The following is a 56,079-nucleotide window of genomic DNA, read 5'->3' as shown; positions in this document are numbered from 1 at the left end:
GCCGACTCGGCCAGTCCTCGCCCGGCAGGGCCTGCCAGACGGCGTTCGCGGGCTTGGCCTCGGCGAGGGCCTCCAGGAACGCGGGACCACGCTGGTAGCGCGCCCACGCGGCGGTGTCCGGCGCCTCCGGGAGGGCCGCCGGCGGCAGCGGCGGCTCGCCCTCGGTCTTGGCGTGCCGCGGCGGGATCGCGAGCCGCAGGACGTCGGAGAGGGTGCCGCCGTAGCGGTCGGCGACCGACCGGCACACCGCGTGCAGCGACGGGGGCAGCACCGGCTCGGCCGAGGTCACCCGGTCGAGGAACGCCAGCTTGCTGCCGTAGTCGCTGGTCTCGCCGCGATCGATCAGGTAGCCGTCGACCAGCTGCCCGGCGAACCGGACCCGGACGCGGCAGCCCGGCACCGCGGTCTCGTGCAGCTTCTCCGGCACCAGGTAGTCGAAGGTGCGGTCCAGGTGGGCCAGCGGGATGTCCACGACGACGCGGGCCACCGGCCGCTCGGGCGCGGGCGACTGCGCGCCCTTCGGCTTCTCTCCCGGCTTCTTCCGGGCACGCGAGGGCGCCGCCTTCGGCGAAGGCGGCTTCTCCGGGAGCTCCCAGAGGGCGGCGGGCTCGGAACTGCTCACGCCGTGATCTCTACCAGACCCCACCGACAACCCCGCGGTGAGTACCCTGCCGCAGCTCAAGCGCCCCAAGGCGGCCTTCGGTGCGTCACACGCACCCAAGGCGGCCTTCGGTGCGTCACACGCACCGAAGGCCACATTGGGGCGCTTGGGGACGGACCGGCGCCGGAGAGCGCGCGTGCGTCAGGCGCCCGCCGCGGCCTTGAGGGCCTCGGCGCGGGACGTGCTCTCCCAGGGGAGGTTGAGCTCCGGGCGGCCGAAGTGGCCGTACGCCGCCGTCGGGGCGTAGATCGGGCGCAGCAGGTCGAGGTCGCGGATGATCGCCGCCGGCCGGAGGTCGAAGACCTCGGTGATGGCCTGCTGGATCTTCGACGGGTCGACCGTCTCGGTGCCGAACGTCTCGACGAACAGGCCGACCGGGGCCGCCTTGCCGATCGCGTACGCGACCTGGACCTCGGTCCGCTGGGCCAGGCCCGCGGCGACGACGTTCTTGGCCACCCAGCGCATCGCGTACGCGGCGGAGCGGTCGACCTTGGACGGGTCCTTGCCCGAGAAGGCGCCACCGCCGTGGCGGGCCATGCCGCCGTAGGTGTCGACGATGATCTTGCGCCCGGTGAGGCCGGCGTCGCCCATCGGGCCGCCGATGACGAACCGGCCGGTCGGGTTGACCAGCAGGCGCGCGCCGGAGGTGTCGATGCCCAGGCCCTCGAGCTCCGGGCCGACGACGTGCTCCTTGACGTCGACGCTGAGCATCCGCTCCAGGTCGATGCCGTCGGCGTGCTGCGAGGACACGACGACCGTGTCGAGGCGGACCGGCTGGTCACCGGCGTACTCGATGGTCACCTGGGTCTTGCCGTCCGGGCGCAGGTACGGCAGCACGCCGTCCTTGCGGACCGCGGTCAGCCGCTTCGACAGCCGGTGGGCCAGCGCGATCGGCAGCGGCATCAGCTCGGGGGTGTCCGAGCAGGCGTAGCCGAACATCAGGCCCTGGTCGCCGGCACCCTGGCGGTTGATCTCGTCCTCGTCCGACTCGACCCGCGACTCGTACGCGGTGTCGACGCCCTGGGCGATGTCGGGCGACTGCGAGCCGATCGCGACGTTGACGCCGCAGGAGTTGCCGTCGAAGCCCTTGGCGGAGGAGTCGTAGCCGATCTTGAGGATGACGTCGCGGACGATCGTCGGGATGTCGGCGTAGGCCTCGGTGGTCACCTCGCCGGCCACGTGCACCTGGCCGGTGGTGATCAGGGTTTCGACCGCGACGCGGCTGCGCGGGTCCTTCGACAGCAGGCCGTCGAGGATCGAATCGCTGATGGCGTCGCAAATCTTGTCGGGGTGCCCTTCGGTCACCGACTCCGAGGTGAACAATCTGCTGCTAGACGCGGTCACGGTGGCCGTCACTTCCTCACCTAGACGTCGGATGCCCCGAAAGTTAGGCACCCCTTACCGATGCAAGCGTACTGACTATCGCTCCAGGGACGGTCAACGCTTCATGAAGCTCACAACAGCGTCCCACACCATGGACGCCAGTTCTGCCTTCTGCGCGAGCGGTAGGGGTTCTTCGGTGGCATCGGACCCGAGGAGCCAGCCCGAATTGTCCTCGGTGCCGAACGCTTTCCCGTCGCCCACGGCGTTGACGACCAGCAGGTCGGCGCCCTTGCGCTTGAGTTTCGCTCGAGCGTGGTCGAGAACGCTGCCGTGTTCGTCGCCGGTTTCGGCGGCGAAGCCCACGACGACCTGTCCGGGACGCCGGTTCTGCACCAGTTCGGCCAGGATGTCCGCGTTGCGGTCGAGGGTGATGACGGGGTCCGGTGCGTCGTCGGACTTCTTGATCTTGTGCTCGGCGCGGTTCGCCGGCCGGAAGTCGGCGACGGCCGCGGCCATCACGACGACGTCCGCGGACCGGGAAGCCGCGTGCACCGCCTGCCGCAGCTCCTCGGCCGTCGAGACGTGCTCGACTACGGCGCCGGCCGGGTCGGGCAGGGCGACGGTGTGCGCGGCGACCAGGGTGACGTCGGCGCCGCGCTGGGCGGCGACGCGGGCCAGCGCGTACCCCTGCTTGCCCGACGAGCGGTTGCCGAGGTAGCGCACGGGGTCGAGGGGCTCGCGGGTGCCGCCCGCCGAGATGACGACGCGGACGCCTTCGAGGTCGCGCGGGAGGGCGTCGGGCCGGGCCAGCAGCAGCTTGGCCAGGTCGACGATCTCGGCCGGGTTCGCCAGGCGCCCCTTGCCGGTGTCGACGCCGGTCAGGCGCCCGGAATCCGGCTCGGTGACGATCATGCCGCGCGAGCGCAGCAGGGCCACGTTGTCGCGCGTGGCGGGGTGCTCCCACATCTCCGTGTGCATCGCCGGGAAGAAGGCGACCGGGCACCGGGCGGTGAGCAGCGTGTTCGTCAGCAGGTCGTCGGCGAGGCCGTGGGCGGCCTTGGCGAGGAGGTTCGCGGTGGCCGGGACGACCAGGACGAGGTCGGCTTCCTTGCCGACGCGGACGTGCTGGACCTCGGGCACCTCGGTGAACACACCCGTGTGCACCGGATGGCCGGAGAGGGCTTCGAACGTCGCCGCGCCGACGAAGTTCAGCGCGGCTTCGGTGGGGACTACGCGGACGTCGTGACCGGATTCGGTCAGCCCGCGCAGCACCTCACAGGCCTTGTAGGCGGCGATGCCGCCGCCCACGCCCAGGACGACGCGGGGTTTACTCACCCTCGGTGTGCTCGAGCAGGCCGCCGTGGATCTCGCGCAGCGCGATCGAGAGCGGCTTCTCGCGCGGGCCCGGCTCGACGAGCGGGCCGACGTACTCGAGCAGGCCCTCGCCCAGCTGGGCGTAGTAGTCGTTGATCTGGCGGGCGCGCTTGGCCGAGTAGATCACCAGCGCGTACTTCGAGCTGACCTTCTCGAGCAGGTCGTCGATCGGGGGGTTGGTGATGCCCTCGAGCTCTTCGGTCAAGGCCACTTGGCTGGTCACTCGTGGTGCTCCACATCTCTGACAGCTTCGGGGGGTCCGTGGGGGCGGGAGCCCCCCGGGCGGGGTGCGGGGGTTGCACCCCCGCGGATCACTGCTGATCAGTAATCAAGTTTAGCAAGTGCTCAGCCGCCTCCCGCACGTCGGCGTTGACGAGGCGGTGGTCGAACTCCCCCGCCGCCGCCAGCTCGCGCTCCGCTTCGGCCAGCCGGGCCTGCACCGCGGCCTCGTTTTCGGTGCCGCGGCCGGTGAGCCTGCCGACCAGTTCGTCCCACGACGGCGGCATCAGCATCACCAGTCGGGCCTCCGGCATGGCCGCGCGGACCTGGCGGGCGCCCTGCAGCTCGATCTCCAGGACGGCCGGGCGGCCCTCGGCGAGGGCCTTCTCGACGGGCTCGCGCGGGGTGCCGTAGCGGTTGCCGGCGAACTCGGCCCACTCCAGCAGCCTGCCGTCGGCGACCATCGCGTCGAACTCCGTGCGGTCGACGAAGTGGTAGTGCGCCCCGTCCACTTCGCCGGGGCGCGGCTTGCGGGTGGTGACCGAAACGCTGAAGTAGATGTCGGGCTCCAGCTTCCGCAGCTCGCCCACCACGCTGGACTTCCCGACCCCCGAAGGCCCCGATACGACGGTGAGCCGGTGCCGGGAGTCCTCCCCCGTCACCGGCTCACTGCCGCGGTCGGCGCCCCGGCTCACCGGGTAGTCACGACCGGCGCCGTTCACTCGCCGCTGAACTCGGCCAGCAGCGCCTTGCGCTGCCGGTCGCCGAGGCCGCGAAGGCGACGGCTGGGGGCGATCTCCAGTCGTTCCATGGTCTGCTGCGCGCGGACCTTGCCGACGCCCGGGAGGGCCTCGAGCAGAGCCGAAACCTTCATCTTGCCGAGGACTTCGTTCTCCTCGGCCTGCTTCAGCACGTCGACCAGAGTGGTACCGCCCCGCTTCAGCCGCTCCTTCAGCTCAGCACGGATGCGGCGAGCGGCGGCGGCCTTCTCCAGCGCCGCAGCGCGCTGTTCCTCTGTCAGCTGGGGAAGTGCCACGTTTTCCTCCGGTAGTTCTCAAAACTGGGTGGGTGACGCGACGGTACCCACCCGTGAGCACCGGCCACAATGCGGGGGTGCCTGGTGGGACCCGGTTCCGGGCCCTGCTATTGGCCGTTTTCCTGCGGGTCGGCCAGCACTTCGGCGACCCGTTCGACCGCTTGGCGCAAAGCCGCTTGCTCCGGTCCGTGCTTCAGGATGTCCCGGGACGACGCGGGCAGCACGCCCGGCAGGGACGCCCCGAACAGGGCCCGCAAATCGGCCACAGTGGCTCCCTGGGCCCCGAAACCGGGCGCCAGCACCGGACCGCTCAACCGCGAGAGGTCGAGCTCCCCGGGCGGAACGGTGGCCCCGACGACGACACCCACATCGCCGAGCGGTTCCGCGGCTGCGTTGAGCGCCGCCGCGGAATCGACGATCGCCTGCGCGACCGTGCGCCCGTCGGGCAGCTTCGCGTTCTGCACCTCGCCCGCTTCGGGGTTCGAAGTCCGGGCAAGCACGAAGATGCCGCGGCCCGCCGAGATCGCCGTTTCGGCACATTGGGCCAAAGAGCCGAACCCGAGGTACGGCGAAACGGTGATCGCGTCCGCGGCGATCGCCGCGCCGTCGGCGACGTACGCGGCGGTGTAGGCACCCATCGTCGACCCGATGTCGCCGCGCTTGACGTCCAACAGCACCAGCGCGCCGGCTTCGCGGGCGGTCTCGACCACCCGTTCCAGCACCCGGACACCGGCCGTCCCGAAACTTTCGAAGAACGCCGACTGCGGCTTCACGATCGCCGTGCGCGCCGCCAGGACCTCCGTGGCGGACAGCGCGAACCGCTCCAGGCCCGAGACGTCCACCGGGAGGCCCCAGGCCTCGATCAGGCCCGGGTGGGGGTCGATCCCGGCGCACAGCGGGCCGCGGGCCGCGACGGCTTTCGCCAGCCGCGCCCCGAACCGCTCCCGCCCGCTCACGACTTCGCCTTCAGCGCCGCCTGCAGCTCCTGCAGCGACTTGACCCCGATGTCGCCCCGGATCAGCGCCTCGATGCCGTGCACGGCCGCCGCGGCGCCCTGCACGGTCGTCACGCACGGGATGTCGCGCGACACCGCGGCGGTGCGGATTTCGTAGCCGTCGACGCGCGGGCCGCTGTTGCCGTACGGGGTGTTGATCACCATGTCGACGTCGCCGTTGAGGATGACGTCCACGATGTTCGGCTCGGCCTCGGTCGAACCCTCGTAGTGCTTGCGCACCACCGTGCACGGAATCCCGTTGCGCCGCAGCACTTCCGCGGTGCCGGAGGTGGCGAGGACCTCGAAGCCGAGGTCCGCCAGCCGCTTCACCGGGAACACCAGCGAGCGCTTGTCGCGGTTGGCCACCGAGACGAACACGCGGCCGGACGTCGGCAGCGAACCGTAGGCGCCGCTCTGGGACTTGGCGAACGCCTTGCCGAAGGAGACGTCGACGCCCATCACCTCGCCGGTGGACTTCATCTCCGGGCCGAGCAGCGAGTCGACGCCGTGGCCTTCGGGGGTGCGGAAGCGGTGGAAGGGCAGGACGGCCTCCTTCACCGCGACCGGCGAGTCGGCCGGCATCCGCCCGCCGTCGCCCTCGGCCGGCAGGACCCCGCTCGCGCGCAGGTCCTTGATGGTCGAGCCGGTCATGATCAGCGCGGCGGCCTTGGCCAGCGGCACCGCCGTCGCCTTGGACACGAACGGCACCGTCCGCGACGCGCGCGGGTTGGCCTCGAGGACGTACAGGACGTCGTCCTTGAGCGCGTACTGGACGTTCAGGAGACCGCGGACCCCGACGCCGCGGGCGATCGCCTCGGTGGAGCTGCGGACGGCCTGCAGGTCGGTGTGGCCGAGCGTGATCGGCGGCAGCGCGCACGAGCTGTCGCCGGAGTGGATCCCGGCCTCCTCGATGTGCTCCATGACGCCGCCGAGGTAGAGCTCCTCGCCGTCGAACAGCGCGTCGACGTCGATTTCGATGGCGTCGTCGAGGAAGCGGTCCACGAGCACCGGGTGTTCCGGGGTGACCTCGGTGGCGCGGCGGATGTAGCCGGCCAGGGTCTCCTCGTCGTAGACGATCTCCATGCCGCGGCCGCCGAGCACGTAGGACGGCCGGACGAGCACCGGGTAGCCGATCTCGTCGGCGATCCGCTTGGCGCCCTCGAACGACGTCGCCGTGCCGTAGCGCGGGGCGGGCAGGCCGGCGTCGGTCAGGACCTCGCCGAACGCGCCGCGGTCCTCGGCCAGGTTGATCGCCTCGGGCGGCGTGCCGACCACCGGGACCCCGGCGTCGGCGAGCTTCTTCGCCAGGCCCAGCGGGGTCTGGCCGCCGAGCTGGACGATGACGCCGGCGACCGTGCCGGACGCCTGCTCGGCGTGCACGACCTCGAGGACGTCCTCGAAGGACAGCGGCTCGAAGTACAGCCGGTCGGACGTGTCGTAGTCGGTGGACACGGTTTCCGGGTTGCAGTTGACCATGACGGCCTCGAACCCGGCCTCCCGCAACGCGATCGCCGCGTGCACGCAGGAGTAGTCGAACTCGATGCCCTGGCCGATCCGGTTCGGGCCGGAGCCGAGGATGAGCACCTTCGGCTTGTCGCTCTGCACGACCACTTCGGACTGCGCGTCGGGGTCGGACTCGTAGGCCGAGTAGTGGTACGGCGTCTTGGCCGCGAACTCGGCCGCGCAGGTGTCGACGGTCTTGAACACCGGCCGCACGCCGAGGCGGTGGCGCAGGGCGCGGACGCCGTCCTCGCCCGCCAGTTCCGGCCGCAGCGCGGCGATCTGGCGGTCCGAGAGACCGGTGCGCTTGGCGCGGCGCAGGAGGTCGCCGTCCAGCACCGGCGCGTCGCGGACCTCGGCGCCCACTTCGCCGATGAGCGCGATCTGGTCGATGAACCACGGGTCGATGCCGGAGGCCTCGTGCACCTGCTCGACGGTGGCGCCGAGCCGCAGCGCCCGCTCCACTTCGTACAGCCGGCCTTCCTTCGGCGCGCGCAGTGAGTCCAGAGTGGACTCAAGCGTGACGCCTTCGGGGTCCGGCAGCGTCCAGAAGCCGGTCGCCTTGGTCTCGATCGACCGCATCACCTTGCCGAGCGCCTCGGGGAAGCTGCGGCCGAACGACATCGCCTCGCCGACGCTCTTCATCGTCGTGGTCAGCGTCGGGTCCGCGCCCGGGAACTTCTCGAAGGCGAACCGCGGCATCTTGACGACGACGTAGTCCAAAGTGGGCTCGAACGCCGCCGGCGTCTCGCCGGTGATGTCGTTGCGGATCTCGTCGAGGGTGTAGCCGATGGCGAGCTTCGCGGCGATCTTGGCGATCGGGAAGCCGGTGGCCTTCGACGCCAGGGCGCTGGAGCGGGACACGCGCGGGTTCATCTCGATGACGACCATCCGGCCGTCGCGCGGGTTGATCGCGAACTGGATGTTGCAGCCACCGGTGTCGACGCCGACCTCGCGCAGCACGGCGATGCCGACGTCCCGCATCACCTGGTACTCGCGGTCGGTGAGGGTCATGGTGGGCGCGACGGTGACCGAGTCGCCCGTGTGCACGCCCATCGCGTCGACGTTCTCGATCGAGCAGACGACCACGACGTTGTCGTGCTTGTCGCGCATCAGCTCGAGCTCGTACTCCTTCCAGCCGAGCACGCTCTCCTCGATGAGCACCTCGGTGACCGGGGATTCGGCGAGGCCGGTGGAGGCGAGCCGCTCGAGGTCCTCGGGCGTGTGCGCCATGCCGGACCCGAGCCCGCCCATGGTGAAGGACGGCCGGATGACGACCGGGAGGCCGAGTTCGGCGACGGTGTCGCGGACCTCGGCCATGTCGTGGCAGACGCGGGAGCGCGGGACCTCGGCACCGATGGTGCGGACGATGTCCTTGAACTTCTGCCGGTCCTCACCGCGCTGGATGGCGTCGATGTCGGCGCCGATCAGCTCGACGCCGTACTTGTCGAGCACGCCCCGCTCGTGCAGCGCGACGGCGCAGTTGAGCGCGGTCTGCCCGCCCAGGGTCGCGAGCAGCGCGTCGGGGCGCTCTTCAGCGATGACCTTTTCGACGAAGTCCGGAGTCACCGGCTCGATGTAGGTGGCGTCGGCGAACTCGGGGTCGGTCATGATGGTGGCCGGGTTCGAGTTCACCAGGGAGACGCGCAGCCCTTCGCTGCGCAGCACCCGGCAGGCCTGGGTGCCGGAGTAGTCGAACTCCGCGGCCTGCCCGATCACGATCGGCCCGGAGCCGATCACCAGCACGTGCTGGATGTCCGTCCTCTTCGGCATCAGTTTCCTTCTTTCACCAGGCGCCGCAAGCCGTCGCGGAAGACCTGAAAACTTTTGGATCGGTTGTTCTCGATGTCCATGTGGGGCGCGATCTCGCGCGCCGCCCGGACCTTCTGGAGGCCCTTCTTGTGGTAGCCGTGCTTCTGCAGCGCGTGCTCCAGGCCCTCCCACGCCCCGCCGGGAACGTTCTCCGGGTCGCGGAACTTGGTCTGGCTGTCCAGGCTGAGCGGTACGCGGGAGTAGGCCGCGTTCAGCGCCGGGACGTCGCCGAGGAACCAGGCTTCGAGTTCCTCGATCACGATGCGGAACAGGGCCGCTTCGCCGGGCAGCCCAGCTTCGCGCGCGATCTCGACGAGCCGGTTCTTGAGCACGGCGCAGTCGTCGTCATCCCGGTCGAGCAGGACGACGATCCGCAAGCCTGTTTCGGCCCAGTAGTACGTGTAGTCCCGGAGCCGGACGGGGAGCTTGCGCAGCAAGTCGGTCTTGCCCTTGAAGGGGATGATCTGGAAATCGACGCCGGGGACGATTTTCGGGAGAAGTGCTTTCAGCGCCTCTTCCGCGGACAGTTCCTCGACGAGCACTTCGAGGCGGCAGGGAGCGAGCACGGTCACGGGCGCTCCTCGAGCGGGTCGCCGAACCGGAAGTACCCCTCGGTCCACAGGTCGCCGAGTGCTCCGCCGTTCTCGACCATGCGGACGACCGGCGCTTCGTTGGAGACACGCTTGACTTCTGAATAGCCTTCCGCACCACGAGCGAACGCCCAGACCTCCGCCGGCTGCACCGCATCAACGAACCGCGGAGCATGTGTCGCGACGATCACCTGGTCGCTTTCACCTTCGCGCGCGTCCTCGGCAAGAAGGTAGTGCAATCGCGGGTGAACCTGATTCTCCGGCTCCTCGATGAGCAGCACCGAGGTGTTTGTGCGTAGCGCGACCAGGTAGCCGAGCAAGTGCAACGTCCCGTCGGAAATGTTCTCCGGTGCGACTGGCTCGCCGCCATCTTGCTCCCGCAGGCGCACGATCCAGCTGCCATCACCCTGCTGCAAGGGCTCGATATCGTCCAGTCCCGGGACGTAGCGACGCAACGAACGCCGAATTTCCGACCACTGTTCCGGTCGTTCCGTGCGAAGGTGCTCGACGACCGCACCGATGTTGCGACCTGAGCGCTCAAGTTTCGACGAACCACCGATCTTCGCTCCTCGGCGCATCGCGGCGAGGTCGAGATCGACAAGACGGATCCCGGCGATGAACCGGCGGAACCGGCCGACTTCGGCGTTGGCCGCGAACTGGCTCACCACACCGACGCCAAGCAGATCCGGTGCGGCCAGCTCGATCGGCTCTTTCTCGACGCCGGCGCGAGTAACTGTCCCGATCCCGCGTCGGAGCTCCAGTGCATTGAACGGGGCTTGCGCGTCGTCCTGCCAGACCAGCCTCTCTTCGGCCACCACGGGGAGGTCGTCTTCGTGATCGATGACCAGCCGGTAGCGGCCGACGGCATTCTCGACGCGGCAATCCAGCTCGATCTCGATCAGACCGGTCGCGCCGCGGGTACCGATGTCGGCGATTCCGCCTCGCCGCTCCCAAGCCGGTAGCAGTCCCAGGCGGAACGATTCGGCGAGGAATCGCAGCGCATCGAACACCGTCGACTTGCCACTTCCGTTTGGTCCGAGCAGGACCGTGACGGCGGTGAGCTCGCCCAGCTCGACGTCCCGGAGCACTCGGAAGTTCCGGATCCGGAGCCGTTCGATGCCGGTCGTGAGGGTCACGACCGCTTCTCCATGAGCGAAACGAATTCGTCGAACAGGGGCGCCGCGTCGTGGGGGCCGGCCGCGGCTTCGGGGTGGTACTGGACCGAGAACGCCGGGACGTCCAGCGCGCGGACGCCCTCGACCGTGTCGTCGTTCGGGCAGTAGTGGCTGATCTGCGCCGCGCCGAACGGGGACTCGAAGCGCTGGCCCGGCTCGCCTTCGAGGGCGAACCCGTGGTTCTGCGCCGTGATCGCCACGGAGCGAGTCGCCACGTCGATCACCGGGATGTTGATGCCGCGGTGGCCGTAGCGCATCTTGTACGTCCCGAGGCCCAGCGCGCGGCCGAGGACCTGGTTGCCGAAGCAGATGCCGAACAGCGGGATCTCGCGGCCGAGGACCTGCTTGGTCAGCTCGGTCGCGTGCGTCGTCGTGGCCGGGTCGCCCGGGCCGTTCGACAGGAACACGCCGTCCGGCTCGATCGCCAGCAGCTCCTCCAGCGACGACGTCGAGGGCAGCACGTGCACCTCGATGCCGCGCTTGACCATCTGGCGCGGGGTGTTCGACTTGATGCCCAGGTCCAGCGCCGCCACCCGGAAGCGGACGTCACCGGACGGTGAGACCACGTACGGCTTCGGCGTGGTCACTTGGCCGGCCAGGTCGGCGCCTTCCATCTTCGGGCTCGCCAGCACCTCGGCGACCATGTCGTCGACGCTGCCCAGCGCGTCGCCGGAGAACACCCCGGCGCGCATCGCGCCGACCTCGCGCAGGTGGCGGGTCAGCGAGCGGGTGTCGACCTCGGCGATGCCGACGATCCCCTGGCGCACCAGCTCCTCGTCCAGCGAGCGCTTGGAACGCCAGTTGGACGGCGTGCGCGCGGGGTCGCGGACGACGTAACCGTTGACCCAGATCTTCGAGGACTCGTCGTCCTCGTCGTTCCAGCCGGTGTTGCCGATCTGCGGCGCCGTCTGCACCACGATCTGGCCGTGGTAGGACGGGTCGGTCAGCGTCTCCTGGTAACCGGTCATCCCGGTGCAGAACACCGCCTCGCCGAGGCTCCGCCCCTGTGCGCCGTAGGCGGCGCCGCGGAACACCCGGCCGTCTTCGAGTACCAGTGCGGCCTGAGCGCGCGCGTTCACTGGGCACCTCCCTTGATCCGGATCCGTTCGATCCACTGTGGATAGTCGTCGAGGTCGTCGCCCCGGAAGCCGGTGTCGAGCTCGGTCTCGCCGAGCCGCCAGGTGATGACGAGCAGGGCCTCGGTGCCCATCACCTTCCCGGCGATCTTCGTGTCGCGCCGGACGCCGGTGATCGCGTCCCGCGGGATCCAGAAGTCCGGTGCTCCCCCGCGCTCGACGGCGATACCGCCGTCGTGCAGCCGCCAGACCGCGCCGGTGCGCAGTCCCGCGCCGCGGGTGACGACCCGGTTCTGCCACTGCCCCGCGAACGTCGTGGCGAGGTAGACGCCGGTGGACTCCAGCAGGACGTCACCCGGGTCCGAGGGGATGGCGGGGAACGGCGGCACCTGCACGCTCTGCGAGCGCGCCTTGCGCCGCCAGCCGACGTACATGCCCCAGAGGCAGAGCAGGAAGAAGGCGACGATCGCCAGCACGAGCCAGAAGCGCTCCATCAGCAGATCTTCCCGTCCCGGGCGGTGAGCCGCCCGCGCAGCAGCGTGGCGGTCACCACGCCGGGCAGCCGCATTCCCTCGTACGGGGTGTTGGCCGCGATGCTCGCCAGCTCGGCGCCCCGGACCGTCCACTCGGCGTCCGGGTCGACCAGCGTCAGGTTCGCCGGCTCCCCCACCGCGATCGGCCGGCCCTGGTCGGCCAGGTTGCCGATTTCGGCGGGCCGCTCGCTCAGCACGCGGGCGACGCCGCGCCAGTCGAGCAGGCCGGTGCGGACCATGGTTTCGGTGACGATGGACAGCGCCGTCTGCAGCCCGAGCATCCCCGGCCGGGCCGCGCTCCACTCCGTGTCCTTGTCCTGCACGGCGTGCGGGGCGTGGTCGGTGGCGACGCAGTCGATGACGCCTTCGGCCAGGGCCGCGCGCAGCTTTTCGGCGTCGGACTCGGTGCGCAGCGGCGGGTTCACCTTGTTGACCGGGTCGTAGGTGGCCAGGCGCTCGTCGGTGAGCAGCAGGTGGTGCGGGGTGACCTCGGCGGACACCTTCGTGCCGCGGTCCTTGGCCCAGCGCAGCACGTCCGCTGTGCCCGCCGTCGAAACGTGGCAGACGTGCAGCCGCGCGTTCGCGTGCAGCGCCAGCAGGCAGTCGCGGGCCACGATGGATTCCTCGGCGGCGGCCGGCCAGCCGGTGTAGCCGAGCCGGGCCGCGCGCTCGCCCTCGTGGGCCTGGGCGCCGACGGTAAGCCGCGGCTCCTCCGCGTGCTGCGCGATGACGACGTCGAGCGCGGTCGAGTACTCCAGCGCGCGGCGCATGAGCAGCGGGTCGGCGACGCAGAGGCCGTCGTCGGAGAACACCTTCACCCGGGCCTGCGACTTCGCCATCGTGCCCAGCTCGGCGAGCTTCTCGCCCTTGAGCCCGACGGTGACCGCGCCGACCGGGTGGACGTCGACCAGGCCGACCTCCTGGCCGCGCCGCCAGACGTGGTCGACGATCACGGCGTTGTCGGCGACCGGGTCGGTGTTGGCCATGGCGAACACCGCCGTGTAGCCGCCGAGCGCCGCGGCGGCGGAGCCGGTGTCGATCGTCTCGGTGTCCTCGCGGCCGGGTTCGCGCAGGTGGGTGTGCAGGTCGACGAAGCCGGGCAGCAGGATCTGTCCGCCCGCGTCGATGACTTCGGCGTCTTCCGGGACGTCGACGGCGCCGATCGCGGTGATCACGCCGTCCTCGACCAGGACGTCGACCGGGTCGCCCTCGCCGTACGGGCGGGCGCCCTTGATCACGGTGCTCACGCTGCGGCTCCTTCGCTGGCCAGGAGGTGGTAAAGGACCGCCATGCGCACGTGGACGCCGTTGCGGACCTGCTCGGTGATGGCCGAGGCCGGGGAGTCGGCGACCGCGCTCGCGATCTCCATCCCGCGCAGCATCGGGCCGGGGTGCAGCACGACCGCGTGGTCCGGCAGCAGCTTCTGCCGCCGTTCCGAGAGGCCGTACGCGATGGAGTACTCCCGCGCCGACGGGAAGAAACCTCCGTGCATGCGCTCGGCTTGGACGCGCAGCATCATGACGGCGTCGACCGCGGGGAGCTCGGCGTCGAGATCGTGCGAAACGGTCACCGGAAGGCTTTCGACGCCGTAAGGCAGCAACGTCGGCGGTGCGACGAGCACGACTTCGGCGCCCAGGGCCGAGAGCAGGTGGATGTTCGAGCGGGCGACGCGGCTGTGCAGGACGTCCCCGACGATCGCGATCCGGCGGTCCTTGAGCGACCCGAGGCGTTCCCGCAGCGTGGCCGCGTCGAGCAGCGCCTGCGTCGGGTGCTCGTGGGTGCCGTCGCCGGCGTTGACCACGGACGTGCCGGGCTCGGCGAGCCACTCCGAGAGCCGCTGGGCGGCGCCGCTGGCGGGGTGCCGGACGATCACGCAGTCGGCGCCCGCGGCGGCCAGCGTCAGCGCGGTGTCCCGCAGGGACTCCCCCTTGTTGACCGAGGAGCTTGACGCGGAGACGTTGACCACGTCCGCGCTCATCCACTTCCCGGCGATCTCGAACGACACCCGGGTGCGGGTCGAGTTCTCGTAGAACAGGGTGATCACCGTGCGGCCGCGCAGCGTCGGCAGCTTCTTGACCTCGCGGCCGAGCAGGGTGTGCTTCAGCTCTTCGGCCGTGTCGAGCACGGCCGTGGCCAGCGCCGGGTCCAGGCCGTCGGTGGCGAGCAGGTGCTTCACGAGTCCTCTCCAGCAGCAGTGTCGGGCTCGGACGGACGCAACAGGACGGCGTCGCGGCCGTCGATCTCGGCCAGCAGGACGGAGACACCCTCGGTCCGGGCGGTCGGCACGTTCTTGCCGACGTAGTCGGCGCGGATCGGCAGCTCGCGGTGACCGCGGTCGACCAGCACGGCCAGCTGCACGGCGCGGGGGCGGCCGTGATCACGCAGGGCATCGAGCGCGGCCCGGATCGTGCGGCCGGAGAAGAGCACGTCGTCGACGAGGATCACGACGCGGTCGTCGATGCCGTCGGCGGGCAGCTGCGTCTGCTCGAGGGCACGCGGCGGGCGGCGGCGGAGGTCGTCCCGGTAGAGGGTGACGTCGAGGGCGCCGGTGGGCGGGCGGACCCCGGAGAACTCGCCGATCTTGTCGGCCAGGCGGGCCGCGAGCGGCGTGCCCCGGGACGGGATGCCGAGCAACACGGGCGGGGTAGTGCTCTCCGCACCGTTCGCGGTCTTTTCGATGACCTGATGGGCCATTCGGGCGATCGTGCGCGCGACATCGCCGGCCGTCAGGAGCTCGCGCTCCCCGGCCGAACCAGCCGCGTCACGCGGGCGTGACGACAAACCGGACTCCTTCCCCGCCTCACCGGACGGGTCCTTAAAGGACGTCTGTTCCCCTGCTGGTCGGGGCTTTCCCACCGACAGTAGCAGGCACTTTGCTCAGTCTTCCGGGTGGTGTGGCGTGATTCGCGGCAAGCTTCTGCTTGACCTGGTGACAACAATGCGTAACCATTACTCTGAGTATTCGACTCAGCGAGTCCCCCGGCCCGGTCACCCCGACCGGGAGGGGGTGAAGAACGGAGAACGACCAGATGGGCGATTACGCCAAGGCGCTCGGGGCCAAGCTCCGCGGGATCCGCCAGCAGCAGGGCCTGTCCCTGCACGGGGTCGAGCAGAAGTCCGGTGGGCGCTGGAAGGCCGTCGTCGTCGGCTCGTACGAGCGTGGCGACCGCGCCGTCACCGTCCAGAAGCTGGCCGAGCTGGCCGACTTCTACGGTGTCCCGGTGGTCGAGCTGCTGCCCGAGGGCCGGGTCCCCTCCGGTGCCGAGCCCGCCACGAAGATCGTGATCAACCTGGAGCGCCTGCAGCAGCTGCCGGCCGAAAAGGTGGGCCCGCTGGCCCGCTACGCGGCGACGATCCAGAGCCAGCGCGGCGACTACAACGGCAAGGTGCTCTCGATCCGCACCGAGGACCTGCGGTCCCTGGCGATCATCTACGACATGACCCCGGGCGAGCTGACCGAGCAGCTGATCGACTGGGGCGTCCTGCCCCCGGAAGCGCGTCCTTCCAAGGAGGACTGATCCCGATCCGAGAGTGTGCGAAACCGACGCAGTGAGCGTTCCCGGTGGGGCACCGGAGACGCTCACTGACTCGTCGGGGGGCTCGCAGCACCCGGGTGGATCTTCGTTCAGAGCACCGCGCGCAGGCGGTCGGCGATCGTGCCGATCCGGCCGAGGACGCCGTTGACGAACCGCGGCGAGTCGTCCGTGGACAGTTCCTTCGCGAGACCCACGGCCTCGTCGATCGCGACCGGGTCCGGCACGTCCTCGGCCCAGAGCAGCTCGTAGACCCCGACCCGCAGGACCGCGAGGTCGACCTTCGGCATCCGCTCCAGGGTCCAGCCCTGCGCGTGCTCGGCCAGCAGCTCGTCGATCTGCGCCTTGCGGCCGGTCACGCCCTCGACCAGGCTGATCGTGTAGTCCGCGATCGGGTCGACGTCCGTCGCGCCGACCCGGTCGGCCAGCAGCGTCACCGCGTCGGTGTCGCGCTGCACGGCCTCGTACAGCATTTCCACCGCGCGGCGGCGCGCCTGCCGTCGGCTGATCGCACCGCCGCGGTTCGGGTGGGGTTTCGACGTCGGCATCAGCTGGAGACGCGGCCCAGGTAACGGCCGTCGCGGGTGTCGACCTTGATCTTCTCGCCGGTGGACAGGAACAGCGGGACCTGGATCTCCGCGCCGGTCTCCAGCGTGGCCGGCTTGGTGCCGCCGGTGGAGCGGTCGCCCTGCAGGCCCGGGTCGGTGTGCTGGACGACCAGCTCGACCGACGTCGGCAGCTCGACGTACAGCGGCTCGTTCTCGTGCACCGCGACCTGGACCTCGGTGTTCTCGAGCATGTAGTTGGCGTTGTCGCCGACGACCTCGGCCGGGACGGTGATCTGGTCGTAGGTGTCACCGTCCATGAACACGAAGTCCTGGCCCTCCTTGTAGAGGTAGGTCATGTTCCGGCGGTCCACCGTGGCCGTGTCGACCTTCGTGCCCGCGTTGAACGTCTTGTCGACCACCTTGCCGGTGAGCACGTGCTTGAGCGTGGTGCGCACGAACGCGCCGCCCTTGCCCGGCTTGACGTGCTGGAACGCGGTGACGGTCCAGAGCTGGCCGTCCAGGTTCAGGACGAGCCCGTTCTTCAGGTCGTTGGTCGTGGCCACGAGCTTGCAGTCTCCTGTGTCGATCTTCCGGTGTTCGGGGCCGCCGTCAGACGACCACGAGGTTCTTGGTGCTCAGGGTGAGGAGTTCGGGCTCCCCAGCCCGCACGACGAGCGTGTCCTCGATGCGCACGCCACCGCGTCCCGCGAGGTACACGCCGGGCTCGACGGTGACCGCCATACCGGCGGCCAGTGTACCGACGCCCGTCGCGGCGAGGCTGGGCGCCTCGTGGATCTGCAGGCCGACGCCGTGGCCGAGGCCGTGCGCGAAGTGCTCGCCGTGCCCCGCCCCCTCGATCACGTCCCGGGCGGCGGCGTCCACATGGGACACTTCGGCGCCCGGCCGGACGTCGTCGACGCCCGCCGCCTGGGCCGCGTGCACGAGGTCGTAAACCTCCCGCTGCCAGTCCGCGGGCTCGCCGAGGACGAAGGTGCGGGTCATGTCGGAGTGGTAGCCGTCGACGGTGGCGCCGAAGTCCAGCTTGACCAAGTCACCGCGCTTCAGCTCGGCGTGCGTGGGCTGGTGGTGCGGGATGGCCGAGTGCGCGCCGGCGGCGACGATGGAGGCGAAACTGGGCGCGGACGAGCCGTGCTGCAGCATCCGGTTCTCCAGGTCACGGGCGATTTCCAGCTCGGTCCGCCCCGGGCGGAGGCCCCCGGCGGCGAGCAGGTCGTCCAGGGCCCGGTCGGCGGCGGCGCACGCCTGGCGCAGCGCCTCGATCTCGGCCTCGTCCTTGACCTCGCGCAGCTGCTCGACCAGGCCGGGCGTCCGTTCCAGGGGCAGCTGCTGCCGCAGGGTCTCGTACTCCTCGACGCTGACGTGCCGGCTTTCGAACCCGACCCGCCCGTAGGTCGTGGTGTCCTTCGCGGCGCGGGCCACGAGGGCGGCGGCGCTGGCCCGGTCGACGACGGTCTCGAGGTCGGGCACCTCGGCGGCCGCCTGGGTCGTGTAGCGGCCGTCGGTGCAGAAGAGCGTCTTGTCGTCCCCGCCGGCGTGGAGCAGCACGGCGGCGTTCGAGCCGGTGAACCCGGTCAGGTAGCGGATGTTCAGCAGATCGGTGACCAGCAGCGCCTCGGCACCGGCCCCGGTCAGGAGCCCGCGCAGCGCGGCACGACGTCGTCCATGGGTTTCGGGCACCCGTCCACCCTAGTGCGCGCCACCGGGGCAACTCGTCGGTAACCTGGCCTACACTCCGCAGGATGAGCGCTTGGGTGACCCGCGGACTCGGCATGGCGCTGCTGCACGGCGTGGCGCTGACGCTGCTGGCCAAGTACGCCGTCTACCACCCGACGGACCAGACGCTGATGACTTCGCTGGCGCTGGCGGTGCTGGTGGGCGCGGCGGCGCTGTGGGCGGCGCTGGACGCGTGGCGGGACCTGCCCGACCGCGGCCGCGCGTGGTTCATCGCGGCGCTGGTGGCCGGCGTGGTGTCGGGGATCCTGTACGTGATCGGCCGCGCGGTGTTCGTGGACCAGACGGGCGTGTCCGAGCTGGGCGGGGCGTTGACCGGCGGGGCGGCGTTCTCGGCGCTGCTGGTGCTGATCCCGGCCGGGCTCGGGTTGTTCGTCGGCGGCCGGATCGGGCGCTCCCCGGGTTCGGGCCAGGACCACGCCGGCTGACCGGGCCGCCTCAGCCCACCAGGGAGGTACCCGGCGCGTAGCCGTCCCACTGGGCCGCCGTCACCGGGCGGGCCGTCGAGCCGTTCGTGAGCACCACCCCGCCGTCGGGCACCGGACGGCGGTGGCCGTCGAGGACGAACGCGAAGCCACCACCCGGGACCGCCACCGCCTCCGCGCCCGAGCGCAGCCGCGCCCCCAGCGGGAGCGTCGCCAGCGCCGGCGGGGCCTGGTCGAGGACCTCGCCCGCCAGCGTCACCGCCACCGCGCGCCGGTCCACGCGGACCCGCGTGCCCGCCCGGACCAGGTCCATCGTCCGCTCCGGGGAGGGCGCCGTCACGCCGTCGAACGTCGCGGCCACCCGCGCGGGGCTCGCGCACGCCTGGCTGCCCAGCAGGTCCAGGCCGAAGTGCCGCAGGTCGGTCGGGGCGCCGGCGCCGCCGAGCGTGGTCGCCCGCACGACGTCGAACGGCACCCGGTCGCACGGGTCGGCCGAGGAGAGCGGCGCGTGCCCGTCCGCCCGGCGCACCAGGCCCGGGCCCTCCCGCCACGGCCCGGGGACCAGCACGGACCGGAAGGGGTGCTCGGTGAAGTCGGCGGTCCAGAACGTCAGCGTCGTCCCGCCGTCGGTCTCGTGCGCGACGACGAACGCGGCGAGCGCGCCCACCCACATCAGGTCGGCGCTGAACCCGTCGACGACCGACCGGGCGCGCGGCGCCGAAGTCGACGCCACCGGCACGAACCCGCCGACGTCCAGGGCCTGCACCCCCGACCCGAACGCCGGGTCGGGCGAGCGGAGCACGAACTGCCCCGCGCCGTTGGTGCCCGCGGCGCGGCCGGTCGTGTCGGTGAACATGAGGTAGAACCAGCCGTCGAGGTAGACAGCCGAGGGCTGGCCCGCGCCGTAGACGTTCGCGCGGTGCACGTCGTGCGACGGCCCGAGGATCGGCCGCCCGCCGGCCGCGCGGGTCCAGTGGACGCCGTCGGGGCTGGTGGCGAGCCCGATGGCGTTGCCGAGCGCGTGGTCCCCGGCGGCGCCGGTGTAGTACAGGTAGTAGGTCGAGCCGACGCGCAGCACGGACGGATCGCAGGTGTGCATGCCGTCGAAGTGCCCGGGCGCCCCGGAGAACACCGCGGCCGGGATGCCGCCACCCGGTCCGGTGAACGGGCCGTTCATCGACTGCGCCTGCGCGTAGAGGATGTCGTCCCCGGCCGGCCCGGCCCCGCCGTACTGGCTGCACCACCACATCCGGGTCTGCCCCCGGTCGAGCATCACGGAGGGCCCGTAGTTGTAGACGGCATCGGCCCCACCGGCGGCGATGACCCGGCCACTCTGCCGGGGGTCACCCGAGGCGAGCTCGACATCGGCGGGCCGGGCGGCCTTCCCACCGGCGACGGCGGGCTGGTCCCCGGCCGCCTGGGGCTGGGCGTAACCCTCGGTGCAGCCCGCGAGCAGCAGCCCCGCCAGCACACTGGCGAACAGGGCACGAGCGGGTCGCCGACCCCCACGACGAAACGGGCGCACGACATCGGAGTGTAGCGAGCAGGCCCCCGTCCGGGTGGTGGCGCTCCGGTTCGGGGGTCACTCGGTCGTGACAGGGCTCAGCGGCCGCGGCCGGTCGCCGCGATCATCCGGGCTCGAAACGGCCGCGATGGCTCACGCGCCTGCCTCCGGGCCTTCCACCGCGACCAGCTCGACCTCGAACCCGGCCTCGTTCTCCAGGTACGCCGCGTAATGGTCGGCACCGCCCGCGTGCGGGTACTCCGCCGCGAACAGCGGCCGCCAGCCGTGGTCCGGCGCGCGGGCCGCCAGGTCGTCGACCTGCACGCGGGTGCCCACGTGCAGCGCCAGGTGGTTCAACCCCGGCCGGGTGCGCTCGTGGTCCCTCGCGCTCAGCGCCGGCGATTCCTCGACCACGACATACGTCCCGCCGAGGCGCCAGCTCACGCCCGCCGGCCAGCGCTGGAACTCGCGCCAGCCCAGCTCGCCCAGCAGCCAGCCCCAGCTGCGCTCGGCTTCGGTGAGGTCCGGCACCCACAGCTCGACGTGGTGCGGCCGCCCGTGCACCGCGGGCAGCGCCACCAGCACGCGGTGCACGTCGCCGTAGTGCACGCCGCGGCCGACGTCCAGGAAACCCAGGCGCGCGGCCACCTTCCGGCTCGCCGCGTTCCGCTCGTGGACCAGCGCCCACACCGCCGGAAGCCCCAGCGTGCCGAGGCCGTGGTCCAGCACCGCGCGCGCCGCCTCGGTGGCCAGGCCCTGCCCGGCGTGCGCGGTCGCCACGTAGTACCCCAGCTCGGGCACCTCGCCCGGCAGCTCCCACGACGGACGCAGGTGCGCGACGCCGATCACCTCGCCGGCGCGCTCGATCACCCAGTGGCCCTGCCCGGCCGGCCCGCGGTAGGCCAACCGATGGTCCACCATCGCGCTCGCCGCAGCCGGGTCGGACAAGTCCGCGGCGAAGAACCGGCTCATCTCCGGGTCGGCGAACACCTTCACGACGGCGGCGCGGTCGGCCTCCGTCAGCGGCCGCAACGTCAGCCGCGCCGTCGTCAGCGGGGTCATCCCGGGTGGGCGGCCAGCCAGCGCAGGGCGAGCGGGTAGCCGTCGACGCCGAGACCCGCGATCACGGCCGTCGCGATGTCCGACAGCACGCTGTGGTGCCGGAACGCCTCCCGCTTGTGCACGTTCGAGATGTGCAGCTCGATCAGGGGCGCGCTCAGCTGGGCCGCGGCGTCGCGCACCGCGATCGAGTAGTGCGTCCACGCGCCGGCGTTGAGGACCACCGGGTTCCCGCCGTCGGCGGCCTCGTGCAGCCAGCCGACCAGTTCGCCCTCGAAGTCGGTCTGCCGGACCTCGACCTCGATCCCCAGCTCCTCGCCGGTCTCGACGCACAGCGCCGCGAGGTCGTCGTGCGTGGTCGAGCCGTAGACCGACGGCTCGCGCTTGCCGAGCCGGCCGAGGTTGGGGCCGTTGAACACGAACGCCTTCACAGCAGCACGCTCCCGGACGCCGTCTCCGCCGCGACCGCCGAGTAGGCGGCCGCGAGCAGCACCGGGTCCGGGCCTTCCAGCCGGCCGGGCCTGGCGAGGCCGTCGAGGACGACGAACCGCAGGGCGCCGGAACGCGTCTTCTTGTCGCCCTTCATGGTCTCCAGCAGCTGCGGCAGCGCGTCGGCGTCGTACGTCGTCGGCAGGCCGATGAGCTTCAGCACGGCGGCGTGGCGCTCGGCCGTGGCGTCGTCGAGCCGGCCGGCCAGCCGCGCCAGCTCGGCCGCGAACACCAGGCCGACGCTGACCGCGGCGCCGTGCCGCCACCGGTACCGCTCGCGCCGCTCGATGGCGTGGCCGAGCGTGTGGCCGTAGTTGAGGATTTCCCGCAGGTCGGATTCGCGCAGGTCGGCGGCGACGACGTCGGCCTTGACCCGGATCGACCGCTCGACTAGCTCGGCCAGGACGGCACCGGCGGGGTCCAGCGCCGCGGCCGGGTCGGCCTCGATCAGCTCGAGGATCCGCGGATCGGCGATGAAGCCGGCCTTGACGACCTCGGCCATCCCGGCGACGAGCTCGTTGCGCGGCAGCGTCTCCAGCGTCGCGAAGTCGACGAAGACCGCGCTCGGCTCGTGGAACACCCCGACGAGGTTCTTGCCGGCGTCGGTGTTGATGCCGGTCTTGCCGCCGACGGCGGCGTCGACCATGCCGAGCAGCGTCGTCGGTACGTTGACCAGCCGGACCCCGCGCATCCACGTGCCCGCGACGAACCCGGCGAGGTCGGTGACGGCCCCGCCGCCGAGCCCGACGACGGCGCCGCGGCGGTCCAGCCCGATCCGGCCGAGCACCTCCCAGCAGAAGCCCGCGACGGTCAGCGCCTTGCCGTCCTCGGCGTCCGGGATCTCGACGCGGTGGGCGTCGAGACCCGCGGCGTTCAGCTCGTCACGGATGGCTTCGGCCGTGGCGGTCAGCGTCGGGGGGTGGATCAGCGCGATCTTCGAGGCATCGGCCAGGTGCTCGGTGAGGTCGCCGAGCAGGCCGCGCCCGACCACGACGTCGTAGGGCTGGGCGGTGGCGACCGGGATGCGCACCGGATCAGACTGCGCCGGATCCAACACTGGGAAACTCACTCCTTGGCTTCGGCGGGAGCGGCGAGCTCCGCCACGAGGTCCGCGACGATCTCGGAGGGCGTCCGGTCGTCGGTGACGATCTCGACGGTGGCGACCTCGCGGTAGACGGGCACCCGTTCGTCGAGCAGTTTCTTGAAGGTGGCGCGGGGGTTCACCCCGGCCAGCAGCGGCCGCGCACTCGAGAGGCCGGTGCGCTGCACACCCGCCGCGAGGCCGACGTTGAGGAACACGACGGTGTGCTCGGCCAGCCGGGCCCGGGTGGCCGGGGTGAGCGGGGCGCCGCCGCCGAGGGAGAGCACGCCCTCGTGCTCGGCGAGCGCCGTGGCGACCGCTTCCGCTTCCAGCGCGCGGAAAGCGGGTTCGCCGTCGTCGGCGAAGATGTCGGAGATGCTGCGCCCGGTGCGCGCGACGATGTCGTCGTCACTGTCCCGGAACGCGACGCCGAGCGCGGCGGCCAGCAGCGGCCCGACCGTGCTCTTGCCCGAGCCGGGCGGGCCGACGATCACCGCGCGCGGGCTCACCACCGCTCCTCGAGGGCCTTGAGGTACGCCTCGGCGTTGCGCTTGCTCTCGGCGAGGGAGTCGCCGCCGAACTTCTCCAGGGCGGCGTCGGCGAGGACCAGCGCCACGACGGACTCCAGCACGACCCCGGCGCGGGGCACCGCGCAGACGTCGGACCGCTGGTGGATGGCCACCGCCGGCTCGCCGGTCTTGACGTCCACTGTGGACAGTGCTTTGGGGACGGTCGAGATCGGCTTCATGGCCACGCGCACGCGCAGCGGCTCGCCGTTGGTGATCCCGCCTTCCAGGCCGCCCGCGCGGTTGGACCGGCGCGTGACGCCGACCGGGCCGGAGCCGCGGTCGATCTCGTCGTGCGCCTGGCTGCCCCAGCGGCGTGCGGTGGTGAAGCCGTCACCGACCTCGACGCCCTTCATCGCCTGGACGCCCATCAGCGCGCCGGCCAGCCGCGCGTCGAGGCGGCGGTCCCAGTGGACGTGCGAGCCGAGGCCGGGCGGGAGGCCGTAGGCGAGGACCTCGATGACGCCGCCGACGGTGTCGCCGGCTTTGCGGACCGCGTCCACCTCGGCGACCATCGCGTCGGTGCCTTCCTGGCTGAAGGCGCGGACCGGGCTCTCGTCGATGGCGGGCAGGTCCCCCGGCTGCGGGAGCGGGCCTTCCGGGGCGTCGGCGCCGCCAATGGAGACGACGTGGCTCAAGATTTCGACGTCGAGCAGCTGCTTGAGGAAGTTGCGGGCGACGGTGCCGAGCGCGGTCCGCGACGCCGTCTCGCGGGCGCTGGCGCGCTCGAGGACCGGGCGGGCCTCGTCGAAGCCGTACTTCTGCATGCCGGGCAGGTCGGCGTGGCCGGGGCGCGGCCGGGTGAGCGGTTCGTTGCGCGCGAGGCCCTCGAGCACCTGGGGGTCGACCGGGTCGGCCGCCATGACCTGCTCCCACTTGGGCCACTCGGCGTTCTCGATGTGCACCGCGACCGGGCCGCCCTGGGTGAGACCGTGGCGGACGCCGCCGAGGAACTCGATGTGGTCGGTCTCGAAGCCCATCCGCGGGCTGCGGCCGAAGCCGAGGCGGCGCCGGGCCAGCTGCTCGGTGACGTCGGCGGTGGTGACGGCAACGCCCGCGGGCATCCCTTCGAGCACGGCGGCCAGCGCGGGTCCGTGCGATTCACCTGCGGTGATCCAGCGCAACATGGGCTCAATCCTGTCACGGCCACGGCGCGGGCCGGGACATGCCTCCGGTGATCCGGCAGCGGGGAAGAGCCGGGCGGTCGGTTCCCGTACCCGGAGGGTCGGCCCGCGTACCCAGACGGACGACTCGCGTACCCGAAGGGTCGACACGCGTGACTGGAGGGTCGACACGCGTGATTGAAGGGTCGACACGGCGGCTGCGCCCGTGTCGGCTCCCCAATCACGCGTGTCGGCTCCCCAATCACGTGTGTCGGCTCCCCAATCACGCGTGTCGGCTTCTCGATCACGGGAGTGGGTGGCTCATCCGGGGCCCCCTGCGGCCCGGATGAGCCACCGGGCTCAGAGGGTCAGCCGAAGCAGGGGCAGGCCGTTGCCCGCGCGGATCTCCAGGGCCGCGAGGTCCGACTGCCGCAGGGCCGTGCCGATGGACAGGCGGGCCGTGTCGTCCGGGATCGCCTTCCACGTGGCCAGTTCCGTCTCCGTCCCGGTGCGCGAGATCGCCACCAGGAGGTACTCGCCGCCGCTGCGGCCGCCCGTGTAGCTGCACGACATGTCGACCCGGGTGCCCCAGTCGAACGCCGCCAGGCGGGCGTCCGCGCGGACCGGGAACTGGCCCAGTGCCGTCATCGCCACCCCGGGAGGCGGCGGACCGGACGCCGGCGCCGAGGCCACCACCGCCAGCGCCACGCAGGCCGACACCGCCAGCGCGGCCGACGCGGAAGTCACCGCGAGCCGGATCCGGCGGCCGCGCCGGACCCGCCGGAGCACCGCCGGCAGCAGGTCGGGCGGGGGCGGGCCGGCGTCGGGCAGCGAAACGGGCGTGTCCACCCTGGCCAGGAGCCCGGGCAGGCCCGCCAGCTCGCGCACCGACGCCGCGCAGCGGTCGCACGTGCGCAGGTGCTCCTCGAAGCGCTGCCGGTCCTCGGGGGCGAGCGCCCCGAGCACGTACGCGGCGTCGAACGTCGCGAAGGGGTCTTCGCTCACTGGGTCACTCCCCTCTCCTCGAGCACCAGGCGCAGCGCCCGCAACGCGTAGTGCGTGCGCGACTTGACCGTCCCTTCGGCCACCCCGAGCTTCCGCGCCGCGTCCGCCACCGAATAGCCCTGGAAGTAACACAGGACCAGCACCTCGCGGTGCCGTTCCGACAGTTCGGCCAGCGCCTCGGCGACCAGCCAGCCCTGCACCGCGCGGTCGGTGCCGTCGGCGACCGCGCGGTCCGGCGGCCGGTCGGTCGGCACCTCCGACCGCGCCGACGCCGACCGCCAGCCGTCGATGGCGATCCGCCGGGCGACCGTGAACAGCCACGCCCGCGCCGAGCCCTGCGACTGGTCCAGCACCGACGGCGACCGCCAGGCCCGCAGCAGCGTCTCCTGGACGACGTCCTCGGCCCGGATCCGGTCACCCGAGGTCAGGTGCAGCGCGTAGGACCACAGCGCGCCCGCGTGGTCCTCGTGCAGCGCGCGCATGAGTGCCTCTTCGGCGACTTCTCCCACGAATTCAGGCCGCGACCCGGCGCCGGTCCTTCACGAACAGCAGCGCGAGACCGCCGACGATGCAGACCGCCTCCGTGATGACACCCCAGTACTCCGGGCCGCTGTTGAACTGGTCGTGGTTGCCGGCGAACCCGACCGTCGCGGCCAGCACGTACGCGCCGAGCGTCAGCGCGCCGAAGCCCACCGCGCCCAGCGCCGGCAGCCAGTGCCGCCAGGCCAGGACCGCGATCGCCAGCACGAGCCCGGCGATCGCGTCGAGCAGGAACAACGGGCCCACGATGCCCGGGTAGTCCTCGGTCCACAGGACGTAGTGCACCGCCGCCGAGCCGAACAGCGCGACCGCCACGACGATGCGTAGCACCCAACTCACCATGATCGTTCCTCCACTCCACACCCACTCCGGTAGATACACGGAACAGGGGGCGATCCGGTTCACCGGGAATTGAACCGAACGGGTGGCGATCTCGTTGATATGGGCATGACAGCCGAACTGCACTCCCGCCGCACCGTCCTGTCCACCGGTGCCGCCGTCGCCGGTGCCGCCGTCGGCGCCGTCGCGCTCACCGCCTGTTCCTCGGAGCCGGGCGGCAAATCGGGCACCGCGCAGGCGCCGATCGCCGCCGGGACGCCGCTGGTCGCGCTCGCCGACGTCCCGGTCGGGCAGGCGAAGGCCGCCAAGGCCCCGGACGGTTCCGACGTCATCGTGGCCCGGCCGTCCGAGTCGGCCGCCGCCGCGTTCAGCGCCGTGTGCACGCACCAGGGCTGCACCGTCACCCCGAAGGGCGCCGACCTAGTCTGCCCCTGCCACGGTTCGGTGTTCAACGCGCTCACCGGCGAGGTCAAGCAGGGCCCGGCGAACAAGCCGCTGCCGAGCGTGCCGGTCAAGGTCGAGAACGGGAAGGTCGTCACCGGCTGACGAGCCGGGCGCACGCGAAGGGCCCTTGTGGACGGTCGTCCGCAAGGGCCCTTCGCGTGCCTTTCGGGGGTCCGGGGGCGAAGCCCCGGTTGTCACCAGCGTGACAGAAGCGGCTCAGGCGTCCCAGGCGAACAGCCGCTCGCCGGCGGTGACCGCGCGCTCGGTGTCCAAACCGGACAAAACCTCCGCCGAGGCGTCCAGGGCGACGACCGGGACGATCGCCGAGTAGCCCGCCGCGGTCACCGCCTCCGGGTCCCAGCTGACGATCGGCTGGCCGGCCCGCACCTGCTCGCCCTTGACGACGTGCAGCGTGAAGCCCTCGCCCTTCTCCTTGACCGTGTCGATGCCCAGGTGGACCAGCACGGCCTTGCCGTCCTCGGTGGCCACGACGTAGGCGTGCGGGTGCAGCGTCGCGACCGTGCCGTCGACGGGCGCGACCGCGTCCGAGCGCCCGCCCGACGGCTGCACCGCGATGCCCGGGCCCACCATGGCCTGCGCGAACACCGGGTCCGGGACCTCGGTGATCGGCACCACGCGCCCGGCGACCGGGCTGAGCACCTCGAGGCTCACAGCAGGTCCTCGATGTCGCTGGCGATCGTGTCCGCCTCCGGCCCGACGATCACCTGCAGGGCCGTCGACCCCAGCTTCACCACGCCCATCGCACCGGCCTTCTTCAGCGCCCCCTCGTCGACGAGGCTCATGTCCTCGACCTCGCAGCGCAGCCGCGTGATGCAGCCTTCGACCTCGGTGAGGTTGTCCGCGCCGCCGAGTGCCGCGAGGATCTTTTCGGGCCTGTCATCCGCCATCGCGGTCTCCTTGCTCACTGTTTGTTCCCAACCTGACGCGAACCGCGTGTCCACCTGTACTACGCCGATCGTCGGCATGCACCCCGCCGCGGGCCACGAACGGATAACGGTGGTTGACACCCGTCCGCACGGCGGAGCATCCTGCCCCATCAGATCATTGGTCTAGACCGGAACGTACCAATGTTCCGGGCCGGACGCGAGCACCGGTCCCCGGTGGCGCGAGAACGAGGAGGGTGACGCCGATGAGCGCGGCCGCGCACGTCCCGCCGCCCGACAAGGTTGTCAACGGGCCCACGCCCAAGCACGCCCAGCTGCGGGAAATCCTCCGCCGCACGGTGGAGCGCGAGCTCCCGCCGGGTGCGCCGATCCCGTCGGAACGCGAGCTGGCCCAGCGCTACGGCGTGTCGCGGCTCACGGTCCGGTCGGCGATCGGCAAGCTGGTCGAAGAGGGCCTGCTCGCCCGGGTCCGCGGGAAGGGTACGTTCACCGCGGCCCGGCGGATGGAGCTGCAGCTCTACCTGATGTCGTTCACCGACGACATGCGGAGGCGGGGGCTGACCCCGACGACCGAGGTGGTCTCCGCGGCCACCGCGGTGCCGCCCACCGCCTCGGCACACGCCCTCGGCCTGGCCGAGGGCGCTTCCGCGCACCACCTGGTGCGGCTGCGCCACGCCGACGGCGTGCCACTGGCCGTCGAGCGCGGTTGGTACCACGCGGGCCGGGCCCCCGGCCTGCTCGGGCTCGACCTGACCCAGTCCATCTACGCGCAGCTGGCCGAGACGTACGGTGTGCGTCCGGACCGGGCGTGGCAGACGGTCTGGGCCGAAGGTGCGGACCGCGAGACGGCCCGGCTGCTCGGCATGCGCGCCGGCAGCCCGCTGCTCGTGTTCCGGCGGGTCTCCAGCGCGAACGGCGACCCCATCGAAGACATCACGTCCTGGTACCGGGGAGATCACTACCAGGTGACCATGCAGTTGGACCGGAACACCCCGGAGCCCGGTCAAGCACCCCACTATGGAGGAACCAGATGAGCACCACCACCGCGGAGGGGGCGAAGAAGAGCGGCGGCGGCCTCGCCGGTCTTCAGCGCTTCGGCCGCAGCCTGATGCTGCCGATCGCCACGCTGCCGGCCGCCGGCCTGCTGCTGCGCCTCGGCCAGGACGACCTGCTCGGCAAGGACGGGCTGGGCTGGGACAAGGTCGCCGCGGTGCTCAGCGCGGGCGGCGGCGCGCTGTTCAACTGGCTGCCGCTGCTGTTCGCGGTCGGCATCGCGGTCGGCTTCGCCCGCAAGGGCGACGGCTCGACCGGTGTCGCGGCCGTCGTCGGCTTCTTCGTGTTCACCAGCGTCATCCAGGTCTTCGCCCCGCTGAAGGACCTGCCGGGCTACAAGCCCACCGGCGGGTTCGAGCTCGCCCCGATCAAGTGGCCCTACAGCGTGCTCGCCGGCGTGGTCGTCGGCCTGGTCGCCGCGGTGCTGTGGCAGCGCTACCACCGCATCAAGCTGCCCGCCTACCTGGCGTTCTTCGGCGGCCGCCGGTTCGTGCCGATCATCACGGCGTTCACGCTGCTGATCCTCGGCGTGATCTTCGGCCTGCTGTTCAAATACGTCAACACGGGCATCGAGAACGTCGGCGACGCGGTCACCTCCTCGCCGGTCGTCGGTGGCGGCATCTACGGCGCCCTGAACCGCCTGCTCATCCCGATCGGTCTCCACCAGCTGATCAACGTGCCGGTGTGGTTCATCTTCAAGGGCGGTGACATCACCAACTTCTTCAACGGCGACCCGAACGCCGGTGCGTTCACCACGGGCTTCTTCCCGATCTTCATGTTCGCGCTGCCCGCGGCGGCGCTGGCGATCTGGCAGACCGCCCGCCCGGCGCAGAAGAAGATCGTCGGCGGTGTGATGATCTCCGCGGCACTGACCTCGTTCCTCACCGGCGTGACCGAGCCGATCGAGTTCTCGTTCATGTTCGTCGCGTGGCCGCTGTACATCTTCCACGCGATCATGACCGGGTTGTCGCTGGCGATCGCCAACCTGCTGAACGCGCACCTGAGCTTCTCGTTCTCGGCCGGGGCGATCGACTTCGCGTTGAACTTCAACGCGAAGGCGGCCCACAACGTGTGGATCCTGCTCCTGATGGGCGCGGTCTACGCGATCATCTACTACTTCGTGTTCCGGTTCGCCATCATCAAGTGGAACCTGCGGACCCCGGGCCGCGAGGACGACTCGATCGAGTCGGACCTCGAGGCGACCGCCGCGAAGTAACATCACCACCGACGGGACAGGCTCCCCGACGGACAAGCACTGAGAGGACGAACATGCCGGAGAAACGCGTCGCCGTGGCCAGCAAGGTGGGGCTGCACGCCCGGCCGGCCGCGCTGGTGGCGAAGGCGGCCGCGGCGCAGCCCGTCGCGGTGCAGATCGCCAAGGCCGGCGGGGACCCGGTGGCCGCCGGCAGCGTGCTCAACCTGATGACGCTGGCCGCCGGCTACGGCGACGAGGTCGTCATCAGCGCCGAGGGCGAGGGTGCCGAGGAGGCCGTGGAAGCGGTCGCCCGGCTGGTCGCCACCGACCTCGACGCCTGAGGTCGCGAAACCCGCGAAGGCCTCCGCACCGGTCCCCGACACCGGTGCGGAGGCCTTCGTTTCGTAGGGTGGGCGCATGGAGAGCCTGCGCCTGATCGACGAGTGGCCGGTGGACAACGCCGCGACGGCCGTGGTGTCCGCCGACGGGACGGTCCGGGGCCGGCACGGCGACACCGGGCGGGCGTTCCGGCTGGCCTCGGTCACCAAGCCGCTGACCGCGTACGCCGCGTTGATCGCGGTCGAGGAAGGCGTCGTCGAACTCGACACCCCGGCCGGGCCCGAGGGCTCGACCGTGCGGCACCTGCTGGCCCACACCTCGGGCCTGGCCTTCGACGCGCACAAGGCGATGGCCGCGCCGGGCACCCGGCGGCTGTACTCCAACGCCGGGTTCGAGCAGCTGGCCGACGCGCTGGCCGAGCACTCCGGCATCCCGTTCGCGCAGTACCAGGCCGAGGCGCTGTTCGGCCCGCTCGGCATGACTTCGACCACGCTGGATGGCTCGCCCGCGTCCGGCGCGGTGTCCACTGTGGACGACCTGGCCGCGTTCGCCGCCGAGCTGCAGGCACCGAAGCTGCTGGACCCGGCCACCGTGGCCGAGGCGACGACCGTCGTGTTCCCCGGGCTGTCGGGCGTGCTGCCCGGCTTCGGCCACCAGAAGCCCAACGACTGGGGCCTCGGCTTCGAGATCCGCGACCACAAGAGCCCGCACTGGACCGGCGCGAAGAGCTCACCCCGGACGTTCGGCCACTTCGGCCAGTCGGGCACGTTCCTCTGGGTCGACCCGGCCGCGGGGGCGGCCTGCGTCGCGCTGACCGACCGCGCGTTCGGCCCGTGGGCGGCCAAAGCCTGGCCGCCCTACACCGACGCCGTCCTGGCGGAACTGGGGGCGTGAAGCGGGCCTTCCTCGCCGCTTTCCTGCTGCCCGCCGCCCGCAGCGCACCCCCGGCCGCACCCGCCCGCCCGCACCCGCACCGCCCGCACCGGCGCCGACCCGCCGATCCCGCAGGACCCTCGACGGCACGCTCGACCTCGTCGCGAACGCCACCGGGAAACCGGGCCAGGAACGGGAGCCGGTGGACGTGCGGGCCGACGTCGCGGGCGCGCAGCAGCAGGAACTGGACCAGATATTCGCGGTCCGCGCGGCTGCCGGGCCGAAGTGTGCCTCGCCGCGGGCGATCCGAAGCGGAAGTTCGCGGGGATCTTCGCCCACGGCCCGCGACGGCGGCGGAACTCGGGGACGGCCGGGTGCTCGTGGTGGACGGTTACGGCCACACGTCGCTGGACGTCCCGAGCTCGTGCGCCTCGGCGGCCGTGCTGCGGTACCTGGCCGAGTTGGCCGTGCCGCCGGCGGGGACGGCCTGCGCCCGGACACGTCCCGTTCCTCTGACCCGGTGGTGGGGGAAAAACCGGGTGCCGGCGCGGTTTCTCACTCACGGCCCGCCGCGGCGGGCCGATCAGCCGAACGGACCCGGCGAGCAGGGTCCAAAGACCCTGCCGCGGTACCGGGCCGGGTGGTGTCATCGAAGGGTGCAGGCCCGCCGCAGGGCCGGTGCGGGGACCTCGGGCCCCGGCGGGCCGCACGCCTTCTCCACCCGCTGAGCGTCACTCCATGACGCGGATCGGTTGCCCCGCCTGGTAGGCGGCGATGTCCTCGACCGCGTCCCCGTAGAAGATTTCGTAGACCTCCCGCGCGACGAACCCGATGTGCGGGGTCAGCACCGCGTTGTCCAGTGTCCTCAGCGGATGGTCGGCCGGCAGCGGCTCGGTGTCGTAGACGTCCAGCGCGGCGGCGCGGATCTCCTTGCGCCGCAACGCGTCCACCAGCGCCGCTTCGTCGACGATCGGGCCGCGCGAGGTGTTCACCAGCAGGGCCGTCGGCTTCATCGCGGCGAGCTCGGCCGCCCCGACCAGCCCGCGCGTGCGCTCGCTGAGCACCAGGTGGACGGACAGCACGTCCGAGCGCGCGAACAGCTCGTCCTTGGTCACCGCGGTGACGCCGTGGGGGTCCGCCTTCTCCTGCGTCAGGTGCTGGCTCCAGGCGATCGTCTCCATCCCGAAGGCCTGCCCGATCTTCGCCGCGCCCGCGCCGAGCCTGCCGAGGCCGAGCAGGCCGAGGGTCTTGCCGTGCAGCATGGTGCCGACACCGGTCTGCCAGCCGCCCTCGCGCATGGACCGGAACTCCTGCGGCAGGTTCCGCGACGCCGCGAGGATCAGCGCCCACGTGTGCTCGGCGGTCGGCTGCCCGAGATAACCGGTGGCGGACACGACGACGCCGTTGCGCCGCGCGGCGGCCACGTCGATGGCCGCGTTCCGCTGGCCCGTGCTGACCAGCAGCTTCAGGTCGGGGAGGGCGTCGAGCACCTCGGCGGGAAAGCGGGTGCGCTCGCGCATCGCGACCACCGCTTCGAAGCCCTGCAACTGCGTGACGGCGTCGGTCAGGGGCTCGGTGAAGACCGTGATGTCGGCCTGGAGGGATGCCCAGTCGCCGAAGGTGAGGGCGACGTTCTGGTAGTCGTCGAGGATCGCTATCCGCATGGAGGTCACCGTATCCGGGCCGGAGCGCCGCCGCGGGGTGACGCCACTCTCTTGAACGTGTTCAAAAAGGCGGCTACCTTGTTCTTGAACACGTTCAAAACTGAAGGAACCCATGGACCCGATCGTGCTCGCCTACGCGCTCTACCTGCTGCTCAGCATCCCGTTGACCGTGCTCGTCGCCCGGACGCTGAGCAAGCACGGCCGCACCTTCCTCACCGAGGTCTTCACCGACAGCCCCGGCCTGGCCACCGCCGTCAACCAGCTGCTGGTGGTCGGCTTCTACCTGGTCAGCCTCGGCTTCGTGACGCTCTTTCTGACCAGCAACAGCTCCGTCGTCACCGCCCGCGAGGTGTTCGAAATGCTGTCGGTCAAGATCGGCACGGTGGCGCTCGTCCTCGGCGTCATGCACCTGTTCAACGTCCTGGTCTTCAACGGCATCCGGCGCCGCCACCTGGCCCCGAAGCCGGCCCCGGTGTTCGTCGCCCACCCGGGCGTGCCGCAGGCCCCGCCGTTCCCGCAGCCCTGACGGCGCTAACGTGCAGCGCGTGGCCAAGAGCGAGGAAACGCGGTCCCTGATCGTCACGACCGCCATGCGGCTGTTCGCCGAGAACGGCTACGACCGCACGACGATGCGCGCGATCGCCGCCGAGGCGGGCGTGTCGGTGGGGAACGCCTACTACTACTTCTCGTCGAAGGAACAGCTGATCCAGGGCTTCTACGACGAGATGGCCGCGCAGCACCAGGCGGCGGCCCGGCGGCTGCTGGCGGACGAGAGCGGCTTCGCGGCCCGCCTCAAAGCCGTGCTGCTGTGCTGGCTCGACGTCACCGAGCCCTACCACCGCTTCGGCACGCAGTTCTTCGTCAACGCGGCCGACCCGGAGTCGCCGCTGAGCCCGTTCAGCGACGACTCCTCGGCCGCCCGCGAGGCGTCGATCGGCCTCATGCGCGAGGTCGTCGAGGGATCCGACCTGAAGCTGGACCCGGAACTGCGCACCCAGCTGCCGGAACTGCTCTGGCTTTACCAGATGGGCGTGGTGCTGTTCTGGGTCCACGACCGCTCGGCCGGCACGAAACGCAGCCGGCTGCTGGTGGAGCGCAGCGTCCCGCTGCTGGCCCGGCTGGCCGCGCTCTCCCGGCTGCGGGTGTTCCGCCCGGTCAGCCGGGAGATCGCCGGCCTGATCCACGACCTGGCCAAAAAGGATTGACGCCGGTCACTCCCGGCGGGAAACCACTTCGGTGGCCCCGTTCTTGCTGAACGCGGCCCACAGGTTGAACCCGATGATCGCCACTCCGGCGATCAGCCACAGCCAGATGAACCCGCCGGACTTGTTCGCGTTGACGAATCCGAAGACGAGGATGGCCACCCCGAAGATGGCACCGAACACCGCCATCGGTTTCGACGGCTTCACGTTGAAAGACGACATTCACCCACCCCTGTTCAGTGAAAGTCAGGACTGCCGGGTGGGTGCCCGGAATCACCCGGCGGCAAACCCGTCCCGCTCGGCCCGCGCGCGGGCGAGGATCTCCTCGACCACCTCCGTCTTCGCGTCGGCGTAGTGCTGGATGTACTTCCACTCCCTTGCGGCGAGTTCACGCTTCTTCGCCGCGTACAGTTCCAGCTCCTCCGGGTGCGAGCGCAGGCGGTCGCGGAAGAGGCGGTAGCGCGGCGTCTGGCCGTTGCCCGGCGAGTGGACGTGCAGGTTGATGTTCGTGTCCGGGCCCTTGAAGCAGCGGTGCTTCTCCCAATCCGGCTCGCGGATGACGAGCCGGTAGCCCGCCGCTTCCAGGTCGGGGACGTAGGCGTCCTCGTCGTCGGAGTCGGGTACCTCCAGGAGGATGTCGACGATCGGCTTGGCGCACAGGCCCGGCACCGAAGTCGAGCCGACGTGCTCCAGCACGAGCACCCGCTCCCCCAGCGCCCGGCGGATCCGCTCGGCTTCCCGCTCGAAGAGCGCGGGCCACCGCGGGTCGTAGTCGGCGAGCGTGACGGTCGAGTTGAGCTGCGGCGCTTCGCCGACCCACGCACCCTGGACTTCTTCGTCGCTCAAGGCGTCTTGACCGGTCATTCCGGTGAACCCCCTTCTTTTGGGCAGTCCACCAGGATATCGAAGCCCCGCAACGGGTTTTTCAGCCGATCGGCAGGGGCAGCAGGTTCCCGGTCGCTTCGCGCAGCGCGTCCCGCATCGCCGCCCGCGGGGCCGGGCGGCCCGTGAAGTGCTCGGCCTGGCCGAACGCCTGGTGCAGCAGCATGTCCAGCCCGGTCGCCAGGCGGCCGCCGCGCGCTGCGACCGCTTCGGCGAGCGGCGTCGGCCACGGGTGGTAGATGACGTCGAGGACGTGCGCGATCGCCGCGAGCTCGCCCACGTGCGGGACGACCGCGTCCGGCGGGACCGTGTTCACCAGCACCGCCGCGGACCCCAAGGCCGCGAAGTCCGTGTCCGCCCACCGCAGGACGTCGACGTCGAGCGCGGCCCGCTTCGCCGCGTCCAGGGTTTCGCCGGCCCGGGCCGGTTCGCGCACGACCAGCTGCACCTCCCGCACGCCCAGGGCGGCGAGCCCGACGACCGCCGCCGCCGCGGTGCCGCCCGCGCCGAGCACGACCGCGGTGTCCCCGGCGGACGGCTCGTAGCCGCCCGCGGCCCGCAGCGCGCCGGTGACACCGTCGACGTCGGTGCAGTCCGCCAGCCAGCCCCGCGCGGTGCGGACCAGCGTGTTGGCCGCGCCCACGGCGGCCGCGCGCGGCGTCACCTCGTCCGCGTGGTCCAGCGCCGCGCGCTTGCCCGGCATGGTGACCGAGAACCCGGCCCACTCCGGGCCGAGGCCGTCGAGAAGTCCCGGCAGTTCCTCGGCGCTCGTCTCGATCCGCTCGTAGGTCCAGCCGGTCAGGCCGAGCGCGGCGAACGCGGCGCCGTGCAGCACCGGCGACAGCGAGTGCGCCACCGGCTTGCCCAGCACCGCGGCCTTGCGCGGCTCAGAAGACGCCACGCTGCTGAGCCAGCTTGACGTTGGCCTTGTGCTCGTCGAACGAAACCGCGAAGCAGGACAGGCCGTTCTTCTCGCACTTGACGAAGTACAACCAGTCGCCGTCCGGCGGCTTCACCGCCGCCTTGATCGCGTCCGGGCTCGGCACCGCGATCGGCGTCGGGGTGAGGCCGGTGTTCCGGTAGGTGTTGTACGCCCCGGCCCGGTCCCGGTCGTTGTCGTTGGTCGCCAGCGTCGGCCGGTCCAGCACGTAGTTGACCGTGGAGTCCATCTGCAGCCGCATGGCGGGGGTGGCCTTCAGCCGGTTGTAGATGACCCGCGAAAGCTTGCCGAAGTCGGCCTTCACCGCCTCGCGTTCGATGATCGAGGCGATGATCAGCGTCTGGTACGGCGTCATGCCGGGACCGGTCGTCTGCGGGGTCAGCCCGGCGTTCTGGATCGCCTCGGCCGAGCTGTGCACCAGCTGCCCGAGGATCTCCTGCGCGGTGGACCCCGGCTTGACGTCGTAGACGCCGGGTGCGATGAGGCCCTCGAGCCTGCGGTCCTTGCGATCGGCCTTGTTCGCGGGCTCGACCGCCCAGTCCGGCACGCCGAGCTGCTTGAGGTCCGCGGTGTCCACGACCTTGCGCAGGTCGTCGGCCGAGACGCAGGTGCTCTTGCCGTTGAGCTGGGCGCACGACGCCTTCGCCATCAGGCTGTACACGCCGGGGGTGACCTTGCCGTCGGGCTGGGTGATGTCGTCGAACTGCGTGTACGGCCGGATTTCCAGCTGGCCGACGCGCGAAGCCGCGTCGGTGATCCGGTCGACCGCGCTGGCCCCGGACATGTGCGACTTCATCACGTAGAAGCCGTGCTGGACCCGGGCGAGCTTCGCGTTGCCCTCGCCGGCCTTCACGAACGCCTTGCTACTCGCGACGATGCCCGCGGTGGTGAGCTTCTGGCCGATCGCCGACGTCGTGTCGCCGTCGTCGACCTGGAACACGACGTCGTCGGTGCCGGCGCCGTCGAAGTCGTCGTAGCCGAAGAACTTGTTGAAGCCGTACCAGGCGCCGCCCGCGAGCAGGGCGATCACCGCGATCGCGGCGACCCAGCCCAGGGCGCGCTTGCCCTTCTTCTTCCGCGGCTTTTCCGGCTCTTCGTCGTAGTCGTCGTACTCCTCGTCGTACCCGGAATCGTCGTACCCGGCCTCGTCGTAGTCCTCGTACTCGCCGTACTCGTCGTAGTCCGCGTACTCGTCGTTCTCGGCGAAGAGCTCGGGCTCCTCCTTCGGCGCGCGCGACGGTTCGGCCGGCGGCAGCGGCGCCAGCGCCGGCAGGACGTCGGTCACCGGCTCCTCGCGCACCGGCGGGCGGCGGCGGGGCTCGGCGCCGGGCTCGGGCACACCGGCGGAACGGTCACCCGGCTGGGCGGACCGCCGCGGCTCGCGACGGGGGTCCGCGTCCGGCTCCGGAGCCGCCCGTCGCCGTCGCGGATCGGCGGCGTCGGGCGCGGACCGGCGACGGCCCGGCGGGGCTGCGTCCGCGGGTTCGGGTGCCGGACCCCGCCGGCCCGGTGCGGGCTCGGCCGCGTCGGGATCGGCACGGCGGCGCCGCGCGGGCGCCGGTTCGATCCGCTCGGGTGCGGCGCGCCGGGGCAGCCTGTCCTCGGCCTCGTCGGGGTCCGGGGCCGCGCGCCGCCGGGGCGACCGGGCCGCCGGCTCGCCGGCGTCCGGGGCCGCGCGCCGGGGTGGTCTGACCTCGGCTTCGTCGGGGTCGGGAGCGGTGCGCCGCCGGGGCGGCCGGGCCTCGGCCTCGTCGGGGTCCGGGGCTGCGCGCCGCCGGCGGGGGGCCGGCTGGTCGATCTCGGAGCCCTCGTCGAGGCCGTGGCGAGCGCGGGCCGCGCGGGCCGGGGCGGCGCGGCGCTCGTGCGGGTCGAGGTCGCCGTCGGCCGGCGGCAGGGTGCCGGGCGGCTCGAGGCGGCGACGGCCGGGCGGCGCGGCGCGGCGCGGGTCGTAGCCCGGCGGCTCCTCGCGGTGGGCCCGGCGGGAGGGCTGGGGCAGGTCGTACTCGCCGCTGGGGGCCTGGCCGCGGCGCGGCGGCAGCTCGTGCTGCCCGCTCGGCGTGCGGCGCGGTTCCGCGGCCCGCGGGTCGCGCGGGTCGACGCGGCGCGGCGCGGGCCGGGACGGCGGCGGGGTGGCCTCGTCCGGTTCGCGCAGGCGACGGCGCCCGCGCTCGGGCGGCTGCTCGTTCATCGGTCTCCCTCCCGGGCGCGGTGCGCAGCGGCGGCGTCGATCCAGGCCTGCAGGATCTCGACGGCGGCGGCCTGGTCGACCACCGCGCGCTGCTTGCGGCCTTTGACCCCGCGCTGGGAGAGGATGCGGGATGCGGTGACCGTGGTCAGCCGCTCGTCGCCCAGCCGGACCGGCACGGGCGCGATCCGCCCGGCCAGACGCTCAGAATACGCGATGGCCAGCTCGGCCGCCGGGCCCTGGCGGTTGGCCAGCGTGCGCGGCAGGCCCACGATCACCTCGACCACCTCGTGTTCGGTGACGAGGGCGGCCAGCTGGTCCAGATCACTGTCGTCGGTCGCATCGCGGGAGAGGGTAACCAATGGCGACGCCAGCATCGGGGCCGGATCGCTCAGCGCCACGCCGACCCGGACGGATCCGACATCCACGCCGAGCCGGCGGCCCCGGCCCGGATCGCCCACGCCGGGACGGTCCGGGCCGCGGTTTCCGCGGTTAACCAATGCCGGCAATCGCCGAGCGCAGGGCCGTGACCGCGTCGGCCGCGCCGGCCGGGTTGGTGCCACCGCCCTGGGCCATGTCGGGCTTGCCGCCGCCCCGGCCGCCGATCTTCTCGGCGAACGACGGCACGAGCTTGCCCGCGGCGATGCCCTTGTCCTGGGCCGCCTTGGTCGTCGCGACGACGAAGCTCAGCTTCTCCCCGGCCGGGGAGAACAGGGCCACCACGCCGGGCCGCGCGCCGAGCCGGCCGCGGATGTCGGAGGCGAGCGCGCGCAGGCCGTTGCCGTCGACGTCCGGGACGACCTCGGCCACCACGGTCACGCCGCCGATCTCCTGCGCCTTGTCCACCAGCGCGCCCGCCGAGCCCAGCACCTGCTGGGTCTTCAGCTGCGCGATCTCCTTCTCGGCGTTCTTGAGCCGGGTGAGGACGTCGTCGATGCGGCCCGGCAGCTGGTCCGACGGCACCTTGAAGGTGTTCGCCAGCTGGGAGACCAGCAGCTGCTCCTTGCGGACGTACTTCAGCGCGTCGGTGCCGACGAGCGCCTCGACGCGGTGCACCCCCGAGCCGATGGAGGCGTCGGAGACCAGCTTGACCAGGCCGAGCTGGCCGATCCGGTCGACGTGCGTGCCACCGCAGAGCTCGCGGGAGTAGTCGCCCATGTCGACCACGCGGACGTCGTTGCCGTACTTCTCGCCGAACAGCGCGACCGCGCCCAGCTCGAGGGCCTTGTCCTTGGTCGTGGTGTAGCTCTGCACCTCGACGTTGGTCTGGAGGTAGTCGTTGACCTCCTGCTCGACCTCGGTCAGCACGTCGGACGACACCGAACCCGGGGTGGTGAAGTCGAACCGCATGCGGCCCGGGGAGTTCAGCGACCCCGCCTGCGCCGCGCGCTTGCCGTACGCGCCGCGGACGGCCGCGTGCACGAGGTGCGTGGCGGAGTGCGAGCGCTCGATGGACAACCGGCGGTGCGCGTCGACCGAGCCGGTGACCTTGGAGTCCAGACCGACCTCGCCGTCGACGACCTCGACGCGGTGCACGTACAGGCCGGGCACGATCTTCTGGACGTCCAGCACCTTCAGCTCGACGCCGTCGCCGAGCAGCACGCCGGTGTCGGCGACCTGGCCACCGCTTTCGGCGTAGAACGGCGTCCGGTCCAGGACCAGCTCCGCCTTCTTGCCCGCCGAGACGCTGCGGACCGGCCGGCCGTCCTCGAGCAGGGCGACGACCTTGGCCTCGGCCTGCAGGTCGGTGTAGCCGAGGAACTCGGTCTCGCCGTGCTGCTCCAGGACCTTGCGGTACTCCGAGAGGTCGCCGTGGCCGGTCTTGCGGGCCGCCGCGTCCGCCTTCGCGCGCTTGCGCTGCTCGTCCATGAGCGTGCGGAAGCCCTCTTCGTCGACGGTCAGGCCCTGCTCGGCCGCCATTTCGAGGGTGAGGTCGATCGGGAAGCCGTAGGTGTCGTGCAGCTGGAACGCCTTGTCCCCGGCCAGCACGTCCCCGCCGCCGCGCTTGGTTTCCTCGGCCGCGAGGTCGAAGATGCGCGAACCACTCGTCAGGGTCGAGAGGAAGGCCTCCTCCTCGATCCGGACGACCTCGTTGATCCGGTCGAACCCGGAGACGAGCTCGGGGTAGGTCGGGCCCATCGTGTCGCGGACGACCGCCGCGAACGCCTGCAGCACCGGCTCGTGCACGCCCAGCAGGCGCGAGGAGCGGATGATGCGGCGCAGGAGGCGGCGCAGCACGTAGCCGCGGCCGTCGTTGCCCGGGGTGACGCCGTCGCCGATCAGCATGACGCCGGTGCGGGCGTGGTCGGCGATGACGCGGAAGCGGACGTCGTCGGCGTGGTTGCTGCCGTAGCGGCGGCCGGAGAACTCCTCCGCGCGGCCGATCACTGGGCGCACGAGGTCGGTTTCGTAGACGTTCTCGACGCCCTGCAGGATCGTCGCGACGCGCTCGACGCCCATGCCGGTGTCGATGTTCTTCTTCGGCAGCTCGCCGATCGGCGGGTGCCCGAGCTTGGGGCTCAGATCGCCGCGGACGTCCTGCATGAAGACGAGGTTCCAGATCTCGATGTAGCGGTCCTCGTCGGCGACCGGGCCGCCTTCGCGGCCGTACGCCGGGCCGCGGTCGTAGTAGATCTCCGAGCACGGGCCGCCGGGACCGGGCACGCCCATGTCCCAGTAGTTGTCCTTGCCGTCGCGGGCCTGGATGCGCTCGCCGGGCAGGCCGGTGAGCTTGCGCCAGAGGCCGGCCGCTTCGGAGTCGTCGTTGTAGACGGTCGCCCAGATGCGGTCCGGGTCGAGGCCGAAGCCGCCTTCGCTCTGGGGCTTGGTGATCAGCTCCCAGGCTGCCTCGATGGCGCCTTCCTTGAAGTAGTCGCCGAAGGAGAAGTTGCCGGCCATCTGGAAGAACGTGTTGTGCCGGGTGGTCTTGCCGACCTCGTCGATGTCCGGCGTGCGCACGCACTTCTGCACGGAGGTCGCGCGCGGGTACGGCGGCGGCGCCTCACCGAGGAAGTACGGCTTGAACTGGACCATGCCGGCGTTGACGAACAGCAGGTTCGGGTCGTCGAGGATCAGCGGCGCGCTGGGCACGCGCGTGTGGCCCCGGCCTTCGAAATGGCGCAGGAAACGATCGGTGATTTCGTGTGTGTCCACGGGTCAGTCCTTGTGCTGGTGGTGCAGAACGGGTCGGCGGCTCGGCTCCGGCGGAGGGGTTCCGGGCAGGCCCGGATCAGCCCTCCGCCCGGCGAGCTCGCCGGACCGGGCGCCGGGCGGCGGCGTGCCGTCCCTCGGCGCGGGGCGCCGTGACGCCCGCCCGCTCCTCGACCATGTCGTGCAACTCCTGCTCCCGCTCGTTCATGCCCGCGCGCACCTCCGCACCGAACGAACCCACGGCGCCCGCCAGCTCGCGCACGGCGTCCCCCAGGTTCAATGCTAACCCGGCCGGAGTGGCCTGACGAGCGGTTTCGGCGGCCTTGCGGGAGAGCACGACGCCGGTGACGACGCCGACGCCGAGCCAGAACAGCCGCTTCATTTCCCGGCCTTCCTGGCGGCCTTCAGTGCGCTCTTCTTCTTGCGCGCCTTGACCGCCTTGGACAGCCCGTAGGACAGCGCCGCGGTCTTGACCAGCGGGCCGCCCAGGGTCGCGGTGAACACCGACGCCAGCGCGGAGACGTTGCCGGTGACCGCCTGCGCGTTCGCGGTGATCCCGTCGACCCGCTCGAGCTGGGTGTTGACGTGCGTGATCGTCTCGTTCGCGCCGATCAGCAGCGGATCGGTGTTGCTGTTGGTGCGCTCGATCGCCTCGGTGGCCGCGTCCAGCGTCTTGCCGAGCTTGATCAGCGGGATCGCCAGCAGGACGACCAGCACCACGAATGCTCCTGCGGCGATCAACGCGGCGATCTGCCCTGCCGACACGGGCCCTCCTCGGTTCAGGGGTCGGGATGCCGCCTGAGGTTACCGCCTGGCCGGGTCCCCGACCGTGTCACCCCGCCGCGGCCGCCCCGAGCGCCCCCATGGGGCCTTCGGGCGCTCGGGGCGGGCGGGTCAGGAACCTTTCAGCACTGCCCGGTAGAGCGCGGCCATGTCCTCGTCGCCGTGCCCGGCCTCGACCGCCGCCTCCAAGTGGGCCAGGACCGCCTTCGCCCCCGCCACGTCGACGTCGTCGCCCGCGGCTTCCACCACCAGGCGGGCGTCCTTCGCCGCCAGGCCCGCGGGGAACGACGGCGGGAACTCGCCCGCCAGCATCGCGCCGCCCTTCGCGTGCGCGTAGCCGACGTCCAGGCCGCCGCCCTTGATCGTCTCCAGGAACAGCTGCGGATCGAGGCCGAGTGCGCGGGCCAGGCCGAGGCTCTCCGCCGTCGCGTTCGTCAGGGCCAGCACCCACGCGTTCATCACCAGCTTCAGCCGGCTGCCCCGGCCGGCCGGGCCCAGCCAGACCGTGCGCATGCCGACCGCGTCGAACACCGGCGTCGCCGCCGGCCGGGACTCCTCCGGGCCCGAGCCCAGGACCAGCAACTGGGCCTGTTCCGCGGGCCGGCGCGTGCCGAGCACCGGCGCGTCGACGAACACCACCCCCGCCTTCTCCGCCAGCGCGGCGAGGCGGTCGGTCCACTCGAGACCGACCGTGCTCATCTGCAGCCACAACGTCCCCGAAGCAGGCGAAGCGGCCTCGAAGGCCGAAGCGACCGCGGGGCCGTCGGCGAGCATCGTCACGAGGACGTCCGCGCCCTCGGCCGCGGCGGACGGCGAATCGGCGACCCCGGCGATCTCCGACAGGGGCTCGGCCTTCGCCCGGGTCCGGTTCCAGACCCGTACGTCGAGGCCCGCCTTGGCGATGTTGGCCGCCATCGGGGCGCCCATGATCCCGGTTCCGAGAAACGCGACAGTCATGCCGCCATCGTGACGCAGCCCCGCCGCGGCCGCGCGCTCAGTAGTCGCCCAGCAGGCAGAACGGGTGGCCCGCCGGATCGGCGTAGACGCGCCAGCCGCGGCCGCCGAGGTCGGGGTCGAGCAGCCGGCCGCCGTGCGCCAGGACGACGTGGTGCGACTCCCGGAAGTCGTCGACCTCGAAGTCGAGGTGGAACTGCTGCGGGAAGGTCGGGTCGGGCCAGCTCGGCGGCCGGTGGTCCGGTGCCCGCTGGAAGCCCAGCACCGTCCCGTTCACGTGCAGCGTCGACCAGTCCTCGTCCACCCGCCACCGGGGGTCGGGGCGATCCACCTCGCCGCCGAGCAGAGCCTGGTAGAAGCGGGCGAGCACCAGCGGTTCCGGACAGTCCAGGACGATGCACTGCAGCGTCGCGGGCACGGGCACGCCTCCTGCCGTCGTGGGGCCCTCCCCTGTCCGGGCCGCCTCGAAGGGGGAAGTTTACGAACTCCGATGATCTTGCCCGCCCCGGGCCGCACTCCGGGCGAACGGCGTTCGACCGGGGCCCGGCCCCGAGGCCGGTCACTGCCCGCGGATCGTCCGCCGCAGCTTGGGGACGCGCTCGGCGAGCGTCCGCTCGGCCCCGCGCTGGCTGGGCTCGTAGTAGTCGCGGCCGACCAGTTCGTCCGGCGGGTACTGCTGCGCCAGCACGCCCTCCGGCACGTCGTGCGGGTACCGGTAGCCCTGCGCGTTGCCCAGCTTCTTCGCTCCCGCGTAGTGCCCGTCCCGCAGGTGCGGCGGCACCGTGCCGGCCAGGCCCGCGCGGACGTCCGCCAGCGCCGCGTCGATGCCCTTGACCACCGCGTTGGACTTCGGCGCCGTCGCCAGGTGCACGGTCGCCTGCGCGAGCGCCAGCCTGCCCTCCGGCATGCCGATGAACTGGACCGCGTGCGCGGCCGCGACCGCCGACTGCAGCGCCGTCGGGTCGGCCATCCCGATGTCCTCGCTGGCGTGCACGACCAGCCGCCGGGCGAGGAAGCGCGGGTCCTCCCCCGCCTCGATCATCCGGGCCAGGTAGTGCAGCGCGGCGTCCACATCGGACCCGCGGATCGACTTGATGAACGCGCTGATGACGTCGTAGTGCTGGTCGCCGTCGCGGTCGTAGCGCACCGCGGCCTTGTCCACAGTGGACTCGACGGTGGCCAGGTCGATGGTCTTCGCCTCGGTGGCCGACGCCGCGTCCGCCGCCGCTTCCAGTGCGGTGAGCGCGCGGCGCGCGTCCCCGCCCGCGAGCCGGACGAGGTGGGCCCGCGCGTCCTCGGTCAGCGTCAGCTCGCCGCCCAGGCCGCGCTCGTCGGCGAGCGCGCGCTCGATCAGCTCCGTGATGTCCGCGTCGGTCAGCGGCCGCAGCTGCAGCACCAGCGACCGCGACAGCAGCGGGGACACGACGGCGAACGACGGGTTCTCGGTCGTCGCCGCGACGAGCAGCACCGTGCGGTCCTCGACCGCACCGAGCAGCGCGTCCTGCTGGGTCTTGGAGAACCGGTGCACCTCGTCGATGAACAGCACGGTGTTCTCGGCGTTGTACTGGCGCCGCCGCCGCGCCTCCTCGATGACGCCGCGCACTTCCTTGACGCCCGCCGAGAGCGCGGACATCGCGACGAACCGGCGCCCGGTCGCGATCGACACCAGGTTGGCCAGCGTCGTCTTGCCCGTGCCGGGCGGGCCGTAGAGCAGCACCGACGCCGGCGCGGCCCCTTCGACCAGCCGCCGCAGCGGCGCCCCTTCACGCAGCAGGTGCTGCTGGCCGACGACCTCGTCGAGCGAACGCGGCCGCATCCGCACGGCCAGCGGCGAACTCGCCGGGTCCGCCTGCGGTTCCACGCCCGCGTTCGCCCCCGTGCGCTCCGGCGGCGGCGCGATGTCGGCGTTCACGGTGAAGAGCTCGTCCTGTGCCACACCGATGACGTTAACCGACCCCACCGACAGAACCACTTGCCCCGGTCCCTGCCCCGGCGCTACCGTCGTGATGACTGGTTGACCAGATTTGCGATCTCGGTCAACCAGTCAAACCCTCAATGAACCCGCAGGTGGAGCCGCATGAGCCATCCCAACCGCGAACGCGCCGACCGGATCCTGGACGCGGCGGGCGAGCTGCTGCTGCGCATGGGCTACCGGAAGGTCGCCGTGGACGACATCGCCCGCGCGGTCGGCATCGGCAAGGGCACCGTCTACCTGCACTGGCGCAACAAGGAACTGCTGTTCAAGGCGCTGTTGATGCGCGAGTCGGCCGACCTCACCGACGCGGTGCTGGCCGGGATCGAGGCCGATCCGGCGATGATCCTGCCGCACCGGATGATCCCCGGGTCGTTCCTGCTCACGCACCGCCGTCCGCTCGTGATGGCGATGCTGCGCGGCAACGCCGAAATGTTCGGCGCGCTCGGCGACCTCGACCTGCACAAGAAGCAGGACGAGCTGCGCGCGCACTTCGAGGAGGCGATGCTGCGGCACGGGCTGATCCGCTCGGACGTGCCGCACCTGAGCTACGCGCTCAGCGCTTCGACCCTCGGCTTCTACCTGGGCGACACGCTTTCGGGCGAATTCGAGGGCATTCCCCTCGACGAGAAGGCGGAGGTGCTCGCCCACCTGATCCGCACCGCGTTCGAGCCGCCCGGTGAGCCCGATCCCGCGGCGGTCGCGGAGGTGGCGGCGGAGCTGGGCTCGGCGCTCGAGGAGCTCGTCTCGAGCTACCGGAAGGGGATCTACGCACACGATCCCACCACGGCCTCCGGCTGAGCCGGGGCCACACCGGGGAAAGGGGCGGAAATGACCACCACACTCGCCGACACCTGGGGACTCCACGAGTCCCAGTTCTGGCTGCGGGGGAAGCAGCCGGAACAGCGGGTCGAGTTCGCCGCGGAGCTGGGGATGTGGAACGTCTACGGGCACCCGGAGATCGAAGCGATCCTCCGCGACCCGGGCACGTTCTCGTCCGACACCACGCGGCTCGTGCCCAAGGACCTGATACCGGACGGCCAGGACATGACGACGGGCAGCATCCTGCAGCTGGACCCGCCGCTGCACAACAAGATGCGCAAGCTCGTCAGCCGCGCGTTCACGCCGAAGGTGGTGGCGGACCTCGAGCCGAGGATCGCCGCGATCACCCGCGAGCTGCTTGACGCGATCCCGCCGGGCGACCGCCTGGAACTGGTGGCCGGCCTGGCCTACCCGCTACCGGTGATCGTGATCGCCGAGCTGCTGGGCGTCCCGGCGGCCGACCGGCACCTGTTCAAGGGCTGGGTGGACAAGATGTTCGACTCTTCCGACCAGGTTTCGCTGGTGAAGAAGGACGAACAGCAGGACGCGGCGATCCGGAAGTCCCTGGCAGGCCAGAAAGCGCTCACCGACTACCTCGGCGGCCACGTCGACGAGCGGCGGAAGCAGCCGCGGGACGACCTGCTGACGAAGCTGGTCGAGGCCGAGCTGGACGGCGAACGGCTGTCCCGCTCGGAGGTCGTCGACTTCGCGAACGTCCTGCTGCTGGCCGGCCACATCACCACCACGATGCTGCTCGGCAACGCGGTGCTGTGCCTGGACGCGCACCCGGAGTGGGACCGGCGGGTGCGCGCGGACCGGTCGCTCGTGCCGCCGGCGATCGAGGAGTCGCTGCGGTACCTCACGCCGTTCGCGGCGGTGGCTCGCACGACCGTGCGGGAGGCGGAGGTCGGCGGCGTGACCGTGCCGGCGGACCAGATGCTGCTCCTCTGGGTGGCGGCGGCCAACCGGGACGAGCGGGTGTTCCGCGACCCGGGCACGTTCGACCCGCTGCGCGCGGAGAACCCGCACCTGGCGTTCGGCCGCGGCATCCACTTCTGCATCGGCGCGCCGCTCGCGCGGCTGGAAGGCCGGGTGGCGCTGGACATCCTGTTCGACCGCTACCCGGTGCTGCGCGCGATCCCGGGTGAGCCGCCGAAGTTCCAGCCCAACCCCAACATGACCGGGGTGCGGGAACTGCCGCTGACGACGGCGTAGGCCGATTGCGCCCTGGGCGAAATCCCTCGCCCGGGGCGCTTCCCGTGTCCGATGGTGGGGCGGTGAAGGTGGCCGTGCTGTCCGACATCCACGGGGTGCTCCCGGCGCTGGCGGCGGTCCTGGCGGAGCCGGACGTCCGGGCCGCGGACCGGATCGTGCTGCTGGGCGACCTGCTGGCCGGGCCGATGCCGGTCGAGACCCTCGAGCGGCTGCAGGAGCTCGGCGACCGCGCGGTGTGGGTCCGCGGCAACGCCGATCGGGAGCTGGCCGAGTCGGCCCGCACCGGCGGTTCGTTCGTCCCGGACCCGATCTTCCCGTGGGCGGCGCGGCAGCTGCGTCCGGCCGACCTGCCGGTGCTCGACGCACTGCCGCTCACGGTGACGTTGGACGACGTGCTGTTCTGCCACGCCACGCCGCGGAACGACACCGAGATCGTGCTGGTCGACTCCGCCCCGGAGCGCTGGGCGGAGGTGCTGGAGGGCGTTTCCGCGTCGACGGTCGTCTGCGGGCACACGCACATGCAGTTCGCCCGGTTCGCCGACCGGCGGTTGGTCGTGAACCCCGGCAGCGTCGGGATGCCGTACGGCGCCAGGGGTGCGCACTGGGCCCTGCTGGGCGAGGGCGTCGAGCTGCGGCGCACGGAGTACGACGTCGAAGCGGCTTGCCGGTTCCTCACCTCGCGATCGGGTTACCCCGGCATCGAGGAGTGGGCGGACAGCTTCGTCCGCCACCCGGCGTCCGACGTCGAAGCGTTGCGGGTGTTCAGCGGCCGCGGAACGACTTCCACATGATGACGGCGGCGTAGGGCAGGAATTCGCGGCCGCGGCGCCAGAGCCACGGGATTCCCTTGAGCACCAGCCAGCCCACGTGCCCGGTGGTGCTCGGCTGGAGCCCGCCGCTGCAGGTGAGGCTCACCGGTTCCGGCACGGCGAACCCGGCGTCGGCGAGCAGCCCGGTGAAGCCGCTCGCGAGCATGCGGTGGCCCAGTTCGGAGGGGTGCAACCGGTCGACGCTCCAGGAAGCCAGGTCGTAGGCCCCGGGCAGCCGCGCGAGATCGAGGCAGGCGACGCCTTCGCGGGCGACGACTTCGTCGATGGCGGCGTTGAGTTCGGCAACGCGGGCGCTGAGGGCGCGCTTGAGCGACGGCGGGAGGCGGAAGACCTTGCTGTGGTCGTGGAACCGGACGGGCACCACGGTGGTCCCGGCGTCTTTGAGCCGCCGGATGACGTCGGTGAGGTCGGCGGCGACGCGGGCGGCGTCGAAGTCCGGCCGCAGGGTGTCGTTCATGCCGGCGACGAGCAGCGCGACATCGGCCCGGTGCGCGAGGGCGGCGGGCACCTGTTCGGTGAGCACGCACTGCATCCGCGCCCCGGCGAAGGAGGGGTTGAGGTAGCCATCGGCGGCCACCCCGAGCGCGGCGGCGACCAGCGGGCCGACGCCCCGCCAGCCACCCCGCCGCGGAAGCGGATCCCCGAGCCCGACGGCGGTGGAATCACCGAGCACGACGAGCCGGCGGGCGCGGAGCCGAGGAACGGCGGCGAGCTGCGGCCGCCGCGGGCCGGGCTCGGGAAGTTCGGGAGTGACATCGACGCTCATCACGGTCACGGTGACGACCATCCGCCACGCAGGCTCACAGGCGGTGAGGTCGAGGTAACGCGGTCACGACACCGCGCCTAATTCTTGACGCCCACCTCACGCCCGCGCGGCTTCCGAAGGCGCGCAGCTCTCCGCCAACTCCGGCAGAACTCCCGCCGCCGCATACTCCGGCAGACTCCCTCCCGAAGACGACTCGCTTCTGCCAAACCCCGGCAGACCCCCTCCCAGCACAACCCGCCTCTGCCAAACCCCGGCAGACCCCCTCCCGAAGACGACCACGTTCCGGCCAGACCCCCCTGCCGACCCGATACGCAGCCGCCTCAGCGGCCGTCAGGCTGTGTCAAGGCACGCTTTCCCGCCTTGACACAGCCTGACGGCCGTTGAACAATCCGGCGTTCGGGCCGGCGGGACAACCCCGGCAGAGTCAATCCCGGCAGAGTCAATCCCGCCAGCCATCACACGTCCGCTTGCGCAGCCTCAGCGAAAAGCCGGATAGAACGCCAGGTCGGCATGCGGCCCCAGCCGCGCCGCCAACGCCGCCGCCACGCGCGCCGCGAACTCCGAGACCGCCGTCATCCGGACATACCCCGCGTGCTTCGCCAGATCGCGCCACCACGTCACGAACGCTGCCTCGCGGCTCACCGGTGGTGCGTGGCGGGCCAGGTTCAGCGAGCCCAGCTCCTCGCCCGTGATCAGCCAGACCCGCAGCAGCTCGCTCGCCGTCAGGTGCCCCGCGAGGACGTCGTCATCGGCGAACGCCGGCCACACCCCGACCACCTCCGCGCGCCAGGCCGCGATCATCGCTTCGCTCATGCCCGCCGGGAGGGCGAGTGCGTCCGGCCAGCCCGCGAACGGGAGCCGCAGGTGGGCCGCGTCGACCAGGGCCGAGCGGACGCAGCCGTTCTCGAAGTCCAGGAACCGCACCTCCTGGCCCGTCACCAGGTTGTTGTCCGGGCTCAGCTCGACCGGGCTGAACGCCCGGAAACCCGCCGCGCGGGACTGCTCGAGGGCCGCCGCCACCTGGGCGCGGACCTCGTCCGGCACCGGGATGCCCAGGCGCTTGCGGATCAGCGACGGCACCCGCCCGCACAGCTCGTCGACGCCGTCGGAACCGGTCTTCGCCGGGCCGCCGAGGCGCCGCAGCAGGGCGTTGAAGTCCGCCTCGCGGCCGGCCGTGCTCGCGTGCAGGCGGCCCAGCGAGCGGGCCCAGGACAGCAGGGCGCGCTCGGCCGCGCGGGAGTCGCGGGCGTAGAGCTTGTCCTCCAGCGTCGGCGTGCGGCCGAGGTCCTCCAGCACCAGCACGCGGTCGCGGCCGTCGTGGGCCACCAGCTCCGGGCACATCCGCTCGTCCGGGGCCAGCGCCGTGAACAGCTGGTAGCTGACCGCCTCCTGGGCGAACGGGTCGGCGCCGGACTCCGGCCGGTCCGGGTAGTGCTTGATGACGAACGTGCGCGGCAACGCGAACGACGACACCACCCGCGCGCGGACCACCGTGGCCGGCCCGCTCCCGGCCAGGTCCTCCGGGGCGACCAGGGTGATCGCGCTGCCGAACCGGCGTGAGAGAACGGACTCGCCCGCCGCGACCGCCGCGGCGATGGCGAGCTGCTCGGCTCCTGCCCCGACTCCAGCGTCGCCGGTGGAGGAGGTGTCGACTGTCATTGTCACCGACCCTACTCGTGACTGAGCAACCATGACTACTGACATCCGGACAAAAAAGGGCATCCCACCCGAAGACGAGTCACCCGCGTGAAAGCGGACGCGTTCCCACCCGTGAACGTTGCCCATTCCGGCGCACGATCAACACAATGGCCGCAGCTGCAACGATTCCGAGAAGGTTGACCAGCAGCTGGCCGACGGACTGGAGGCACCGGCTCCACTCCCCCGCCACGGCCGCGACGACCGCGTACCCCGCGGCCGGCACCGTCGTCACGGAGATGAACACGCCCACCAGCGCGGCCGACTTCGCCGACGTCATGGCGAGCATGCCCGCCGCGCCGGCGAGCATCGCCACGACCAGCGACGGCGCCCCGACGGAGAACACGAAGTCGACTTCGTTGTGCTGCTGCAGCTCGAACGCCTTCTCACCGAAGACGTCCGTCGCGCGGACGAGCAGCGCGCCGCCCAGGGTGACCACCATGGCCAGCGGGAAGCCGGCGCCGAGGGCGGTCGCGGCCTGCCGGATCAGCTGCCCGTGCCGCAGCACCAGGCCGACGGCGAGCGCGGCCAGCGGCCCGAACTCCGGCCCGACGACCATCGCGCCGACGATCGTCACCGACGAGTCGGTGAGCACGCCGACCGCGGCGAGCAGGCAGGCGATGGTGAGGAACGCCAGGAACGTCACGTTCAGCCGCGACTCCTCGCCCGTGCGGCTCAGGAGCTCCTGCCAGACGACGGCGTCGGCCGCCTCGCCCGGCGCCGCCTCCTCCGCCCGGTCGGCGGAGTCGGACAGCGCGGTGTCGAGCGCTTCGAGCGTGATGCCGCCGGTGTGGTCGAGGTCGAGCCCGCACAGCGCGTCGACGATCTCGTCCGCCGCTTCGCGGGCGATGTCCGCCTCGACCAGGTCACCGGCGGGCTCCACGGCGGCGCCGCGGTGCACGACCAGGTGCGCGGTGCCGGCGTGGGCCCGCAGGACGTCGAGCGCTTCGGCGGTCTTGTCCGGCGGGCACACGGCCCTCAGGTGCAGCACTAGTTCTGCGGCGGGGTGGCCGGTTTCGCGTCGATCCCGGCCTCCTTGCGCTGCTGCGCGGTGATCGGCGCCGGCGCCGCGGTCAGCGGGTCGTAGCCGCCGCCGGTCTTCGGGAACGCGATCACGTCACGCAGCGAGTCGGCCTTGGCCAGCAGCATGACGATGCGGTCCCAGCCGAACGCGATGCCGCCGTGCGGCGGCGGGCCGAACTGGAAGGCGTCGAGCAGGAAGCCGAACTTCTCCTGCGCCTCCGCCTCGCCGAGGCCCATCAGGGAGAAGACGCGCTTCTGGACGTCGCCGCGGTGGATACGGATCGAGCCGCCGCCGATCTCGTTGCCGTTGCAGACGATGTCGTAGGCGTAGGCCAGCGCGTTGCCCGGGTCCTGCTCGAACTTGTCGATCCACTCCGGGGTCGGCGAGGTGAAGGCGTGGTGCACCGCGGTCCACTTGCCGGAGCCGACGGCGACGTCGTCGCCGATGTCCTCGACCGGCGCGAAGAGCGGCGCGTCGACGACCCACACGAACGACCAGGCGTTCTCGTCGATCAGGCCGAGCCGCTTGCCGATCTCGTCGCGCGCGGCGCCCAGCAGCGGCTGCGTGCTCGACGCCTTGCCGGCGGAGAAGAAGATGCAGTCGCCGGGCTTCGCGCCCGCCGCGGCGGCGACGTTCTCGCGCTCGTGCTCGGACAGGTTCTTCGCGACCGGCCCGCCGAGCGTGCCGTCTTCGTTGACGAGGATGTACGCGAGGCCCTTCGCGCCGCGCTGCTTCGCCCACTCCTGCCAGGCGTCGAGCTGGCGGCGGGGCTGGCCGGCGCCGCCGGCCATGACGACCGCACCGACGTACGGCGCCTGGAACACGCGGAACGGCGTGTCGGCGAAGAACTCCGTCATGTCGGTGATCTCGAGGTCGAAGCGCAGGTCCGGCTTGTCCGAGCCGTACTTGGCCATCGCCTCGTGGTAGGTGATGCGCGGGATGGGCCGCGGGATCTCGTGCCCGATCAGCTTCCACAGCGCGGAGACGATGTCCTCGCCGAGCTTGATGACGTCGTCCTGCTCGACGAAGCTCATCTCGATGTCGAGCTGGGTGAACTCGGGCTGCCGGTCGGCGCGGAAGTCTTCGTCGCGGTAGCAGCGCGCGATCTGGTAGTACCGCTCCATGCCGCCGACCATCAGCAGCTGCTTGAACAGCTGCGGCGACTGGGGCAGCGCGTACCAGGAGCCGGGCTTGAGCCGGGCGGGCACCAGGAAGTCGCGCGCGCCTTCGGGGGTCGAGCGGGTCATCGTCGGGGTCTCGATCTCGACGAAGTCCTGGGCGTGCAGCACCTCGCGCGCGGCGCGGCTGACCTCGCTGCGCAGCCGCATGGCCGCGGCCGGGCCGCTGCGGCGCAGGTCCAGGTAGCGGTGCTTGAGCCGGACCTCTTCGCCGACGTCGACGCGGTCGTCGATCGGGAACGGCAGCGGCGCCGACTCCGACAGCACCTCGAGCGCGGTCGCGAGCACCTCGATCTCACCCGTGGGGATCTCGGCGTTGGCGTTGCCCTCGGGCCGCTTCGCGACCTCGCCGACGATCTTCACGCAGAACTCCGACCGGAGAGCGTGCGCGCGCTCGGCCATCTCGCCTTCGCGGAAGACGACCTGGGCGACCCCGCTGGCGTCGCGGAGGTCGATGAAGATGACGCCGCCGTGATCGCGCCGCCGGGCCACCCATCCGGTGAGGGTGACGGTCTGTCCGGCTTGCCCGGCACGCAGGGTGCCGGCTTGGTGGGTGCGGAGCACTGCGACTGCTCTCCTTCGGAAGGGGTCGTTCCTGCTGCTTGAAGGCTAACGAACCACTCAACGCCTTTGCGGGTCCGGGTGGCGAAGCCCCCGGCCCGGGGCGGAAGCCTCGGACGTCACACCTTACGACGCCGGCAGGCTCGTCCGGCGACCGCGCGGTGGTCAGAGGACGTACTTGGGCCGGGCCTCGAGCGCCGAAACCAGGCGGTGGGCCTGGGCCAGGTAGGCCGCCACCTGGTAGATGCGCCCGCCCGGGTTCGCGACCAGCCAGCTCGCGGCCGCGGACGCGGAGGCGAAGAACGGCTGCCCCGCGCAGGCCACCGGGTCGACGCCGTCGAGCCCGAACCCGAGGTCGACGGCCGCGACCACCGCCGCCGGCGGGTCGACCAGGAGGATGCCCCGCGGCACCAGCTCGATGCGGATGTGCGTCCCGGTGACCGGGCAGACGGCCGCGGCGTGGACGCGCTCGCCGGTCGCGATGGCCAGCAGGAACATGTCGACCGTGCCGTCCGGGCCCGCACCGAGGGTGCCTTCGGCCGGTTGGAGGCGGTGGTGGGCGCCGCGGGGCGCGGGGCCGGTCGAGACGAGGTCGCGGTGCAGCGTGAACCCGATCAGCTCGACCAGCCGCCGGGCCTCGGCCGGGGTGACGCCGACGGTCGCGGCCAGCCGGTCGACCCCCACCGGGTGCCGGCCGGCCCGCGTCAGCTTGAGAGCGGCCCAGGCGAGCCGGGCGGCCGCGACACGGTCGGTCTGCGACGTCGTCAACGTCCGGCTCCTTTCGCCGATCGATCCCTTCGACGTTAGGCGCCGGTGCGGCGGGCCGACAACGACACGATCGGACATTTTGCTGCAAACCGAAGACACCGGGCCGCGAACACCCGAACGGCCCAGCGCGTCACCCGGGTGATCCACAGCGGACCGGCCGAGCAGGCGCGCGGCGTCGGGGTGAGCGCCCTCAGAGCAGGCGCAGCTGCTCCGCGGGAGCGGCCGCGGCCGCGGGCAGCTCGGGCCCGCGGGCGTCGAACGCGGACTTGCGGTCCAGGCCGTGCCGCCGCAGCAGCGGTCCGACGCGCTCCGCGAGCCCCTCCCGGTAGGCCTTCCGGACGTAGCTGCCGCGCGCGTACAGCTCGCGGTACCGCGGCACGAGTTCCGGGTGCGTGCCCGCCAGCCAGCGGCCGAACCACTCCCGGGCCCCGGGCCGCAGGTGCAGCGCGAACGCCGTGACGCTCGTGGCGCCGACGTCGGCGAGCCGGGCGAACAGCGCGTCCAGTGCCTCCTCGGAGTCGGTCAGCCACGGCAGCACCGGCGCCACGAGCACCGAGCACGGCAGGCCGGCTTCGCGCGCCTTGCGGACGAGCTCCAGCCGCGCCCGCGGGCTCGGGGTACCGGGCTCGAGGCGGTGCTGCAGCTCCTCGTCGAGCAGCGCGATCGACACCGCGAGCCCCACCGGCACGTCCCGGGCGACGTCCTTCAGCAGCGGCAGGTCCCGCGCCAGGACCGTGCCCTTGGTCAGCACCGAAAGGGGTGTGCCGGAGCGGGCCAGCGCGGTGATGATGCCGGGCATCAGCCGGTAACGGCCCTCGGCGCGCTGGTAGGGGTCGGTGTTGGTGCCCATCGCGACGTGCTCGCGCTGCCACGACGGCTTCTTCAGCTGCGCGGCCAGCACCTGCGGAGCGTTGATCTTGACGACCACCTGGGTGTCGAAGTCGTGGCCGGCGTCGAAGTCGAGGTAGGTGTGGGTGTTCCGGGCGAAGCAGTTGTGCGACACCATGCCGTCGGCCACGAAGTCGCCGGTGCCGGTGGTGATGTCGAACAGCGGCAGCTGCAGGCCGAGGGCTTCGATCGCTTCCACGCGGCGGCGGCTCGCGCCGATCACCGCGCCTTCCAGCGACCGCTTCCACGTCACGGCCGGGTTGCTCACGTGCAGGAACCGCAGCACCTCGCCGACGCCGCCGAGCAGCCGGATCTCCTGCCGTGTCGGGAACTTCGGCACCTCGTCCAGCTGGTGGGCGAACCCGAAGCGGGCGAGCGCGGCGGTGAAGGCCTCGGCGATCTCGGGTTCGTCGTGCGCCACCGCGAGGACACCGCGGCCGTAGTCGCCGGCGATGTCGAAGACGCCGGCGAGGAACCCGCGCTGCCAGTGGGCGTCCGGCTCCGGCGGCACCTTGAGGAACCCGACCGACGCCCCGAAGTCCGGCAGGTACTCCAGCGCCCGCGCGGCGGCGTCCGGTTCCGCGGCGAACCCGCCGGAGCGCAGCATCCCGCAGAGGTAGCCGGCCCGGTACCCGAGCGTCTCGTCGGGCGTCGGGGCGAACCGGCCGACGCCGATGAGCTCGGTGCCGGGCTCCAGGTGCGGCCGCTGCGCGGCGCCGAACCTGCTGCCGGTGACGTGCTTCCAGCCCTTGCTGGTGAGGAACCGGTGATCCCCGCCGGCGACGAGCCGGGTGCCGTCTTCGAGGGTGACCCGGTAGGCGGCGCGCAGGGTGGTCCAGTGCGCTTCGACGCGGGTCGGCACCAGCCGCCGGGACGCGCCGTGGCCGCGGGTGCCGTAGATCGCGTCCCCCACCTTCAGGTCCGACAACGCCTTCGTCCGGCCGTCGGCCATCAGGATCCGGGTGCCGCCTTCGAGGCAGTAGGTGCAGGCGTGCGAGCAGCCGCGGTAGGGGTTGACGGTCCAGCCGAAGGGCACGCCGGAGCCGGCGGGCACCTTGTTCAGCACCGACCGCGCGTGCACCTCGTGAAAGGTGACGCCGTCGAATTCCGGTGACCGCACCGATCGCACCAGGCCCTCGAGCCCGGGCAGTGCCGGTTCACCCTCCCCTGTCCGCTGCCGATCCCATCGCACGGCGCCAGTCGAACATATGTTCTAGACAGGTGTCAAACCGGTTCGGGACAGGCGGATCACGTGGTGCCGGTGGTGTTGGTGGGACTCCCGGGACGTCCCGTACCGGATGATCACCACAGGCGAGGTGACGGCATCGACGGGGGCTGCCGACTCGCCAGGGGGTGGCTTGCGTACTGGGAGGACACCGAGGGCAATGTTTTCGGGATGCGGCCGGTGGTGGGGCTTCGGATCGGCATGCAGGGCGGGGTCTGGCTGCCGGTCCTCCTCCGCGGGCATCGCTCCGGCTGCGCCGACCGGGTGGCGTTCCGGCCGTCCCCTCAACCGGCTCTTCCCGGCCGGCGTGGGCGGAGTGACCCAGCCAT

At 71.9% G+C, this 56,079-nt stretch carries 59 protein-coding genes and 1 pseudogene (1 of these 60 cut by a window edge); 13 read left to right on the top strand and 47 right to left on the bottom strand.

What is annotated here, in order from left to right:
* From ACLJOU_RS23365 to pyrR, 15 genes are all read right to left on the bottom strand, one after another.
* Positions 1–622: the 5' end (the start) of a primosomal protein N' gene (locus ACLJOU_RS23365; RefSeq protein ID WP_410569884.1), read on the bottom strand. Its footprint begins 1,469 nt before the window's first position; 622 of the gene's 2,091 nt are visible here — the first part of the coding sequence; its start codon is at positions 620–622; its stop codon lies off the left edge, out of view.
* 180 nt (positions 623–802) lie between these two features.
* On the bottom strand, positions 803–2,005 hold the full coding sequence (metK, locus tag ACLJOU_RS23360) for a methionine adenosyltransferase (protein WP_410569882.1): 1,203 nt from the start codon (positions 2,003–2,005) through the stop codon (positions 803–805).
* 93 nt (positions 2,006–2,098) lie between these two features.
* A complete protein-coding gene (gene coaBC / locus ACLJOU_RS23355) occupies positions 2,099–3,319 on the bottom strand; it encodes a bifunctional phosphopantothenoylcysteine decarboxylase/phosphopantothenate--cysteine ligase CoaBC (protein WP_410569880.1) in 1,221 nt (406 codons plus the stop codon).
* On the bottom strand, positions 3,312–3,581 hold the full coding sequence (gene rpoZ / locus ACLJOU_RS23350) for a DNA-directed RNA polymerase subunit omega (protein WP_072480291.1): 270 nt from the start codon (positions 3,579–3,581) through the stop codon (positions 3,312–3,314). Before rpoZ ends, coaBC begins: the two co-directional genes overlap by 8 nt.
* 88 nt (positions 3,582–3,669) lie before the next feature.
* Positions 3,670–4,299 carry a guanylate kinase gene (gmk, locus tag ACLJOU_RS23345; protein ID WP_410569877.1) on the bottom strand — a complete coding sequence of 210 codons (630 nt, stop codon included), beginning with the start codon at positions 4,297–4,299 and terminating at the stop codon, positions 3,670–3,672.
* A complete protein-coding gene (gene mihF / locus ACLJOU_RS23340; protein WP_003096398.1) occupies positions 4,296–4,613 on the bottom strand; it encodes an integration host factor, actinobacterial type in 318 nt (105 codons plus the stop codon). Before mihF ends, gmk begins: the two co-directional genes overlap by 4 nt.
* A 107-nt stretch (positions 4,614–4,720) precedes the next feature.
* Positions 4,721–5,569, bottom strand: coding sequence for an orotidine-5'-phosphate decarboxylase (gene pyrF, locus ACLJOU_RS23335; protein ID WP_410569875.1), 849 nt, complete (start codon positions 5,567–5,569; stop codon positions 4,721–4,723).
* A complete protein-coding gene (gene carB / locus ACLJOU_RS23330) occupies positions 5,566–8,880 on the bottom strand; it encodes a carbamoyl-phosphate synthase large subunit (RefSeq protein ID WP_410569874.1) in 3,315 nt (1,104 codons plus the stop codon). Before carB ends, pyrF begins: the two co-directional genes overlap by 4 nt.
* Positions 8,880–9,491, bottom strand: coding sequence for a DUF4276 family protein (locus ACLJOU_RS23325; RefSeq protein ID WP_410569873.1), 612 nt, complete (start codon positions 9,489–9,491; stop codon positions 8,880–8,882). Before ACLJOU_RS23325 ends, carB begins: the two co-directional genes overlap by 1 nt.
* A complete protein-coding gene (locus ACLJOU_RS23320; protein ID WP_410569871.1) occupies positions 9,488–10,645 on the bottom strand; it encodes an AAA family ATPase in 1,158 nt (385 codons plus the stop codon). Before ACLJOU_RS23320 ends, ACLJOU_RS23325 begins: the two co-directional genes overlap by 4 nt.
* Positions 10,642–11,763: a glutamine-hydrolyzing carbamoyl-phosphate synthase small subunit gene (gene carA / locus ACLJOU_RS23315; RefSeq protein WP_410569869.1), complete on the bottom strand. Its 1,122-nt coding sequence runs from the start codon at positions 11,761–11,763 to the stop codon at positions 10,642–10,644. Before carA ends, ACLJOU_RS23320 begins: the two co-directional genes overlap by 4 nt.
* Positions 11,760–12,254, bottom strand: coding sequence for a transporter (locus ACLJOU_RS23310; RefSeq protein ID WP_410569867.1), 495 nt, complete (start codon positions 12,252–12,254; stop codon positions 11,760–11,762). Before ACLJOU_RS23310 ends, carA begins: the two co-directional genes overlap by 4 nt.
* Positions 12,254–13,540: a dihydroorotase gene (locus ACLJOU_RS23305; RefSeq protein ID WP_410569865.1), complete on the bottom strand. Its 1,287-nt coding sequence runs from the start codon at positions 13,538–13,540 to the stop codon at positions 12,254–12,256. The genes ACLJOU_RS23310 and ACLJOU_RS23305 overlap by 1 nt, the downstream gene beginning before the upstream one ends.
* Positions 13,537–14,469 (bottom strand): aspartate carbamoyltransferase catalytic subunit, encoded by a 933-nt coding sequence (locus ACLJOU_RS23300; protein ID WP_410569863.1) that lies wholly within the window; start codon positions 14,467–14,469, stop codon positions 13,537–13,539. The genes ACLJOU_RS23305 and ACLJOU_RS23300 overlap by 4 nt, the downstream gene beginning before the upstream one ends.
* Complete coding sequence (gene pyrR / locus ACLJOU_RS23295; protein WP_410569861.1) at positions 14,466–15,074, bottom strand: bifunctional pyr operon transcriptional regulator/uracil phosphoribosyltransferase PyrR; 609 nt, start codon at positions 15,072–15,074, stop codon at positions 14,466–14,468. Before pyrR ends, ACLJOU_RS23300 begins: the two co-directional genes overlap by 4 nt.
* A 248-nt stretch (positions 15,075–15,322) precedes the next feature.
* Here pyrR and ACLJOU_RS23290 point away from each other — a divergent pair, with 248 nt between their 5' ends.
* Positions 15,323–15,811: a transcriptional regulator gene (locus ACLJOU_RS23290; RefSeq protein ID WP_003096372.1), complete on the top strand. Its 489-nt coding sequence runs from the start codon at positions 15,323–15,325 to the stop codon at positions 15,809–15,811.
* 107 nt (positions 15,812–15,918) lie between these two features.
* Here the strand turns inward: ACLJOU_RS23290 and nusB are convergent, their stop codons facing one another.
* The 3 genes from nusB to ACLJOU_RS23275 are packed head-to-tail and all read right to left on the bottom strand — an operon-like array spanning position 15,919 to position 18,072.
* Positions 15,919–16,374, bottom strand: coding sequence for a transcription antitermination factor NusB (nusB, locus tag ACLJOU_RS23285; protein ID WP_410569858.1), 456 nt, complete (start codon positions 16,372–16,374; stop codon positions 15,919–15,921).
* Entirely contained in the window at positions 16,374–16,937 is a 564-nt protein-coding gene (gene efp, locus ACLJOU_RS23280) for an elongation factor P (protein ID WP_176176226.1), read from the bottom strand. Before efp ends, nusB begins: the two co-directional genes overlap by 1 nt.
* Positions 16,938–16,983: 46 nt before the next feature.
* A complete protein-coding gene (locus ACLJOU_RS23275) occupies positions 16,984–18,072 on the bottom strand; it encodes a M24 family metallopeptidase (RefSeq protein WP_410569855.1) in 1,089 nt (362 codons plus the stop codon).
* Between the two features lie 62 nt (positions 18,073–18,134).
* Between ACLJOU_RS23275 and ACLJOU_RS23270 the strand changes: the two genes are divergently transcribed.
* Positions 18,135–18,554 carry a B-4DMT family transporter gene (locus tag ACLJOU_RS23270; protein WP_410569853.1) on the top strand — a complete coding sequence of 140 codons (420 nt, stop codon included), beginning with the start codon at positions 18,135–18,137 and terminating at the stop codon, positions 18,552–18,554.
* Between the two features lie 10 nt (positions 18,555–18,564).
* Here ACLJOU_RS23270 and ACLJOU_RS23265 read toward each other — a convergent pair whose 3' ends face one another.
* From ACLJOU_RS23265 to ACLJOU_RS23225, 9 genes are all read right to left on the bottom strand, one after another.
* Positions 18,565–20,034, bottom strand: a complete 1,470-nt coding sequence (locus ACLJOU_RS23265; RefSeq protein ID WP_410570283.1) for a beta-xylosidase — start codon at positions 20,032–20,034, stop codon at positions 18,565–18,567.
* 174 nt (positions 20,035–20,208) lie between these two features.
* The gene (locus ACLJOU_RS23260) at positions 20,209–21,117 is read right to left on the bottom strand and encodes a GNAT family N-acetyltransferase (protein WP_410569852.1); all 909 of its coding nucleotides are present in this window, start codon (positions 21,115–21,117) and stop codon (positions 20,209–20,211) included.
* Positions 21,114–21,545 carry a type II 3-dehydroquinate dehydratase gene (gene aroQ / locus ACLJOU_RS23255; RefSeq protein WP_410569850.1) on the bottom strand — a complete coding sequence of 144 codons (432 nt, stop codon included), beginning with the start codon at positions 21,543–21,545 and terminating at the stop codon, positions 21,114–21,116. Before aroQ ends, ACLJOU_RS23260 begins: the two co-directional genes overlap by 4 nt.
* Positions 21,542–22,657, bottom strand: a complete 1,116-nt coding sequence (gene aroB, locus ACLJOU_RS23250; RefSeq protein WP_410570281.1) for a 3-dehydroquinate synthase — start codon at positions 22,655–22,657, stop codon at positions 21,542–21,544. The genes aroQ and aroB overlap by 4 nt, the downstream gene beginning before the upstream one ends.
* Before the next feature lie 11 nt (positions 22,658–22,668).
* Entirely contained in the window at positions 22,669–23,193 is a 525-nt protein-coding gene (locus tag ACLJOU_RS23245) for a shikimate kinase (protein WP_410569849.1), read from the bottom strand.
* Positions 23,190–24,377, bottom strand: coding sequence for a chorismate synthase (gene aroC / locus ACLJOU_RS23240; protein ID WP_410569847.1), 1,188 nt, complete (start codon positions 24,375–24,377; stop codon positions 23,190–23,192). The genes ACLJOU_RS23245 and aroC overlap by 4 nt, the downstream gene beginning before the upstream one ends.
* 336 nt (positions 24,378–24,713) lie before the next feature.
* Positions 24,714–25,358 (bottom strand): anti-sigma factor family protein, encoded by a 645-nt coding sequence (locus ACLJOU_RS23235; protein WP_410569846.1) that lies wholly within the window; start codon positions 25,356–25,358, stop codon positions 24,714–24,716.
* On the bottom strand, positions 25,355–25,840 hold the full coding sequence (locus tag ACLJOU_RS23230) for a sigma-70 family RNA polymerase sigma factor (protein ID WP_410569845.1): 486 nt from the start codon (positions 25,838–25,840) through the stop codon (positions 25,355–25,357). Before ACLJOU_RS23230 ends, ACLJOU_RS23235 begins: the two co-directional genes overlap by 4 nt.
* Before the next feature lie 31 nt (positions 25,841–25,871).
* The gene (locus ACLJOU_RS23225; RefSeq protein WP_410569843.1) at positions 25,872–26,240 is read right to left on the bottom strand and encodes a hypothetical protein; all 369 of its coding nucleotides are present in this window, start codon (positions 26,238–26,240) and stop codon (positions 25,872–25,874) included.
* 105 nt (positions 26,241–26,345) lie between these two features.
* Between ACLJOU_RS23225 and ACLJOU_RS23220 the strand changes: the two genes are divergently transcribed.
* Positions 26,346–26,783: a ubiquinol-cytochrome c reductase iron-sulfur subunit gene (locus ACLJOU_RS23220; RefSeq protein WP_410569841.1), complete on the top strand. Its 438-nt coding sequence runs from the start codon at positions 26,346–26,348 to the stop codon at positions 26,781–26,783.
* A 114-nt stretch (positions 26,784–26,897) separates the two neighbouring features.
* Here ACLJOU_RS23220 and ACLJOU_RS23215 read toward each other — a convergent pair whose 3' ends face one another.
* Positions 26,898–27,353, bottom strand: coding sequence for a PTS glucose transporter subunit IIA (locus ACLJOU_RS23215; protein WP_410569840.1), 456 nt, complete (start codon positions 27,351–27,353; stop codon positions 26,898–26,900).
* The gene (locus ACLJOU_RS23210; protein WP_410569839.1) at positions 27,350–27,667 is read right to left on the bottom strand and encodes a glucose PTS transporter subunit EIIB; all 318 of its coding nucleotides are present in this window, start codon (positions 27,665–27,667) and stop codon (positions 27,350–27,352) included. Before ACLJOU_RS23210 ends, ACLJOU_RS23215 begins: the two co-directional genes overlap by 4 nt.
* Before the next feature lie 164 nt (positions 27,668–27,831).
* Between ACLJOU_RS23210 and ACLJOU_RS23205 the strand changes: the two genes are divergently transcribed.
* The 5 genes from ACLJOU_RS23205 to ACLJOU_RS23185 all read left to right on the top strand — a co-directional run bounded on the left by ACLJOU_RS23205 (position 27,832) and on the right by ACLJOU_RS23185 (position 31,774).
* Entirely contained in the window at positions 27,832–28,620 is a 789-nt protein-coding gene (locus tag ACLJOU_RS23205; protein WP_410569837.1) for a GntR family transcriptional regulator, read from the top strand.
* Positions 28,617–29,855: a PTS transporter subunit EIIC gene (locus ACLJOU_RS23200; RefSeq protein WP_410569835.1), complete on the top strand. Its 1,239-nt coding sequence runs from the start codon at positions 28,617–28,619 to the stop codon at positions 29,853–29,855. The genes ACLJOU_RS23205 and ACLJOU_RS23200 overlap by 4 nt, the downstream gene beginning before the upstream one ends.
* A gap of 53 nt (positions 29,856–29,908) precedes the next feature.
* Positions 29,909–30,175 carry an HPr family phosphocarrier protein gene (locus ACLJOU_RS23195; protein ID WP_410569834.1) on the top strand — a complete coding sequence of 89 codons (267 nt, stop codon included), beginning with the start codon at positions 29,909–29,911 and terminating at the stop codon, positions 30,173–30,175.
* A gap of 76 nt (positions 30,176–30,251) precedes the next feature.
* On the top strand, positions 30,252–31,067 hold the full coding sequence (locus ACLJOU_RS23190; protein ID WP_410569833.1) for a serine hydrolase domain-containing protein: 816 nt from the start codon (positions 30,252–30,254) through the stop codon (positions 31,065–31,067).
* Entirely contained in the window at positions 31,007–31,774 is a 768-nt protein-coding gene (locus tag ACLJOU_RS23185) for an alpha/beta hydrolase (RefSeq protein ID WP_410569831.1), read from the top strand. The genes ACLJOU_RS23190 and ACLJOU_RS23185 overlap by 61 nt, the downstream gene beginning before the upstream one ends.
* Positions 31,775–31,777: 3 nt before the next feature.
* Here the strand turns inward: ACLJOU_RS23185 and ACLJOU_RS23180 are convergent, their stop codons facing one another.
* Complete coding sequence (locus tag ACLJOU_RS23180; protein WP_410569829.1) at positions 31,778–32,710, bottom strand: D-2-hydroxyacid dehydrogenase family protein; 933 nt, start codon at positions 32,708–32,710, stop codon at positions 31,778–31,780.
* A 112-nt stretch (positions 32,711–32,822) separates the two neighbouring features.
* On the opposite strand from ACLJOU_RS23180, the gene ACLJOU_RS23175 reads away from it, so the two are divergent.
* Positions 32,823–33,236 carry a hypothetical protein gene (locus ACLJOU_RS23175; RefSeq protein ID WP_410569827.1) on the top strand — a complete coding sequence of 138 codons (414 nt, stop codon included), beginning with the start codon at positions 32,823–32,825 and terminating at the stop codon, positions 33,234–33,236.
* A 19-nt stretch (positions 33,237–33,255) separates the two neighbouring features.
* On the top strand, positions 33,256–33,915 hold the full coding sequence (locus tag ACLJOU_RS23170; protein WP_410569826.1) for a TetR family transcriptional regulator: 660 nt from the start codon (positions 33,256–33,258) through the stop codon (positions 33,913–33,915).
* A 6-nt stretch (positions 33,916–33,921) separates the two neighbouring features.
* On the opposite strand, the gene ACLJOU_RS23165 is transcribed toward ACLJOU_RS23170, so the two are convergent.
* The 11 genes and pseudogenes from ACLJOU_RS23165 to ACLJOU_RS23115 all read right to left on the bottom strand — a co-directional run bounded on the left by ACLJOU_RS23165 (position 33,922) and on the right by ACLJOU_RS23115 (position 44,742).
* The gene (locus tag ACLJOU_RS23165; RefSeq protein WP_410569824.1) at positions 33,922–34,134 is read right to left on the bottom strand and encodes a hypothetical protein; all 213 of its coding nucleotides are present in this window, start codon (positions 34,132–34,134) and stop codon (positions 33,922–33,924) included.
* Positions 34,135–34,194: 60 nt separating this feature from the next.
* Positions 34,195–34,776 (bottom strand): annotated as a pseudogene (locus ACLJOU_RS23160) (GrpB family protein); the annotation flags it as partial.
* Positions 34,777–34,837: 61 nt separating this feature from the next.
* A complete protein-coding gene (locus ACLJOU_RS23155; protein WP_410570279.1) occupies positions 34,838–35,665 on the bottom strand; it encodes a shikimate dehydrogenase in 828 nt (275 codons plus the stop codon).
* Between the two features lie 16 nt (positions 35,666–35,681).
* The gene (gene mltG, locus ACLJOU_RS23150) at positions 35,682–37,922 is read right to left on the bottom strand and encodes an endolytic transglycosylase MltG (protein ID WP_410569823.1); all 2,241 of its coding nucleotides are present in this window, start codon (positions 37,920–37,922) and stop codon (positions 35,682–35,684) included.
* Positions 37,919–38,380: a Holliday junction resolvase RuvX gene (gene ruvX, locus ACLJOU_RS23145; protein WP_103350558.1), complete on the bottom strand. Its 462-nt coding sequence runs from the start codon at positions 38,378–38,380 to the stop codon at positions 37,919–37,921. Before ruvX ends, mltG begins: the two co-directional genes overlap by 4 nt.
* Positions 38,381–38,411: 31 nt before the next feature.
* On the bottom strand, positions 38,412–41,072 hold the full coding sequence (alaS, locus tag ACLJOU_RS23140; RefSeq protein ID WP_410569821.1) for an alanine--tRNA ligase: 2,661 nt from the start codon (positions 41,070–41,072) through the stop codon (positions 38,412–38,414).
* Between the two features lie 76 nt (positions 41,073–41,148).
* Positions 41,149–41,451 (bottom strand): hypothetical protein, encoded by a 303-nt coding sequence (locus ACLJOU_RS23135; RefSeq protein WP_410569820.1) that lies wholly within the window; start codon positions 41,449–41,451, stop codon positions 41,149–41,151.
* Entirely contained in the window at positions 41,448–41,834 is a 387-nt protein-coding gene (locus tag ACLJOU_RS23130; protein ID WP_410569819.1) for a DUF948 domain-containing protein, read from the bottom strand. Before ACLJOU_RS23130 ends, ACLJOU_RS23135 begins: the two co-directional genes overlap by 4 nt.
* A 129-nt stretch (positions 41,835–41,963) precedes the next feature.
* Positions 41,964–42,809, bottom strand: coding sequence for an NAD(P)-dependent oxidoreductase (locus ACLJOU_RS23125; RefSeq protein WP_410569817.1), 846 nt, complete (start codon positions 42,807–42,809; stop codon positions 41,964–41,966).
* A 37-nt stretch (positions 42,810–42,846) separates the two neighbouring features.
* Positions 42,847–43,224, bottom strand: a complete 378-nt coding sequence (locus ACLJOU_RS23120) for a VOC family protein (protein ID WP_410569815.1) — start codon at positions 43,222–43,224, stop codon at positions 42,847–42,849.
* A 141-nt stretch (positions 43,225–43,365) separates the two neighbouring features.
* A complete protein-coding gene (locus tag ACLJOU_RS23115) occupies positions 43,366–44,742 on the bottom strand; it encodes a replication-associated recombination protein A (RefSeq protein ID WP_410569814.1) in 1,377 nt (458 codons plus the stop codon).
* 141 nt (positions 44,743–44,883) lie between these two features.
* On the opposite strand from ACLJOU_RS23115, the gene ACLJOU_RS23110 reads away from it, so the two are divergent.
* From ACLJOU_RS23110 to ACLJOU_RS23100, 3 genes are all read left to right on the top strand, one after another.
* Positions 44,884–45,579, top strand: coding sequence for a TetR/AcrR family transcriptional regulator (locus ACLJOU_RS23110; protein WP_410569812.1), 696 nt, complete (start codon positions 44,884–44,886; stop codon positions 45,577–45,579).
* 30 nt (positions 45,580–45,609) lie between these two features.
* Positions 45,610–46,815, top strand: a complete 1,206-nt coding sequence (locus ACLJOU_RS23105) for a cytochrome P450 (RefSeq protein ID WP_410569810.1) — start codon at positions 45,610–45,612, stop codon at positions 46,813–46,815.
* A 62-nt stretch (positions 46,816–46,877) separates the two neighbouring features.
* Positions 46,878–47,606: a metallophosphoesterase family protein gene (locus tag ACLJOU_RS23100; protein ID WP_410569809.1), complete on the top strand. Its 729-nt coding sequence runs from the start codon at positions 46,878–46,880 to the stop codon at positions 47,604–47,606.
* Here ACLJOU_RS23100 and ACLJOU_RS23095 read toward each other — a convergent pair.
* The 6 genes from ACLJOU_RS23095 to ACLJOU_RS23070 form a co-directional block, all read right to left on the bottom strand.
* On the bottom strand, positions 47,578–48,432 hold the full coding sequence (locus ACLJOU_RS23095; protein WP_410569808.1) for an SGNH/GDSL hydrolase family protein: 855 nt from the start codon (positions 48,430–48,432) through the stop codon (positions 47,578–47,580). The genes ACLJOU_RS23100 and ACLJOU_RS23095 overlap by 29 nt on opposite strands.
* A 456-nt stretch (positions 48,433–48,888) precedes the next feature.
* Positions 48,889–50,070 (bottom strand): phosphotransferase, encoded by a 1,182-nt coding sequence (locus tag ACLJOU_RS23090; protein WP_410569807.1) that lies wholly within the window; start codon positions 50,068–50,070, stop codon positions 48,889–48,891.
* 79 nt (positions 50,071–50,149) lie between these two features.
* A complete protein-coding gene (locus ACLJOU_RS23085) occupies positions 50,150–51,097 on the bottom strand; it encodes a DUF389 domain-containing protein (protein WP_410569805.1) in 948 nt (315 codons plus the stop codon).
* On the bottom strand, positions 51,097–52,872 hold the full coding sequence (gene aspS / locus ACLJOU_RS23080) for an aspartate--tRNA ligase (RefSeq protein ID WP_410569804.1): 1,776 nt from the start codon (positions 52,870–52,872) through the stop codon (positions 51,097–51,099). Before aspS ends, ACLJOU_RS23085 begins: the two co-directional genes overlap by 1 nt.
* 162 nt (positions 52,873–53,034) lie before the next feature.
* Positions 53,035–53,637 carry an organomercurial lyase gene (gene merB, locus ACLJOU_RS23075; RefSeq protein ID WP_410569802.1) on the bottom strand — a complete coding sequence of 201 codons (603 nt, stop codon included), beginning with the start codon at positions 53,635–53,637 and terminating at the stop codon, positions 53,035–53,037.
* Positions 53,638–53,827: 190 nt separating this feature from the next.
* Positions 53,828–55,717, bottom strand: coding sequence for an intein-containing Rv2578c family radical SAM protein (locus ACLJOU_RS23070; protein ID WP_410569801.1), 1,890 nt, complete (start codon positions 55,715–55,717; stop codon positions 53,828–53,830).
* Positions 55,718–56,079: the final 362 nt, after the last annotated feature.

Source organism: Amycolatopsis sp. cmx-4-61, from assembly GCF_046548775.1.
Lineage (GTDB): Bacteria > Actinomycetota > Actinomycetes > Mycobacteriales > Pseudonocardiaceae > Amycolatopsis.
This window is presented reverse-complemented; position numbering and strand designations above follow the sequence as displayed.

What these genes read in the sequence shown, in the direction of transcription:
- ACLJOU_RS23180 (WP_410569829.1), bottom strand. Translation starts at nt 32,710, where the DNA reads ATGCGGATAGCGATCCTCGACGACTACCAGAACGTCGCCCTCACCTTC.
- ACLJOU_RS23105 (WP_410569810.1), top strand. Translation starts at nt 45,610, where the DNA reads ATGACCACCACACTCGCCGACACCTGGGGACTCCACGAGTCCCAGTTC.
- ACLJOU_RS23220 (WP_410569841.1), top strand. Translation starts at nt 26,346, where the DNA reads ATGACAGCCGAACTGCACTCCCGCCGCACCGTCCTGTCCACCGGTGCC.
- ACLJOU_RS23125 (WP_410569817.1), bottom strand. Translation starts at nt 42,809, where the DNA reads ATGACTGTCGCGTTTCTCGGAACCGGGATCATGGGCGCCCCGATGGCG.
- mltG (WP_410569823.1), bottom strand. Translation starts at nt 37,922, where the DNA reads ATGAACGAGCAGCCGCCCGAGCGCGGGCGCCGTCGCCTGCGCGAACCG.
- ACLJOU_RS23200 (WP_410569835.1), top strand. Translation starts at nt 28,617, where the DNA reads ATGAGCACCACCACCGCGGAGGGGGCGAAGAAGAGCGGCGGCGGCCTC.
- ACLJOU_RS23175 (WP_410569827.1), top strand. Translation starts at nt 32,823, where the DNA reads ATGGACCCGATCGTGCTCGCCTACGCGCTCTACCTGCTGCTCAGCATC.
- carB (WP_410569874.1), bottom strand. Translation starts at nt 8,880, where the DNA reads ATGCCGAAGAGGACGGACATCCAGCACGTGCTGGTGATCGGCTCCGGG.
- ACLJOU_RS23110 (WP_410569812.1), top strand. Translation starts at nt 44,884, where the DNA reads ATGAGCCATCCCAACCGCGAACGCGCCGACCGGATCCTGGACGCGGCG.
- ACLJOU_RS23195 (WP_410569834.1), top strand. Translation starts at nt 29,909, where the DNA reads ATGCCGGAGAAACGCGTCGCCGTGGCCAGCAAGGTGGGGCTGCACGCC.
- ACLJOU_RS23190 (WP_410569833.1), top strand. Translation starts at nt 30,252, where the DNA reads ATGGAGAGCCTGCGCCTGATCGACGAGTGGCCGGTGGACAACGCCGCG.
- ACLJOU_RS23310 (WP_410569867.1), bottom strand. Translation starts at nt 12,254, where the DNA reads ATGGAGCGCTTCTGGCTCGTGCTGGCGATCGTCGCCTTCTTCCTGCTC.
- ACLJOU_RS23225 (WP_410569843.1), bottom strand. Translation starts at nt 26,240, where the DNA reads ATGGTGAGTTGGGTGCTACGCATCGTCGTGGCGGTCGCGCTGTTCGGC.
- ACLJOU_RS23205 (WP_410569837.1), top strand. Translation starts at nt 27,832, where the DNA reads ATGAGCGCGGCCGCGCACGTCCCGCCGCCCGACAAGGTTGTCAACGGG.
- ACLJOU_RS23290 (WP_003096372.1), top strand. Translation starts at nt 15,323, where the DNA reads ATGGGCGATTACGCCAAGGCGCTCGGGGCCAAGCTCCGCGGGATCCGC.
- ACLJOU_RS23270 (WP_410569853.1), top strand. Translation starts at nt 18,135, where the DNA reads ATGAGCGCTTGGGTGACCCGCGGACTCGGCATGGCGCTGCTGCACGGC.
- aroC (WP_410569847.1), bottom strand. Translation starts at nt 24,377, where the DNA reads ATGTTGCGCTGGATCACCGCAGGTGAATCGCACGGACCCGCGCTGGCC.
- ACLJOU_RS23165 (WP_410569824.1), bottom strand. Translation starts at nt 34,134, where the DNA reads ATGTCGTCTTTCAACGTGAAGCCGTCGAAACCGATGGCGGTGTTCGGT.
- ACLJOU_RS23090 (WP_410569807.1), bottom strand. Translation starts at nt 50,070, where the DNA reads ATGACAGTCGACACCTCCTCCACCGGCGACGCTGGAGTCGGGGCAGGA.
- ACLJOU_RS23230 (WP_410569845.1), bottom strand. Translation starts at nt 25,840, where the DNA reads ATGCGCGCGCTGCACGAGGACCACGCGGGCGCGCTGTGGTCCTACGCG.
- nusB (WP_410569858.1), bottom strand. Translation starts at nt 16,374, where the DNA reads ATGCCGACGTCGAAACCCCACCCGAACCGCGGCGGTGCGATCAGCCGA.
- ACLJOU_RS23095 (WP_410569808.1), bottom strand. Translation starts at nt 48,432, where the DNA reads ATGGTCGTCACCGTGACCGTGATGAGCGTCGATGTCACTCCCGAACTT.
- ACLJOU_RS23135 (WP_410569820.1), bottom strand. Translation starts at nt 41,451, where the DNA reads ATGAAGCGGCTGTTCTGGCTCGGCGTCGGCGTCGTCACCGGCGTCGTG.
- ACLJOU_RS23260 (WP_410569852.1), bottom strand. Translation starts at nt 21,117, where the DNA reads ATGACCCCGCTGACGACGGCGCGGCTGACGTTGCGGCCGCTGACGGAG.
- ACLJOU_RS23210 (WP_410569839.1), bottom strand. Translation starts at nt 27,667, where the DNA reads ATGCCGACGATCGGCGTAGTACAGGTGGACACGCGGTTCGCGTCAGGT.